Raw genomic sequence first — 44,647 nt, forward strand, 5'->3', positions numbered from 1 at the left:
TGAAACTGATGAACGACAAGACGATATTAATGAAGCTGTTTTTGAAGTCTCACTTAATAAACCAATCTCTTATCATCTGGATATTGTGAACGCTCAACAACAAGTAAATATGCGTCGCAAACGCTCGATGTTACTAAATACAGATGTGCAGGTTGCTAAGCACTCCGAAATAAAGATCTTATTTAATGAGTTGTTTACAATTTTAAAAAGTAGCAACGTTGATTATACAGTCAATAGTAATGGCACTATTGAGCTAACTAATGAGCAATTAGAAGCAATATATATAATGATGACTTTACTCACAGGGAGTACCGAATTCATTCGATACATTGATTTAATTAAGGATTACGATCGGTACTGCATTGAATTTAATTTTTCACCGACAAGAGCAGTGTTAGGAGATGAGTACAGCAGTGACCTCTCGATAACCAATAACGATAAACTAGAATTAACGTTACCATTTGCAGTAGGAGTTTTAGTAGAAAATATGCAAGATTCCCTAGTAGGTACGGCACAAGAAAATTTGTTTTTCTTCGATAACCTTGAAAAAGCAGCAAAAAACAGAATTAGTAAAATTAATAAGAAAAATAATACTCGACTAACTTTAAATAAGTTAAGAAGTTACTTAAAACATGTACTCTTTCATTCAGGTACTGATACAGCTGTGATTGATGTCATGACTCTTTCACCAATTCACCATTTATCTGCTTTGCCATATTTTGGCCTTACTAAAGCCGATACATACTATGCGCAATACCACTACTACGATCACCTTAGAGATCTAATTTTTTCAGAACCTACCAGCATATTAAAAAACGAATTAAGAGAAAACAATAAGCTATCGAAGTTTGATTTACTAGATTTTCCAGGCGATAGGTATGTTTATAAAGGCGAGCAGCAAATGGGAACAAAGCTAGCTCTGCAAAGCTCTCAAATTAAATTGAAATTAGTCACTCCAATTATTAATGAACTCAAAGCCTTAAAACTTCATAAAAATCTCAATATGAATAATTTCATTAAGTTTCATAACAAGTTGACGGATTATCTCTATCTTGTTCTTGGCTTATCATCTGGTTATCGTCCTGTTATTGAGACGTTTGGACGTCTAAAAGATATCGATCTTGATATAGGTACGTATTTTATTTCAGATAAAGAAAATAGAATGGATGCACAAGGACGATTAATTACCCTTCCCGAGATAGCAAGGCTTCAATTACAGCATTATAAAAACTACCTATATGAAAATATGAAGCTCTTTAATATTCAGCATAATCGACTTGGCAGATTACTACAAGAAATTCATGAAAGTAGTGTTGGCCTTATTAGTTATCTAGAAGTCAACGAATATGGCACACTTAATTTCGTTAAAAATCAAAATAACACCTTTATTTCTAACAGGTTCAAATTGTATGCTCATTTACCATTAAACTGGTATCGTCATCATATTCGATCGCTGAAAGACCCTAACCATAGCATGTTTAGCAGCAATTTATCTCAACTGAATGACGAAGTAGTTAGCAGTTGGATGGGACATACTGATCAACTTGGCTTCGATTACTACGACATATTTAGCGGATTAAAACGTTCACAACAAGCGGAGCTTGCTGAAATGATCAATAAAGAATTAGAAGACTATGGATTTGAACCTATTGAACTAAATGAGGCGAAAAATGTCAAAGAGTAGTCTTTCAGGTATTGATAAACGAACAGTAGAAAGAGAGAAAAAACTGGTAGCAGCAAAAGATAAAGCTCTTAAAATAGCTTTGAGTCATATTAGAGTTGATGAGCTCGCCAACAAACCTAATCCACAAGCAGAGTTCACCAGAAGATGGAACAAATTTGATCAATCGCTTAAATCAACAAAAATTTTCCATAATCATACGTTCTACGGGAAGAGCTATAACTACGCTCTTCAAGAGATTCAAAAAAAACTTGACGGTTACGATTTAGATATCAGTTTTCCTAAATATATTGTCTTTGAACAGCGTCCAAAACTTTTTAGAGATAGTGATTGGTTTCAAGAAGCAAAAAAGGTGAGAACCTTCTACCAGCTATGGATGAGTAGTTTTGAGAATAATAAAGAAATTAATATTTATGACGTTTTCCTATCTTTAGTTTTTCACAATGCCGTACTACAAGCTCCCTTGCTTGAATTTATTATTAAAAAGTTAGTTGCCGGAGATCTAACGATTCAAAGCATTTATAACCTACCTTTTGTTAGAGCCGATTTTAATAAAGGGGGCTATAGTACTAATGTCAGGAGCAACAAGATAAAAGATGAAAAGTACACGTCACAAAATATATTTTTGTCGCCTATTTCAGCCACTCTACTGCGATTGTATAGACTAGACGATATTTCAATAATAAATGATGTTTCAAAATCTGACGGTTCTATCGATATCAAGGTGTTTTATCAAAAATTACTCGATCATCAAAAATTGTATCAAACACTACCTAATAACTTAGAAGAATTTTTGAAAGCTAGTGTTTACGTCTGTGAAAATCACAAAAATTTTAATTTACCAGAATATTATTTATACTTATTATTGGGTATTAAAAAGACATATTCCTTACCAGTGGATAATTGGCAATGTATATTATATGAACGACCAAAACCATCTGATATAGACATCTTAGAAGATTTTGATAACCATCAACAACATCAAAAGAACTCGAAACATAATCAACATAAGCAATTGGCATTACAAATTTCTAGACTATTCAAGCCTGAGAATGGAAAAAAGAATGAGAAAATATCAGGAAGCTTATTTGATAAAAGGTTGAAAGCGAATTTAGTACTATTAAAGCAAGAAAAATCTCCCATCAATGAAGTCGCACTGCTTACCTGGTTTGTCTATAAGCGATTATCTAACCAACCAAACAGTATTCAAACCTATAGCAATAACATTACGAACAGGTGGCTAGCGTTAACTTACAGACAGAATATTGACGATTTTGATGAAGCTGACTTTGAATCTCTTTATGCAGAAATTATAGCATTAGGTCGTACTACATCAGCAAGAAATGACACTGCTAAGTTGCTAGACGATTTCCATGAACACTTAGTTAATATGTATGGTGCCGAGCCAGTTGAACCAATGTCAGCTGGATCCGTAGCTCATGTAAAAGCAGGATATATATCAGAAACTATGTTTCAAGCAATTCTATATGCATGTAAAAACTTAAATATTAACAAAGAGAAAAAAGACGCTATCTATGTTGCTTTAATTCTTGGTCAACGGTTTGGCATGAGAATAGGAGAGATAGCTAAGCTTAAGCTCACAGAGATATCAGAAACAGTTGAAGATCTTGAAGTTCGTAATAATATTTATGGTGATAATAAAACATCCTCTGCTTTGCGTAGTTTACCTATAGGCTTGTTGCTATCACCAGAAGAACTAAGAGTTTTAACTGCCTTATACCATAGACGTGTTGAGGAAAAAGGACAAACCTTGATTGCTGACGCCAGTGGGCAAACAATTCCTAAGAATCAACTATCACAGATGGTCTCAGGATTAATAAAAAAAGTAACTGGGTTGTCATATTTGACAGCTCACAACCTTAGGCACAGCTGCCTATCTAACATTCAGTTACTGCATTTTCTGTATGATTCAGAAACGTTAAATAATACAGTAGCAAATGAAAGCTTGGAGAGCTTACTACCTTATAAAAAAGCAGATGCATGGAACATTTATTACAAACTATTTGGATCAAGGAAATCTATTAGCAACTACATAATCGCAGGTGTTGCTGGTCATAGTGAACCTAGTGTTAGCTTTAATAACTACATTCATTTCACTGACATTCAAATTGGACTCCAGTTATGGAATATCGATTATCAGTTAAGCGAGAATCAGAAAAGCTATTTACTTCAACTGCCTAGACGTAAGCAAGGATTTGAAGTCAATGAAATTTATGAGTATTTACTTAAAAAGCTAAAAGTTGAGCCATTACCAAGATTTGAAGGTAAATCAAAAAAACACCCGTCTCATTACAAAGAAGTCGAGCGCGAATTTGGTTTTAATGAAGTTGCTAAAATTTTGCGTAGTTATTATATCCATGATGATTTTCAGCATTTACTAAAACTATATGATATATCTAACGATGAATTTAAAAAGTGGCATTGTAGGGCAAAATACTTAAAGGAGAGTTCTGAGTATCAAACTAAGTTCGGTGGCTCAAGGCTATTTTCATCAGAGCAAAAAAACCTGCTTGTTCCAAGCTATAATTTAATTGCAGAAGATCAGAAAGTAATGGAGGGTATGGAGCTTAATTTTAAAGAACTATCTTTATCAAAAAAACATAAAGAGGGTCTCGATTGGTTTATAAGCTATACACTACAAAATTGTGAGTACACTCAAAATCAAATCAGGTTTGAAAATCTTGAGGATTTTGATCGGTTTTTAAATTATATAATTAATCTTTTGCCTAAAGCATTAATTCATATAGATATTCGAAACTTACAAAGTTGTACTGATAAGAGGTTAGTAAATAAATGGAAAAATCGACTTAGTAAGTTGCCAGAATCCAACGTACACTATGATCTACCTAATGATAAAAAAGAAATAAAGTATACTAAGAAAGTAAAAGCCAGTATAGGTATTGCTAGTTCCAAAGAAAAATATAATAAAGGCAATAGTAGAATACATTACAACCGCATATTACAAGTTTTTTGTTTCTATCAATTTATAATTTTAGATGATACCAAAGATATTGTATTGAAACAGAGCTCTTGAAAAATTATTTAGATATCTTAATATGTATAACTGAGCTCTAAATCTTTAATAGGTATGCTGAACACAATAAAACTACTCGATTAAGGCGAAGCATACTTAAAGTACTATAGTCAGTTTAATAAGAACTTGATATAGCCTTTATCATGAAATAGTTTAGGTAGATTATTCTCCATCTATCCTTTGCGTAGAAACTTTGCTCGTGCCCAATTTTTCTCGATAGGATTTAGATCATGGGGTGACTAAAACACATACTGAACACTGCTCCGCAGTACTTCGATCGTCATCAATATTATGATTTAAGAGTAAGTAAGGATATTCGTAATTTTAGTAAGTTTGAGGTTAATATAATATATGACTTCTGCAAGAAGTCTACTAGAGGATGAAATGAGCAGAAAAATTTTTAACACACAGGATTTGGGTAGCTATGACTTTATTTCTCAATTAATCGAAATAGATGCTGAGAAATTTAGAAAGACAACTGAGCAAGTTATAGAAATAATAAATACTGAACAATTAGAAGGATTAGAAGGTAATGATTTAGAAGTTTACAAAACATATGTGCATGAAATGACACATTTCTTAGATTCTACTACTACCCTTTGGGGGCTACAGTATAGTATAAGACTGAATAATTGGTTTAAATACCAAAATAAACAAACTTTAGAAGTTTTGGCTCTTAATGATTCAGAAATTACATTACATAATTCTTATTGTAGTGAAAAAGGAGAAGGTGTTAAATTCTCAAGAATAAAATATTCTCTAGAATACAATGAAAAATTTGGTGCTTTTATTAGATTTTTTTATTTAGATGAGTTTGAAAATATATTACATTCAAACCCTCTCTCAATGTTAGCATTGTTAGAAGGCCATGCTTATGCAAAAGAGTTAAATATATCAATAGAGAAATACAAGAAAAATAATGATTTAGTAGAGTTGGGTATTTTAAAAAGAGATAATAGCAAGAAAATCCTAAAGCTTAGTTCATGTGAATATACAGCTTACTTAGCTTTAGCTATCCAAATGATGCCTGAAATTGATGTTGATATTCAATTAAATTTATTATGTAAGATTTTTAAATTCTGTTTGGATATCCCACTAATATACCTAGCTCAGACTCCTAATTATTTATTTGAAATGGCATTTTTAAATAACAATGAAATGCTTATCAGCCAGTTAAAAATGGAGTTTAGTCGTGGTAATAACAGGCATATACTAGCTTTACTAGTACTATTCGATATATTAAATAAAATTCATAATAATCTTCTTACTCTAGATTGCAATTTTATAGAAAATATTGATAATTCAATTCTAAAAATTTTTATTTCTAATAATGAACCTGTGGAGAACTTATTAGAATCAATGAAAGCTCACTGGCAAATAGAATTAGAGGTTGATATAAAGCTATTAAATGAGTTGGATGCTAAGTTTCCACTACTTATGGCACAACAAAGAATTGATCTAGGTTGGGGATATCATAGTCATATAAGATATCATCTACCTGATATCTGTACTGATGGCATAGACAAAGCAACTTTTAATCAGCGTTTAGATTTGGACACTGATAAGTATTTTGACGAGATAAATGAGAAAAGCAAATCCTTAAGGTCTGAAATAAGTTTGTATGGAACTAAAAGAGACCACCTAAAACCTGATTTTAGTCATGGCTACTTGGAATGGATGAGAGAAAATCCAATGGGTGGTGTTTACCATTTTGATAAGTAGATTTATAGATTGTAGTATGATACCTAATTACTATAATAGATCTCTTGCATAAGTCATCGCAAGAGCTTGTGATGACTTATGCAAGGATTTTAATAAATATTTATCCTGTGATGTATAAAGTACTTAATAATTTACAGCATGAGTAACACATGAATAAATCTATCATTAAAAGAATTGCGAAAAAATCAAATCTGTCTTGGCATCCAATGACAAAAAAGCTGCATAAATCTTTTATGGAGTCTTACAGTGATGATTTTTATAGCACGATTATTAAAATGTTCCAAAAAAAACTACAATTGAACCAACAAACTATCTATTTGATCTCAAATCGTGAACAAGTAAAGTTACTAAATCAGCCTAAAAACAGTAAAGAAAAAGCGAATATTGATTATCAAATAGTTGCAGGTTGTTTTAATCCTTGGTTCGATGATGAAGTGTTGAGAACGAATAAGCAGTTAGTAGCAATAGAACTCAGTCCAGCAGAAGGACAGAGTAGAAAAGCATTTAAAGATGAGTTGCAAATTTTAATTCTATTAGATTTTTTAAAGTCTTTATCTCAAGCAAATATGTCAGCACTTGGAAATAACTTCTTTGCTCTGAAGGATGTTGTTGTGAGCTCGGAAGAGTTAGAACGCGTATATTTAAAGCTTATGGGTCACAAAATAAGTGCTAAACAATTCACTGAATATTTTGGACGTCAGCGAGATTTTGTCTATAAGCATAAACGCTAAGAAAATTTAATCTATACGTTTAACAAGAAATAGTCGGTTTACCATCTTTTTAATTGATCACTGAAAACTCTTGAATATAATATCGTCTTTAAACCACCATATTTACGCTGACCTCTGCCGTCAAATCCGTACTTAAGCCTAGAAGATTTTCAACTATATTATTTTCTTTGTGTAGTTGGCACTTGCTGACTCTGCATAACCGTGCCCTTTCTAAAACAATACACTATGTTATGATCTACTCATATTGTTATAACGAGCTCTCAACAAAGCAAGTAGGTAAACTATGACTCCAGAAGATGATCCAGAATCTATAGAATCAAACGCTCTAATTAAGTCTACTAGCAAGGGGTTGATGACTAGCAAAGGTCGTAGAAGCCAAATCAGCCTAACGTCTGATATTATCAGAGCAGCAGCAATAACAAGAACCTCTAGACAATCATTGGTTGATGAAAGCTGGATGCAAGAGATTTGGGAATGGGCAGATGAGTTTGGAATACATGAACGGAGAGTACCGCGTGATCGAGAAAAACTATTAGAATTGACCAAGCTTGATGTTGGTTGTAGTGTTCACGGTAAGCTTCTTGAGAAGGAAATTAACAAGATAACTAAATCTCAATCGCGTAAAGCTATTGGTTATCAGCTTAGCGAGCTACCTGAAAGTATTGGTAATCTGACCAATTTAACTGAGCTTAATATTAGTGGTAATGAGTTGAGCGAGTTACCTGAAAGTATTGGTAATTTGACCAATTTAACTGAGCTTAATATTAGTGGTAATGAGTTGAGCGAGTTACCTGAAAGTATTGGTAATTTGACCAATTTAACCAAGCTTAAGATCGTGCTTAATCAGCTAAGCGTGCTACCTGAAAGTATTGGTAATCTGACCAATTTAACTGAGCTTGATATTAGGTATAATCAACTTAGTGAGCTACCTGAAAGCATTGGTAATCTGACCAATTTAACTGAGCTTAATATTAGGTTTAATCAGTTTAGTGAGCTACCTAAAAGTATTGGTAATCTGACCAATCTGTTCTATCTTTCTCTTCAAGATAATAATTTTAGCGAGTTACCTAATTGGCTCGATAAAGATATAATCTATTAAGTATTATAAGGTAATCCAACTTGCAAACTGAAGCCATTTTTGAATGTATTGCTAACCGTATCTCGCTTGAGCTTGAAAAAGCACAAAGCAGTGTTTATATTGCCGTTGCTTGGTTCACCAATCAAAACTTATTTAACGTCATGCTACAAAAAGCGCAGCAAGGCGTCACAGTCCAACTTATGCTATCTAATGACCATATTAATCAACAAAGTCTAATTGATTATAATCAATTAGATATAGGTAGCTCCGCTGTTTATCTTATTGGTGACGGTAAGCAAGACCTTATGCATAATAAGTTTTGTATTATTGATAACGACACTGTGATTAATGGCTCTTATAACTGGAGCTATAAAGCTGAAAAGAATCATGAGAATATACTTATTACCAAAGGTGATGAGGTTTTAGCAGAACAATTCATTAAACAGTTCAAAAAAATTCGTAATACCTACTTTGATCATCAAGAAGACACTCCAGAGCTACCGCTCGATAAAATCATTAAGCGCCTTGAGATTATCAAGAACTATGTCGTTTTGGAAGACATAGAAGACATCACTCGTGAAAATGACAAGCTGAAAGTATATGCTTTTCAGCAAGATATCGCTGCTATCACTCAAGCACTACAGCAGCATAGCTTTGAAACTGCAATAACGCTTATTGACCTGTTTATTAGAAACCATCATGCCTTAGTTATCTATAACGACATTGATATTAGCGCTTTAAAATTAGAAATCCGTCAGCTTGAACATCAGCTCAATGCCTATGACAATGAAAAAATAGAATTAGAGCAACTGTGCTCAGAGTTTTATCATCGCCATACACAAGAGCTTGGCAGTTACATCAAACGCTTATTAGAGCTGCGTAAAATATCTACTGAAGATGATCCAGAAGAGTACGCAGAAGCGGTGAAAGATGAGGAAGACTATAATGAGCAGTTTGAACTCGAATCTGAAAAAGAAATCTACGAGCTAGATAATGAGCAACGTTTAGAGATAAAAAAAGCCTATCGACAAGCCAGTCAAATCTGCCACCCTGATCGTGTTAATGAAAATATGAAAGACCTCGCGCAAGAGATTTTTATTAAGCTTAATGAGGCTTATAAGAAGAACGATGTGGACGAAGTGAAGCAGATTTTATCTGAATTAAGACAAGACATATTCAAACCACGTTCAGAAACTGTCAGCGAGTCAGATCAGCTAAAAGTCATTATTAAGACGCTCAAACATAAGATAAAAAACCTTGAAGACGAAATATTTATAATCAAAGACAGTGAGGACTATCAAACTATTAGTAATATTGATGATTGGAATAGCTATTTTGAAGACGTCAAAGCACAGCTGATTAAAGAAATTGATTATCTTGAAGTTGGTATGCCAGATGGTCCAGTCGATGACGATATCCCATTTTAACGAATACATAAATACAAACTGTTGATTAAATTAGATAGGGTCTATTTAAATAGACCCTTTTTCTATATCTAAAGAATAAAAGTAGTTTATAATAGAGTTGTGAATAACATACATGATTAAGTGTTGATTAAAAGGTTTGTCACATGGCTCAGATTAAGAACTTAATATTTAGTAATGGGGAAAGATATCCAATGCTAATGGATTCAGATGGTACTCCTGACTATTGGGTTACATTATATGTGACAGAGAAGCTAAGACCTTCTCAAACACAATCCGCAATTATCAATACTCTTGGGCATTTGATACACCTTAAACTATGGGAAGAGATAAACAATAGAAACCTTATAGAAGAGTTTGTAGAGTCTAAGTTCTTAAGTAATGAGGATGTCTACTCTATTCGTGATCACTGTATGCTAGATAGTAGAAGCTTGAGGAATTGGTTAAAAAGGTCAAAAAGCAACGTAGTAAAGTTTCCGTCAGCCTCAACTGCGAACTTTATGCCTATTCAAAGTGTTTCTAGTAACCATGCTTCAAATAGAATGTCACATATAGCTTCCTACTTAGACTTTATAGTCCGAGTCTTACTAAAAAACAAACTAGTAAATGAGAGTGTGTCAACTTCAATTACTAACATGAATAATTCCCTATTATCTAATAAGCCCAAGGGTAACAAAGGAAAAGGTCTTGCTGCTGACCCTAATTCAAAGTCTGCACCACCTGAAGCCTTTTCTAGAATATTAGAGATAGTGAAAGAAGATTCACCTGATAACCCTTTTAAAGGTATAGACGTCAAGTTACGCAATGCAATTATATTTGAAGTCATGAATAATACAGGTATGAGAGCAGGTGAAATCTTAGCGTTGCAAATTGATGACATAGATTTCTATGATAATGCTATTTCAGTTGTGAGACGTCATGATGCCGTTGAAGACCCTAGAAAAATGCAGCCAGTAGCTAAAACGAGAGAACGTAGAATCCCTGTTAGTGCAACTCTCGTTGAACGATTAAAAAGCTACATTATGGAAAATCGTGCTGCTACAGATAAAGCTAAAGGACACCCTTATATCTTTGTCACTCATAAACGTGGTAACTATTATGGTAAACCAATATCTAATAGTACGTTTGTTAATCGTATTCTTAAGCCTGCAATAGCAGTTAGCCCAGATTTACTTGAAGAAATAACAAGACACGGGTTTCGACATAATTTTAATTATAACCTTTCAAAGCGTATAGATGCGATAAATGCAGCAGCAAAAGGAAACTCAAGCATAGATTCAATAAACGAAAAAAAAGAGATGCAAATTAGAAAGGATCTTAATGGATGGAGTTCTGAGAGTACTGCTGAGGGATATAATTTAAGACATATAAGGGAAGAAGCAGATCGAGTTATGCGTGAAGATATAGAGCATTGGTCTGAATTTATACACAAGGATGCATAGCATGAATGGCTTATTAAAAAATAATGGTGATTCAGAAGCCCATGATGATTTTGAAACAACAGAATTAAAAGTTCCTATACGACATATTAGTAAAGGCGGATATACTTTTGATTTTGATAATGATGAGTGGCGTTTAGATGGCTCCACTGTTATATATTTCAAACGTCTCACACCTATGAATAGAGAGTTAAAACATAGCTTTAAGGAAGCTTTGTGTCGATATGCAGAAGAGCTTTCAGCAATGCATACCTTCAATATGTTTAATAACTTTAATCTCTTTATGAAAGCCAATACTGATGACAGGATAACAGTAGAGGCTTTGTCTAATTATAGAGCTTCACTTGATTCAGTTGATGAGCACAAGTTAGGCGCTTTAAAAGGGTTCCTACTATCTTGGTATGAGTGGCGCTTTGCAGGTATTAATAAAGTAGTAATGAATTACTTAGATGAATTAAAACTTAAAGGCTTTGCAAAAGGTAAGGCGGTTAAAGGAGCATGTCCACATTCTGGGCCGTTAACTCATAATGAGTTAGGATCCTTAATTGATTGGGCGTCAAATGCATTCAATACAAAATTACTGAACCTCACAGAGTATTCTTTCTTCATGGTACTAGCATTCACTGGTCGTCGAACTGTTCAAATTCGCTCTTTGAGGTCAAAAGACATTATTTACCGTGAGGATAGTCATGGGCACGATTATATTATTAACTGCCCTAGGGCTAAGCAACGTGGATTTGGTTTTAGAGAACAGTTTACACCTTTCACAATCAACGAAGATTTATACCTTATTTTGAATAACAAACGTAATGAATCAATAAAGCTAATTGAAAAAAATTTAGGGATTACTCTGCATCCAAAAATACAGTGTGAGATTCCCATTTTTTTAGAAGAATCTAGGCTAATTGAGATAGTAGATGAAAAAGATTTAGTTAAAAAGTTAAATGATTTGCCTGACTATCTACATATGACAAGAAGCAATGCCATCTCCTTGCTTAAAGGAGTATCTATTAAAAATACCGCTTATTCTGAGAGAACTGGGGATTTTATTAATTTTACGGCTTATAGGTTCAGATATACAAAAGGTACTAATCTTACACGTAGAGGAATAACAGGTGTTGCTTTAGCGGCGGCATTAGATCACTCGGATACTCAAAATATTGGTATTTATGTAGAAAACACCGAAGAAACTGCCCAACAGATTGATGAAGTGATGGCTCCAATATTAGCGCCGCTAGCGCAGGCATTTGCGGGAAAACTAATTTCTTCTGAAAGAGATGCTATTAGGGCAAACGACCCTAATAGCAGGGTTAAGAATAGAGCTTCTGAAAACGTGGGTAATTGTGGAACGCATTCCTTTTGTGCATCTGGGTATAGAGCATGCTATACCTGCATAAATTTTCAACCTTGGTTAGAAGCTCCTCATACTAATGTTCTCACGGAAGTCTTAGCAGAAAGAAAAAAACAAGAGGAGCTAGGTATTTCACAAAACGTTATTCAATCAACAGACAGGTTACTACTTGCTGTACAACAAGTCGTTCTTATGTGTGAAGCTATCAAGTCAGAGGAGAGAATAGTAAATGTCTAATGTTATTCATTTTCAACCTAAAGACGAGCTAACAGCTAAAAGGAACTTAGAGAGTTTTATTGTCGATTGTCGTGATAAATTGACGCTCTATGATGATCAGGGCGGTTGGCAGAGTAATAACTGGAAACACGAACAAAAAGGGCGTTCAATAGCAATGACCTTTTCAAAATATCGTGAAGTTTCGAATCCTGCTAACTTTGATCCTTTAGAAGAACCTTTCCTATCTTTCGCAAAATCTTATATTCGTTACAACCAAAGCATCAAAGCTGTTTCAAGTGTTACTAATAAGATGGTCGCTTTACGCCTAATTCATGATGCTTTGTTTGAGGTTCATGATGATGCCGATATATTAAAAGTTGACGGTTTAGTCCTTAGTAAGGTGAATGAACTAACTACGCTTCGGATAACTAATGATGACCGCAGAAATAAAGTAGGTTACCAAATTCAAATTCTGCTTGATTTCATTCGGGATAAGAGGTTTGTACCTACACTACAGGCATGGGTAAATCCTTGGCCTAAAGTAGGCGCAAAAGCCGAAAGAACTGACAAAGAATCTATAGAATGGCAGGATACACGTTGTCCAAGTATGCATCAAATGTTAGCTTTGGCAGATAGTTTTGCAAAAGCTGATAATCAAGAAGACAAGTATTGGTCTAGTATTGTAGCACTGCTAATGTTTGCACCTGGAAGAGGTGGCGAACTTTCGGAATTAACGGTTGATTGTATTCACCGAGGCGAAAATGGAGCGTTAGGTGTCAGATGGTATGCTAAAAAGGGCTTCGGTCATACAATCAAGTGGGTTCCTAAAGACCTTGAAGAAACTGTTTTAGAGGCTCATAGAAGGCTAATTGAGATTGGGCAGCCTGCACGAGATGCTGCTAGATTTGCCTACGAAAATCATAATACCTTCTTGCGTCACGAAGACTGCTGTACTTCAAATGATTTTTCTGAGAATAGAAAGTTAAATGCATATGAATTTTCATGTGCAATGAACTTCTCAAGAGCTACTACAGAAGGGTTGTTGTATAAGAATATAGATCTACACTCTGATGAAGCTTGGGACTATATCGGTCAAAGAAAGACTAAATGGATAGAAAGTTTAAGGTCTAGTGGAAGCCCTACATATACAGCGCTAGCTAAATACACATTAGAAGAATACAGAAACTCAAGTTGGCCAAATTTACAGTCAATTGAACGTCCAATATGGGAGTCTCTAGTCCTTATACGTGATCGCGAGTTCCATAATCAGTTTGCTGTCAGAGCTTTCTCATGGCGTCTGCCTACGGTTAACGAATTAAATGCTCAACTAGCTATCCGAGACAAACTTGGGAATCCGCCTAAAACACTTTTTCAAAGAATGGGTTATAAAGACGAAGATGGATCTGAGATTCGTCTAACTTCACATCAAATTCGTGTTTGGCTATCCACTAACGCTGAGCGTGGAGGTATGGATGCATGGCAGTTAGCGCGATGGGCAGGACGAGCAAGGATAAACGACAACCGTCATTATGATCTTCGAACTAGCGAAGAGCGAGAGCAACAAGTTAGAAGTGTCATAGAGTTTAATGAACGTCCGACGGCGCTTCAAGCTATAAAACTTAATTTACCAGTAAGCTATACAGACTTAGGTTTAAACCGTATTGGTATCGCTGATGTTACGGAGTATGGAATGTGTACTCACGATTATGCTATGTCACCCTGTACCAAAGGTGGCGAATGCATGACGTGTAAAGAGCATGTTTGTATCAAGGGGATGCCCAAAACTTTAGAAAGCATTATTAGACTAGAAGACCAAGTAGAGTCTCAGTTCAAAAAAGCAGAACGTGATGAAATTAGTGGGCATTTTGGTGCTAACAGATGGGTAACTCATCTTAGTTGGAAGTTGGCACATATTCGGACGCAGCGTTTATTGCTTGAGTCAGAGGACACAGCTGAAGGGGCTATTTTGTGGATTCCGCCAGATCATGATCCTAGTCCAATCAAACGTGCGCTAGCACAGAATGACTTACAGGTTACAGCCAATAGCGAAGATTACGTTGAAGAATCCACACTTAAATCACTATTAGGAATTGAAAATGCCTAAACAAATTATCACAGAGAAAACTCTCAAAGTTGCGTTGCACGAACTAGATAATTGGAGTGGTAAGTTAACATGGGATAGATATGCTCAGCAGCTTGCTAAAGTATTAGGTGAGGATACGATTAGTCGGCATACCCTAATGTCATACAAGGTGCTAGTTGAGGCTTTTAGAGAGCGAAAAGAAAGCTTGAAAGAAGCTAAAAATAGCGATGCACCAGATATTACTCTTGAGTTTGCCAAAAAACAGATTGCTATGCTAGAAGCTAAAGTAAAGCGACTTGAAAGTCAGCATGAGAAGTTACTAGAACAGTTTGTGAGATGGCAGCATAATGCTTATATGATGCCGAAAGTGGATATGAATTTGCTTAATCAGCAATTAGATAAACCTTTGCCCCAAGTAAATAGAAGATAGTTAATACGCTTCTATATCGCCCTGTATTAGAATTAAAGAGTAGAGGTGTGAGTTATGTGCTGATTATGCTTTAAAGAGCCTGTATGGGCAAATATGAGACTCTAAGCACTTGATTAAGGCATCAAATAGACTTAAAGAATTACCTTAGCTCAAAATTTTACTTATAAAAAATTAAACATTTAACCAAATTGGAATAATCATGCCGTTATTAGACTGGGTGAACCGCAATCAGGCGGAAGAAACTGCTGATCAAGTACCATACCATTTACTTAAGTTTGAAAAATCTTATGGTGATTACGATCAAACTCAAGAAAATTTGATTGTTCGAGGAGATAACTTACAAGCACTTAAGGCTTTGCTACCTCTATATGGTGGTCAAGTCAAATGTATATTTATTGACCCGCCTTATAATACAGAGCAAGCGATTGAACACTATGATGATAAATTAGAGCATGCCCAATGGCTCTCAATAATGTTTCCAAGAGTTCAGCTGTTAAGAGATTTTTTAAGAAATGATGGTTTATTCTTCATTATTTTAAGCGATCATCAAATTCACTATATGAAAGTAATATGTGATGAGATATTTGGTAGGTCTAATTTTATCAACCAAGTTAGCTTGAAAATGAAAGAAAGTGCTGGTGCATCAGGTGGAGGTGAAGACAAAAAACTTAAGAAAAATATTGAATACCTCTTAATCTACTGTAAAAACCTAAAGAACTTTTCTAAATTCAACGATGTAAAGGAAGAAGAAGATTTATTTGAATATATTGAAGATATGAAAGATAAAGGAAAGAGTTGGAAATATACTAGAGTAGTGGAAGACTTTGGGCAAAAGACTTACTTTAAGAGTATTAAAGACGGTGCGGGTGAGGAAATTAAAATTTATAAACATGAGAATACAATTCTAACCTCTATTTCAACAATAGCTAAGCGCGACGAATTAACCGAGAAAGAAGTGTATTTAAAGCATTACGAGAATATTTTTAGAGATACTAACGCTCAAAGTTCGATTCGTCAGAGGGTTCTAGAAGCAGTCGATGAAGGCGAGTTTTTTAGCATCGAATATACTCCTAAATCAGGCAAGAATAAAAATAAACTGACAACTGTTTATTATAAGGGTCAAAACTGTGATCAATTAGCATGGCTAAGAGATATTGCATTTAAGAAGGGTCGTAGGATAGTTAGACAATCTAAACTCGGAACGTATTGGGAAGGTTTTCCATTAAATAACCTAACTAAAGAAGGTGGAGTAAGGTTTCCTAAAGGCAAAAAACCAGAGGCTCTAATTAAAAGAGTATTAGACCTCTGTACTGACGAAAATGATTTAGTCATGGACTCTTTCCTAGGCTCAGGTACTACAGCTGCTGTAGCTCATAAAATGAGAAGGAGGTATATCGGTGTCGAAATGGGAGAACAGGCAGTAACACATGTATTACCTAGATTACAGTTAGTCATTAATGGTGATAATACAGGTATTTCGGATGATGTAGATTGGAATGGTGGTGGTGGTTTTAACTATTTCACTCTTGGATCACCTGTGTTCAATGAACTAGGCTTTCTGAATTCGGATGTTAAGTTTAATGACCTTGCAAGTTATGTATGGTGGTTAGAGACAAAGACTCCTTTACAGTCTAATAAGCATGATACACCATTCTTAGGGGTACATAACGAAGTCGCTTATTATCTATTATATAACGGTGTACTAGGCGATACACGTCCGCGTGGAGGTAACTTACTGACTCATAAAGTTCTTAAATATCTTGATGAGAACTACGCATACGATGGGAAACGTATCATTATTGGGGAAGCCACACGTATTGGTGATTCAAGCTTAGAAGCATTAAATATCGAGTTTAAGCAAATTCCGTATGCTCTTTATGGTACTCAAGCGAATAAGGATTAGAAAATGAGTTTAAAATTAAAAAATTATCAAAAGAAATCGCTAGAGGCTTTGAACAGGTTTTTTGTAATAGCTTCTTCATTCGGAGCTAAATCTGCTTTTGAGGAATGTATTGCTGAAAATAGCTTAGAGGCTGTTAGTTATAACGACCGACTTGAAGGTGTACCAAGTGTATGCTTACGTGTTCCTACAGGTGGTGGTAAGACGCTGATGGCGGCTCATAGCATTCCTATTGCTGCTGAACAATATGCTAATACTGATACACCTATTGTGTTATGGCTTGTACCTACTGATATGATCAGGACTCAAACCCTATCAGCATTATCTAATCCTTATCATCCCTATCGAAAAGCCTTGCAAGGTCAATATGGTGACCGATTAAAAGTATGTGATATCGAAGCACTACAGACCCTGAACAAGCATGATATTGAAGGTTCGTGTGTAATCGTAGTGACTACTATACAGGCTTTCAATATTGATAAGGATAAAACTTATCAGCGTAATGCTTATGCCTTCGACGAAAATTTAAGTGAGTTTTTTAGAGATTTATCAGCTGATCAGGTATCTAAACTAGATAAAGTTACGGAAGATACCTTGCAGCATCAACCGTTTTTGACTACAAAAGATATAGGTAGAGTTAAGCATTCCTTAGTTAATTTTTTCAATATATATAGACCCATCATTATTGTTGATGAGGCGCATAAGAATCGAGGTGGTAAAAGCTTTTTTCCTACGCTAAAGCGTCTTAACCCTAGTTGCTTAGTAGAGTTTACCGCTACACCTAAAGATAATAATGTGCTGTACTCTGTGTCTGCTGCTGAACTTAAAGCAGAAAATATGATCAAATTACCTATTGTTTTAACTGAGCATTCTAATGAAGATTGGCAGTCCTGTATTCGCGACTCACTCATTCATCGTGCGAACTTAGAAATACTGGCTCAAAAAGAGCATGAATACATTCGACCAATTTTATTGATTCAAGCTCAAGATAAAAATGGGGTGGCAAACGTTGATTCTGTTAAAGACTACTTATTGTCTGAATGTAATATCACAGAGGACTGGATAGCTATCTCAACGGGTCAGACCAAAGAGCTTGAAGATATAAATCTATTTAGTGAGTCCTGTCCTATAAGAGTTGTTATCACTGTAGAGGCATTGAAGGAAGGGTGGGATTGTTCGTTCGCTTATATTTTAGCGAGTTTACAGAATGTCAAATCGGCTACTGATGTAGAGCAGCTATTAGGGCGGGTATTAAGAATGCCTTACGCTAAAGAACGTGCGCAATCAGAGCTAAATAGAGCTTATGCACATGTTATATCAAATGATACAACCGAAGCCACTACCCATCTAAAAGATCGCATGGTAGAAAATATGGGCTTTAATAAGTGGGAAGCAGATGCAGCTCTTGTTCCAAAAGCTCAAACTGAATTAATTTTAGGGGAAGCAGGAGGGAGTGCAACTAAGCCTAAAGAGCCTGAGGTTTCAATACCTTTACCGTTTGATTTAAAGACGGAAGACTTAGGGTTAGAGCTGCAATCATCGGTTAAGAAGTATGAGACTAGCCAAGGCTCGTCATTAGTGATAATGAAGGGTACGAGTGATGAGGTTTTTGATCAGATACAAGATATAGCGCTAAACCAAGCGTCTCCTAAACAGCAAGAGAGCATACAATCTTCTTTTGAAGAAGCTAGAGCACAAAGACAGTCAGCATTAGCCCCTGAGAATTGGAACGCTACATTTGCACCCATTTTGCAATTAGGTTTGTTGCTAGAAGGAGATTGGCAACTTGCCGATAAGGAAACCATTGAAGATAGTGTAGAGTGGGATTTACTTGATTTTCCCGTGAGCTTAGAGCAGTTTATTATTAAAGAAACCGCTACTAGCTTCGAAATCGATATAAATACGGAACAGAAGTCTCTTAGTTACAAGCGTTTGCATACAAAGCAGCTTCATTTCGAGGATATGCCAACTCCAATTACTGAGGATGATTTGATTAATTGGTTAGATAGAAGGACTAGAAGATCAGGATTAACTCAAATACAACTTAGAGCCTATCTTGTTAAGCTATTGTCATACCTTATTAATGAGAAAAAATATAGTCTGACCAGTTTACATCGTGCGCAGTTTCAGTTAGCGCAAGCTGTAAATGATGAGATTAATAGGCTTTTCAGTTTAGCGAGAAAAAAGGCTTTTCAATCAGACTTGTTTGAGCATCTTAAGGTAAGCGAAACTATTACTCCATACAACTCTTTTGAGTTTAAAGCAGGGATTTACCCTGTAAGAAGGCCATACAGAGGTAGTTTTAAGTTCGAGAAACACTTTTATGGGCAAATAGATGATTTAAAAGAGAAGACTAATTCAGGAAAGGTTGCAGAAGAGTTTAAATGCGCTCAGCTTTTAGACTTTCATCCAAAAGTTAAACACTGGGTAAGAAATATTCCTAAACAGCAACATTCATCATTTTGGTTGCCAACTCAAAAAGACTACTTTTATCCTGACTTTGTTGCTGAGCTTATCGATGGTTCTATTTTCGTACTTGAATATAAAGGCGGTCATATAGATACTGCTGACGATGCTCGTATCAAAAATGATATTGGTAAACAATGGGCTAAAGATAGTAACGGTAAGCGAATATTTCTAATGGCAAAAGCACAGGATAGTATGGGCCGTAGTTTGGAAGAGCAAATTAATCAGGCGATTGGATAAATGTATTTTCAACTATAAATGTTGATTAAGAGCTTTAAAAGATGGTGTTTTATGTCTTAATAAACTATTATATTTATTAATGTTGATTAAAAAATTAATTTCTTATATAGTTCTTTGATTTTAAAGGATTTATCTATATTTAATTAACGTTTTTAATATTTATGTATTCATTACCATTCTAACTTATATAATAAAAAGATATTGTGACAATGACACCATCATAGAATCTATGTAATTATCGTTTTTAACAAACAGACAGTATTCAGATTATGTCCCTGACAGTTCATTCCTATTGGCATAACATACGAAAATCATGGCAATAAAAAATGCTTGAGGTCTAATCTAGTGATAATAGGAACGATGAGTTGAGATGTGAAGTAGCCCTTTAGTAACACTTTGGTTTCTTATAACAGTATTCTTGCCCTATCTTACTAAGCTACTTAGTGGGATTTATCGCTTTATATGATAGACCAATAACTATGATCAACAATAGATTTTATTAAAAATTGACAGGATAGCTGCAAGCTCTAAAATTATTTAATGTATTATTTATAATGCATTAAATAATTAATAATGTATTATAAATAATACATTTCGTGTGACCAAAATTAGTAATTTATACTTAGTAAATGACTTAAAAATGCGCTAAAGGTCATTGCATTATTTTATGATAGAGCCTTTATTCATAAGGACTTGCATGTTAATATACATTAAGGTTATTTAATATAGTTTGTTGGCTCTAGCCTGTCACGCCGGGGGTCGCGGGTTCGAGTCCCGTCCGCTGCGCCATATTTAAAACTTAGTTTTAATACAAAAGTTTCAACCTCAAGTATTAGTTTGCTTGAGGTTTTTTTGTGTCTGATGATTTTTTATGTACTTTTCATTAAAAGCCCACTAATTATTTTGTTTATCCTATTCATTGTTGATGATTAATCGGATAAGAAATATCGCCTGTTTTCCATGTTAAGTTTTATACTGGCTTTAAGGTAGCAGACAGCACAGCTCACTCTGCTTTTATGGCTGTGCCAATATGCAAATTTTAGATAAATAATATAATAGGGATAAAATAAAATATGGACTATAACCACCTACCTAGAGAGCCGTTAGGTTTCTTCCCAACCCCGCTAATTGAGCTGAAACGATTAAGTAACGCCTTGGGTGGTCCCAAAATTTATATGAAAAGAGATGACAATACGGGACTGGCATTGGGTGGCAACAAAACCCGCAAGCTTGAATTTATCCTTGGTGATGCGCTTGCCAAAGGTGCTGATACGATTATCACCGCAGGCGCGATACAGTCAAACCATTGTCGTCAGACAGCAGCGGCGGCGGCAAGCTTAGGGCTGGAATGCCATTTAGTCTTGGGCGGCGAAGAGCCGGCGCTGGCAAGTGGCAATCTGTTGCTAGATAAGCTATTCGGTTGTCATATCCACTGGGCAGGCGCCAATCGCAAAGGCGAAGATATTCCTCGCATCGTTGAGCAATTAACCAACCAAGACAAAAACGTCTACGTGGTGCCGTACGGTGGCTCAAGTGAGCAAGGGGCGTTAGCTTTTGTAGAAGCGTTTAAAGAGTTAGAATCGCAGCGTCAAAGCATGGGTATCTCCTTGACGCATATCCTGTTTGCGTCGAGCTCTGGCGGCACGCAGGCGGGCTTGATGCTTGGCAACAAAATCTTTAACTCACCTTATCAAATCGTAGGCATCAATATTGATAAAGGCGAAACCGATAAAGTCTCTTTCGATCAATATACACTGGCGCTTGCCAATAGCACGGCAAAATTAATCGGTGCGGATTGTGAATTTACCGCGTCAGATTTGATTCTTAACTCAGATTATGTTGGTGAAGGTTATGGCGTGGGGGGCGCATTAGAAAATGAAGCGATTGCCATGACTGCCCAAACGGAGGGAATATTGGTAGATCCTGTTTATACCGGTCGCGCGATGGGCGGGCTCATAGATATGATTCGTACGGGGAAAATCAAAGAAACCGATAGTGTTTTATTTTGGCATACTGGCGGTGCGCCAGCTTTATTTGCTTATGCAACCGAGTTGGATTTGGCGAAAAAACCAGTAATGCAGAAGTTTAATTTTTGACATGAGAAGTTTGATTTGTTATTAATTGATGAGTTGAGTTAATTGATTAATTAAATGGTTATGGGCGTTGATTGAGCCGGCTGACACTAGCAATCAGCGCCACCATAATAATACCCATAATGATAAGAATCCCCGACATCATGTGTGCCGCCTCATAATTTAGCGCTTCTACTTGCTCGTAGATAGCGATAGAGACAACCTTGGTCTCACCTGAGATACTGCCGCCTATCATAAGCACCACGCCAAACTCGCCAATCGTATGAGCAAAGCTGATTAAACTGCCCAAAATAATTCCAATACGCGCCTGTGGTAGGGCGACCCTTATAAAGCGTCTAAGACGGCTGGGTTCTAATAAATACGCGACTTCCATGACGCTTGCTGGAATGCGTAAAAACTGGGCGTAAACGGGCTGAATATAGAAGGGTAAGGAGTATATAATAGAGCCAATAACCAGTCCTTCAAAGGTAAAAACCAAGGGGCTGATATTATGCTCGATAAGCCATTTACCAATACCAACGCTGGGGCTTAGCAGTAATAATAAATAAAAACCAATTACGGTAGGCGGTAAGACCAGCGGCATGGCAATGATGCCCATCAGTAGAACTTTAAGACGAGATACCGTTTGCCCACGGCTGGGTTTGGCAAGCCAATAGGCCACAGGAGTAGCGAACAGCAGTAAGCATAAGGTGGTGATAGCAGCAAGCTTGATACTTACCCAAACGGGGCTTAGCATGTCTACTATCAGAGATTGAGCAATCATAGCGTCACTTATCAACTGGCTTAGTCCATGCTAACCGTTTCATTTATCCTAACCGTCTACTTAATCACTTTATTTACAAGTGTATCAATAAACGCATGTATTTAATTTATTAATCAATTCGTCAATCCACAAAGCCTTATCGGTCAACCACAAGATAGCCGGCTTTAGAAAAATACTGCTGTCCAGCAGGCGCGCGCAGATAGTTGGAAAAATCTGTCGCGGCAGTAGCATCACTAAGCACTATTCCATCTTGCAAAATAGCTGGATAAGACTCTGGCGCTAACGTATAAAACTGCTCAGGCGTGGCTTTAATCGCCGTCAGTTGTGATTGGGCGACAAAGCCATAATCGACATTGCCAGTATGCGCATATTGAAACGCTTGCCCGATATTTTCAGCTTGTATAATACGATTTTGCTCAGTGAGCGTTTCAAAGATATTTTGCGCTTGTAGATACGCTTGTGCTGACTTCCCATAAGGGGCGAGTTCTGGATTGGCAATGGTGATTTTGCTGTCAGACTCATTCATTAATAATTCGTTTAAGGTAGTAGGGTTGAGTCCTTGTAGAGATTTAGTCGTGCTATACAGTGCCAGTTGACCTTGGGTATAGGTAAACGGCGGATAAGTTGTTATGTCAGCAGACTTTAAATTATCTAGTTTTTCTTTGGCAAGTTTGGCAGGAAATTCTTGATTGGCAGATAAAAATATATCGTACGGTGCGCCAGAAATAATTTGCGCATATAACTTACCTGAAGAGGCGTAAGTCACCTCAATCTCTTGCGCAGGCAAGTTTTTATCCGTTTTATAGCCGGCGATAATCTCAGGCAATACATCAGATAAGTTGGCAGAAGCAGCGATACGCAGCGTTTGATTCTGCTCAGTGGTGTTGTCGGCATCTGATTGGATAGGCTGAGTGGTTTGCTCTTTGCTACAAGCAGTTAGCATTAATGCTAAGCAAGCTGAGGTTATGGTTATTATTTTAGTCATTATTATGGAACCTTCCTGTTATTGCTCGCCATTATTGCTCATTGTTATTGCTCATTGTTATTGCTAAAGGTTAGCTATCGCCTTGAGCAGTTATTTGAAGCGCATTTTTAACCGTTATTGCTAAGCCATTTTGAAGAGTCATCTTGGTAGTATTCTTGCTTCCAAACTGGAATATCGGCTTTGATGGTATCCAATATCCAGCGGCAAGCATCAAAAGCAGGGTAGCGATGCGCTGAGACGACGCCAACCCAAACGGCGACATCACCAATCTCTAACGCGCCGATACGATGGATGGCAATCGCATGGGTAATCTCAAAGCGCTTTTTGGCTTCTTTAATAATGGCGCGACCTTGATTGATGGCGAGGTCTTCATAACCATAATAGGTCAAACGATTGACGCTACTGGCATTATTATGATTGCGAACGCGGCCCTCAAAGCATACAAACGCGCCGCAGCTGTCATCATCAAGGGTGCTTTTAAGCCGACTTTCATCAATATCGGTATCTAACAGCGCAAAACCATCACGTTCAGCGATGAGATACGCTTCATCGATGCTACGCTTGATGCTCATCGACTGCCCATGTACATTGTCTGTCATTTTTTCTGCCTATTATTTAACAATATTGTATAACGAGATTTTTAACTTTGAAGCATCGCGTAAAGTCACGGCGCTCATAAAAAGTAGATTGATAAAGAAGGATAAGTGAGTAGGTTAATAAAAAGCTATTTTAAATTAACCACCAGCCACTGGGGTGATAAAAACCACGCTATCGCCGTCATAAATCTCATCGGTCCACTTAGCAAAGTAATCATTTACCGCCACGCGTAGCTCCGACTGCGGGCGACTAAAGCGATGCTTTTGGCGCAGCTGCTCATACAATTCGGTCAATGATGTTGACTGTGGCACCTTGATTTTTTCTTCATGGCAATTGGCTTCATCGGCTAAGCTGGCAAAATATAAGACGTTAATATTCATCAAGGCATCTATCTCTGAATTTGTATTGCTTTCTACTAAAGTGCTCATAGAAATCTCCATTATTTATTCATTACTAAGCTTTTTGTAGATGGTATTCATAAAGCCAATTTAAGCATGTTGATAGTCGGACTTACCGCCGGTTTTTTTCATGAGATGGATATTATCAATCACAATGTCATGCGAGATGGCTTTGGTCATATCATAAATGGTTAAGCAGGCGACGCTAACAGCGGTTAATGCTTCCATTTCCACCCCAGTTTTATGAGTAACTTTAACCGTGGCAGTCACGGCAATGCTATGCTTTGCATCATCGTATGCAAAGCTTAAGCTGATTTTATCTAAAGGCAAAGGATGGCAAAGTGGAATCAGGTCATGGGTGCGTTTGGCAGCCATAATGCCAGCGATATGAGCAGTTTGGGTGATGCTGCCTTTTTTGGTCATACCGTCCGCGGCTTTGATTTGCGTATAAATGTCTGCAGGAAAAACCACTTGTCCGCTTGCATGTGCTTCTCTGGTGCTCGCCGTTTTGCCACTTACATCGACCATGGTGATATCACCGTCGCTGTCTAGATGAGATAAGCCAGATTGCTTGCTTGCTTGCTTGCTTGGCTGCTTGGTTGCTTGATTACTGTTTTTTTGACTGTCGCTATTCATTCTTTATTTCTCTTAAATGGCCAGTTTTTCTTAAAGTTGCTTTCTTTAACTAAACCTTTAAATAAACCTTTTTATAAGTTGTTTAAGGCTAAACAAGCACTTGCAAAATCTTTAGGCGTATTGAAATTGGTTAAATTCTGCCACTTTTTCACGAAAGCTACAGGCTGCACAATCGGCTTAATAAACTTCATTACTTGCCGCTGCCCATCGTCAATATAACGCTTTACATCAGGTTCAATACTTAAACGGTATAGACCTAACAATGGGTATAAATGACTGTCATCGGTCAGGCAAATAACAGATTTTTCTGCAGCTTGCGTGGTATAAGGTTGCAGTTTTTGCCATAAATCGGTGATAGGAATCAAACTATCACAACTAATGACCAGCAGCCAAGATTGCTGCCAGCTTGCGTCTTTTGTTAATTGGTTTGACCTTGCCAAACTCTTTAATGATTGCAGTGCTGCTTCAATCGCTACCAACGCGCCGCCGGTTTCAATCGATTTGTCATCTTTATTAGAAAGATTTTTGCCAGATATATTTTTGCTAGAAAGAGCGTTAGCAGATAGATAATCCCTAATATGAAAAATTGATGACTTCGAACTCTTAATCAAATTTGGATTGATGCTAAAGCCCCGTCCATTATCGGCAAGCATGATAGGCATATTACTCATCATCGCGGCACTTAATTCAAGCGCCTGTCTGACATGATAATCAAGCAAACGCTCACCTGTTGGTAAGATAAGCTCAGCTTTTGGCGACCCCATACGCTTGGAGGCACCGCCTGCCAAGATAACGATACCTGCTAAATGATTGTATTCATCTGCTTTGATTAAGCTATCCGCCACTTCAAGCATGAATTAATCGTGACCTGGATTGGTGCGCATAAAGTGCGGGACAAAATTACAAGGACGCGTACGGCTATCGAGCTGCTCTTGTAAGATACCTTCCCAAGCGGTGCGGCAAGCACCTGATGAACCGGGTAGGCAAAAAATACCCGTACCATTTGCCATGCCAGCCACAGCGCGAGATTGGATAGTCGACATACCGATATCGTCTTTTGAGATTAAGCGGAACATTTCACCAAAACCATCGACTGATTTATCAAATAAGACGCCAACCGCCTCTGGCATACTGTCGCGGATATAAAAACCGGTACCACCAGTGGTGATAATAGCGTGCACATTTGGGTCGGCAATCCAGTTACTGATGACGGCTCTAATTTTATAAATATCATCAATAATCAGCTGGCGATCGGCAAGTTGGTGCCCTGCTGCGGTCAGTTGGTCAACCAAATATTGCCCTGAGGTATCTTCTGCAATAGTACGACTGTCAGAAACCGTTAAAATAGCGATATTAAGCGGGGTAAAGGGGGCTTGCAGCTTACTCATGGATATTCCTTAATAAATACGCTTGCTGTGAAAATAAAAGTTTTTATTATTAATAAGTTAACCACCAATCATCGACAAGTTATTCATCATGCCGCTGTTTGATTCGTGAAGATGATGATGCTCAGGTTTAATCGGCATAAAGCTGTGTAAAGTATTCACAAGCCCCGCCACGTCATCTTGTTCGAGATACTGACGAATATCGTAGTTACCTTGGTCGAATAGACACAGATGCACCTTGCCTTGACTACTTACCCGCAAACGATTGCAGCTATCACAAAAATGGGCAGCATAAGGAGCAATTAGTCCGATACGCCCTTGATAATCTGGATGGCTATATTCTATCGCTGGACCATCGTTGCTACCACGTATATGGGTTTGCCAGCCGTGTTTGCTTAAATAATTGGTGATGATATCGGACTGTGCATGCTGGGCAAAAAACAAATCGCTGTTGTCACTGGTCTGCATAAATTCAATAAAGCGATAAGTAACGGCTCTGTCTTTGACATAGTCGATGGCATTCATCAGATTTTCAAAGGCGGTTTCAGCCATTAAGATACTGTTAATCTTTAGCTTAATATCTGTGGTCGCAAGTAAGGTATCCATATCAGCCAAGAGCTGCGGCAACATATCAAAGCCAGTCATCTTATGGAAGGTCGCGGCATCAAAGCTGTCCATACTGATATTCAGCTGATTCAGTCCAGCCGCTTGCCAGTTAGCCAAATGTTTGCCAAGCTTATATCCATTACTGGTCATGGCAACCGTTTCAATGCCTTCGGTGTTTTTGATGGTTTTAATAATGTCGACCACGTCACGGCGTATAGAGGGTTCACCACCAGTAATCCTGACTTTTTTAGTACCGACTTGGGCAAAGCCGCGGACTAAGGTAGCAATTTCGCTGACACTGAGCTCATTTTGTGGTGGTTTGCCTTGATAGCCATCTGGCAGACAATATTCACAGCGGAAATTACAGAAATCAGTAATCGATAGACGCAAATAGGTGAGACGTCGTGCGAAACCATCGGTTAATGGTTGAGAGAGCATGGCCGGAGAATACGTCGACGTGCTAGCAGCTTTCGATGAGTCAGCATCAAAAATAGCGGGTGCAGCGGCAGGCGAATACAATTGCGCATTACCTACGTTACCTGCGTTGGGGGCAAGATGGTTCATAGATGATTACCATTAATATTAAGTATAGTGTGTACTTTTAGGCGTTGCCTCAGGTTGTGAGTGGGAAAATCCGTTTAAATACGATTATGACAGCTTGCTAGCAAATAACCATTCACCATAAGTGAGCTGAAAACTACCACCAAAGTAGTAGATGCTCATTGGTTATGATTTTTAAAATCAAGATACGCCCTAAGCAGTTTCTCATGATTCATGGCTAATCAACAGTATAAAGAGTTATTAACTGTGTAACTCGTTATACAATTGATTAGCCATGCAACTTTTTGACTATACCGTTATTAATGATTCAATTATTTAGCTGTTGTTTAGCTGTTGTTTAGCTGTTGTTTAGCTGTTGTTTAGCTGTTGTTTAGCTATGCAACCAAGGAAAGGGCTGCACTTTTACGGTTTCACCGGCAGCTATATTGCCAGAATCTTGTGCCAAGACAATAAAGCAATTGGCTTGGCTAAGCTGTTTGATACGGTGCGATTGTTGCTTGCTAAAGCTCTCAACGTGAAATTCGCCAGCGTCATTCTGCGACACAATTCCTCTTTGGAAATCCATCCGTCCTGCTGATTTTTTAATATCGTTTTTAAGCGTTGCGGTTAGGCTTAACTGCATGGGTCGCTCTTGTGGCGCAGCGCCTGCCATCTGCCATAAGGCTGGAATGACAAACTGTAAGCTACCAACGACGGTTGATAGCGGATTGCCGGGTAAGCCAAAATATAATACCGGCTTAGCAAGATTTTGTGTCAGCTCGCCAAAGACAAACGGTTTACCGGGTTTCATGGCGACTTTATAATGATTAATTTGCCCAAGCTGCTCAATGACCGTGGTTAAAAAATCATAATCGCCAACCGATACGCCAGCCGTAGAGATAAGGACGTCGCACTCTTGCATCGCTTGGGTTACAGCAGTGGTGGTTTTATCTAAATCATCAGCAATGATGCCATAATCACGAATAGTGATAGGCAAATGGGCGAGTAAGCTCTTTAGAGTAGGGGTGTTGGAATTATAGATTTGCGCCAAACTGGTCAGCTCATTGCCTATCGCCACCAGTTCATCACCCGTTGCCAGTACCCCAACGATTAAAGGCTGATAAACATCGACTTTATCAAAACCTAAATTAGCTAACAGGCTGATATCAGCAGGATTTAAGCGCTTACCTGTGAATAAAACCGCTTCACCAGTTTCAATCTCTTCGCCTTGCTTGCGGATATTGTCATCAGGTTTAGCGTCTTGACTGAGGGTAATGGCATAAGGCTGTGATTTATCAATGCTGTCTTTTATGGCGGCAAAGTTGGTGTTCTCTTGCATAATGACCGTATCACAGCTATCAGGAACGACCGCACCAGTAAAAATGCGCACCCCTTGTCCTGCTGAGATTTCACCGCTATAAGGGCTGCCAGCTTGTGACTCACCGACGATATTAATCGTGCTGTTTGCTGAGAGTATGCTGTCTTTAGCAATCGCATAACCATCCATCGCCGATAGGTTTTGCCTTGGTATCGCAAAGGGCGAGACAATATCTTCTGCCAATATATGATTACGGCTGTCTAATAAATCGTAACTTGCGACGTCTCTTTTATGTAGCGGATAGTCGTTGGTATTATAAGTTTCTATGCGCTGCTGTATTTCAGAGATTAGCTCTGCAACCGTAATCATAAATATCTACTCATTTTATTAATATTGAACTGTGTTATTGATATTGAACGACACATAGCATAAATAGCATAAGAGGTGGCTTATATCTTAAGAACCTTTATACCATAACAGCTATTTTATAACATAAGAATTAAGTGACCGACAGCGCATTGCTTAGCCGCGGAAGATATTCTCTTGCTCAAGCGTCATCTCGATACCTTCGATATCCGCCTCATTCGCTAAGGTAAACAAATAATCGCATAATGCTTGGTGAAAAGCCTGCTGGCTCAGCTTGTTATGAATAGCAGGGCTGACTTGCTCATAAGTCATCTGAATGCCAGATTCTTTATTTAGCACCTCAACGATATGAAAACCGTAACGGCTCTCGATAGGGCTTGGGGCAAGTCCTTTATCTAGCTTAAATAACGTGCTTTCAAATTCTGGTACGGTTTGTCCTTTGCTAATAATACCCAGCTCGCCACCTTGCTCTTTTGAAGGGCAAGCCGAATGCTGGCGTGCCAATTGGATAAACTCGGCATCAGGATTGGCGTTATTTTTGATTTGTTCGATAAACTCGTACGCGGTCTTTTTAAGCTTTAAGCGCTCATCGCCATCTTCAGGCGGGCAGGCTAATAAAATATGGCGTACGGTCATGATAGGATCGGTCTTAAAATCAGTAATATTCTGGCTATAATAGCGCTCACAGGTTGCCATATCTGGCATCGTTGCTTGAACGTTTTTGTCTATTAAAGTAGAAATCGCTTGCTCTTCATCGTTTTCCCATGCCGTCTCGCCAAGACTTGGCTCATCTAAGACAGCCAGTCTGAGTAATTCACGCACCACCAGTGCTTGCGTCGCTAAAAATACCGCATCTTCTTTGTTCTCCGCTGGATGATATTGCAGCTCTTGGGCGATATTGGTTCTATCTATCATCACACCATTGACCGTCACTGAAGGCAGCTCATCACGGCTAGAGGCAATCAGGTTCTTATGATTGCTGCGTTCTTCCGCCATCGCTTTTTCGATAAATTCTTGGTCAGAATGTGGTTTTTGCAAGTCGGATAGGGTTGGCATGACCCGCAGAATATCATCCCCATTACCAGTTGCTATATGATTGGCAGCAGTAGAGGCATGAGCGTTTTGGTTGCTGGTATGATCGGCTGGATTGTAGGTACTAACAGTCATGGCTTTTGCTCCATTAAGGGTTCTGATAAAAGGGTTTTAATAATAGCTACTGATGATAAATATCGTTAAATACGATTAAAGTTTTACGTCAAAAATTAAATAAAAAAATAGAGCCGCCTTTAAATTATTTACGCACTGATGAAGCGTTTAAAGGTGGCTCTATGGCTGTTGCTAATTGACTTTTTATTATCTTTAACCAAGTATTGAGCTCATTTTCTATCTTACTCAATGCTTAAATACTTAGTTAGACTGATAATATTAAGCCAACTCTAGGCTCATCTTCGGACCAAAGGGTTCGTAATGAACGCTATCAACGCCATGGTCGAGGGTCATTAAACCGTCGATGATGCTTTCCATAAACATCATAGAACCACAAACATAAATATCGGCAGGCTTCGGTAAAGTAGCAAGCCATGCTTCGTCTAGAATTTGTCCAGACTCAAAGTAGAAGATATGCTTTTCTACGTTTTCAGCGGCGGCAAGCAACTCATTAACCTTGCTGTCAAAGGCATGATGTTCTTTATTCTGACAGGCATAAACCCAAATAATAGGGCGTAGTGGATTGGCCGCTACTTGCGCCTCTAACATCGATAAAATTGGCGTCACGCCAACACCGGCGCTGACCAATACCAATGGGATTTCGTTTTGTTGCACTAGCTCTTTGTTAAGCTCAAAATCACCGGCAGGGGCAGATAGTAAAATCGTATCGCCAACGTCTAAGTGGTCATGTAAATAGTTTGACACTAAGCCATTATGCTCGTTACGGTTGTCGCGTCTAACGGCAAACTGAATGCCTTTATCGCTATTCGCTGAAAATAAAGAATAATGACGGAGGGCAATATGCTTACTGTCTTTTGGGTCAGTTTTAACCGTGATGTATTGACCAGCAGACAATTTGAGTTTGCTTAAATCAATATCAGCATTTACAGGAACGACAGTAAAGGCAGCAATGTCAGTCGCGGCTTCTGCTTTTTCGGTAATTTTAAACGGCGCAAAACCTGACCACATTTCTTGCTCGTACATGCCATGTTCGATTTGGATAAATACTGAAGCGATTTCATCATAGGCTTCTGTCCAAGCATTGATGATGTCATCGTTCGCAGCGTCACCCAGTACTTCTTTAATCGCGCCCAATAAATGATGACCAACAATCGGGTAGTGCTCTGGCAAAATTTGCAAAGCGCGATGCTTATAGCTGATTTGGGTAACTTGCGGCAATAATGTCGCCAATTTTTCCAAATGCTTGGCTGCGGCCAAAACAGTCATGGCAAGTGCGGTTTGCTGACGGCCTAATTTTTGGTTGGTCTCGTTAAAAATATCCAGTAGTTCAGGATGTTCGTTAAACATATTTTTATAAAATACGGTAGTAATCGCGGTTCCATGTTCTTCGAGTACAGGAACGGTTGCTTTCACGATTTCTAGGGTTTTTGGTGACGCCATGGTGGATCCTTTAGTGATATTTCACATTGATAAGTTTTGGGATTGAAGCTCAAACTATGAATCTGACAACTGTCATTAAGAAAACCATCATTAAACTGTTAAAAAAGCGCTGGGATTAAGCATTTAACCGTCTAATAATTGAGTGGTTTCTATAAGATTCATTAAAAATGAATCTTATAGTATCGTAACTTCATCCAAACATCAATGCTGTATCACTATTGTGGCTATTTCTATTGGCAACGTTTCTATTGTGAACGCTTCTCTCTGACAATCTGATAACGGCGACCGAAATACCAGATTGGCGCGCTGATAATATGGATAAGCCGTGTAAATGGGAATATCGCAATCAGGGTGATGCCGAGCGCCATATGCAGCTGATAAATAAGGTCAGTTTGCTCAATACGTGCTGCTGCCTGCCAAGGTCTTAAGACGGTGATATCCTGTGCCCAGCCGGCCAGATTCATCATGGTGTAGCCATCTAAATGCTTTACTGAGGTAAAGATAGACAGTAGCCCTAAATTCAGCTGAATAAATAACAGCACCAGTACCAATTTGTCCGAGAACGATGAGGTGTTTGAGATGCGGTCATCGGTAAAGCGTCGCCACATCAACATGACTAAGCCAAACCAACAAAACACCCCCGCGATACCACCGACGACCACCGCTAAAATCTGCTTATGACCCGCGCTGATAAAACGGTCATAAAGAAAATGCGGCGTCAACATCCCAAATAAATGCCCGAGCAATACCACGATAATACCGACGTGGAAGAGGTTGCTGGCAAGGCGCATGTTTTTGGTTCTGAGCATCTGGGTCGAACCTGCCTTCCATGAATACTGAGATAAATCAAAACGTACCCAAGTACCAATGATAGCGATGGTTAATGCCACGTACGGATAAACGCCAAAAAGGAAAATTTGCAGCCAATTGAGGTTGGCTAAAGACTGTACACTAGGATCTGCGATATTCATGTCTTTTCTCCTTATTAGGGTTTAACCGGTTGGTTGGTTTTAAAGTCTACCCAGTGCACAGGGGCATCGACCGCATGAGCAGCAGCGGCATTTTTTATCCCCGCTTTTGCCGCAAGGTTTTGGGTACTCGTCTGTGACGGGCAGCGCTCTTCTTGTTGCGCATCCAAAAACGTCACCACTTCTTCTTCCCATTCTTTATCTAAGGCTTCAAAGCTGTCATCGCGCTTTTCTTTGCTGATTTTTTCTTGATACTCTTCAACAATCTCAAGCGGTTTACCCGCGATTTGCAATAGCGCATTAAAGCAGCCTTTATACAGGCTACCGCGATCCTCTAATCGGGCAGCAAGCAGCGCAATGATATGGCTGACATCAGCGATATCCATACGAATTTGAATATCGTCTTCGATAATGGTTGCTTGATAGGCTAAAAACTCGAGATATAAAGGCAGATAGTCAGGCAGCTCTTTGACGCTAATCTCAAAGCCCGCTTCTTGATACTGACCCATCAAATCGACCATCGCTTGACCACGGTCGCGCGATTCGCCATGTACATGCTCAAACAACCACAATGATAAAGAACGACCGCGCTCAAACAGACCGTCATAACGCGCTTGCGCCTCAAGAGAGCCGGTATCGATTAAATCTTCAATCAAGTCGATAATTTGTGTGCGTACTTCTGGGCTAATCAGCGTTGATTTGGCGACAATCTCGGTGCAATCGGCAAGCGTATCGCCTAAAAACAGCTCATTACTTGGATAGTCGATAAGTAAGCTTAATACCTTGAGTAGCTTCAAATCAGAGTTACCGATAGTTGGTGACTCCATCGATGAAGTAATAGGTTCATGCACCGAAGTATTGTTATTAAATTGAGTAGTTTGCATCTTATGACTCCCACTTTTGGACAGTATCGATGAAATCGCGGCGATTGGCTTTACGTTGGCCAAACATACTGTTGTCAGAATGTCCTGAACAGCCCTCGCCAAAGGTAAAGCCGCAACCATTACGCTCAGCAAAGGCATCACTTAAGGCTTCTTCACGATGGGCGGTTGGAATCACAAAGCGGTCTTCGTAATTGGCAATAGCTAAGTAGCGATACATCTCTTCAACTTGCAGCTTGGTCAAACCAACATCATCCAAAATACTTTGTACTTCTTGTTTTTCAACCAGTTGCATACGCTTGTAGCTACGCATAGCAAGTAGACGCTTCAGTGCTAGACGAACAGGCTCTTCATCACCTGCAGTAAGCATATTGGCAAGATAGCGCAGTGGAATACGTAAGCTATCGACGTCTGGAATGAGGCCATCCATACCGACTTTGCCCGCTTCAGCAGCGTTTTGAATCGGTGATAACGGTGGTACATACCAAACCATAGGCAGCGTGCGGTATTCAGGGTGTAGCGGTAGGGCAAGTTTCCAATCCATCGCCAGCTTATAAACTGGTGAGCGCTGCGCTGAATCAATCACCGATTGCGGGACGCCGTCTTTTAACGCTTGGGCGATAACGGCAGGGTCATTAGGGTCTAAGAATACGTCCAACTGCGCTTGATAAAGGTCTTGCTCGTTAGGCGTGCTTGCCGCTTCAGCGATTTTGTCTGCGTCATAAAGCAGTACGCCCAAGTAGCGGATACGACCAACACAAGTCTCTGAGCAAACCGTTGGCAAGCCTGCTTCAATACGCGGATAACAGAAGATACATTTTTCAGATTTCCCCGATTTCCAGTTATAGTAAATCTTTTTATAAGGGCAGCCTGAGATACACATGCGCCAGCCGCGACATTTTTCTTGGTCAATCAAGACGATGCCGTCTTCTTCACGCTTATAAATCGCGCCACTTGGGCATGATGCGACGCACGTAGGGTTCAAGCAATGCTCGCATAGACGCGGCAAATACATCATAAAGGTGTTTTCGTACTCGCCATAAATCTCCGCTTGAATGTTGTCGAAGTTCTTATCTTTGCGACGTTTTTCAAACTCTGAGCCTAAGATTTCTTCCCAGTTAGGACCCCATTCAATCTTTTGCATACGTTTGCCGGTGATGGCTGAGCGCGGGCGGGCGATAGGCTGATGGTTGCTGATAGGGGCGGTATGTAGATGCTGATAATCAAAATCAAACGGCTCGTAATAATCATCAATCTCTGGCAAATCAGGGTTGGCAAAGATATTGGCCAATACTCTGAATTTACCACCGATGCGCGGATTGATGGTGCCGTTGGCATTACGTATCCAGCCGCCTTTCCATTTGGTTTGGTTTTCCCACTCTTTGGGGTAGCCGATACCGGGTTTTGACTCAACGTTGTTAAACCACGCATATTCCATACCTTCACGGCTGGTCCAGACGTTTTTACAGGTGACTGAGCAGGTGTGACAACCGATACATTTATCAAGGTTAAGCACCATGCCGACTTGCGAACGAATTTTCATGGATCTGTGCTCCAAATATTAGTAGAAAAAGCAGCCTTTATTCTTCAATCATGTCGTTTCAAAAGATGTCGTCTTAAAAAAATTTCTTTTAAAACGACGGATTTTCAATAGAAGAAAACGCTTTAATCCTCAATGGTGGTTGGTAATGGGCGCGGTAATTCGTTATCGGGTTTGTCCTCTAACCAGTCGATTTTTGACATTTTACGAATCACGACAAACTCATCACGGTTACAACCAACGGTGCCATAATAGTTAAAGCCATAAGACTGCTGGGCATAGCTACCAATCATGTGGGTCGGTTTCAAAATCGTCCGAGTGACTGAGTTATGGATACCGCCGCGCGTGCCTGTTTGCTCAGAACCGGGAATATTGACCAGTTTTTCTTGGGCGTGATACATCATGGTCATGCCTTCTTTGACCCGCTGGCTAACGATGGCACGAGCGGTGATAGCACCATTGGCATTGAACAGCTCAATCCAATCGTTATCGACGATGTCAGCTTTTTGAGCATCGACTTCTGACATCCAAACACAAGGGCCACCGCGGCTTAGGGTTAGCATGAGCAAGTTTTCAGAGTAGGTACTGTGGATGCCCCATTTTTGGTGCGGTGTTAAAAAGTTCAGTACAATCTCTTTATTACCATTTGGCTTAGCGTCTTTGAGCAGCTCAGTGGTCTTAGTATCAATCGGTGGACGATACTGCTGCATTTGCTCGCCAAACGCCTGCATCCAAGGATGGTCTTGATAAAACTGCTGGCGACCAGTAATCGTGCGCCAAGGAATCAGCTCATGGACGTTGGTATAACCGGCGTTATAACTGACTTCATCTGACTCAATACCTGACCACGTTGGGCTTGAGATGATTTTGCGTGGTTGGGCGACGATATCTTTGAAACGGATTTTTTCATGTTCGCTAGACTTGGCAAGGTGGGTATGGTCGCGACCGGTGAACTCAGAGAGTGCAGCCCAGCCTTTTACCGCCACATGACCATTGGTTTCAGGTGCGAGCATCAAAATCATCTCAGAAGCGTTAATCGCCGTATTAAGACGCGGTCTGCCTTCAGAGATACCCGTTTCAGTCACACGGTGATTTAAGTCGCCGAGCTGTTTGACCTCGGTTTTCATATCCCAATTCAGACCTTTTGAGCCATTGCCTAATTTTTCTAGGGCAGGGCCAAGCGAGGTGAATTTGGCATAAGTATTCGGATAGTCACGCTCAATCACTTTAATCATCGGGCAGTTTTTACCCGGTACAGGTTTTTCGCCAGCGGTTTTCCAGTCAGTGCCACCAAATGGCTGTGCAAGCTCGCCCGGCGTGTCATGTTGCATCGGCAAAGTAACGACGTCAGTCTCAACGCCTAAGTGACCTTTTGATACTTCAGAGAAGCTCTTGGCAATGCCTTTATAAATTTCCCAATCGGTCTTAGATTCCCACGCAGGGTCAGTAGCTGCGGTTAATGGGTGAATAAAGGGGTGCATGTCCGAGGTATTCATGTCATCTTTTTCGTACCACGTTGCTGTTGGTAGTACGATGTCAGAATACAAGCAAGTAGAAGACATACGGAAGTCTAGGGTGACAACCAAATCTAATTTGCCAGTAGGGCCTTTTTCTACCCAATCGACTTCTTTTGGTTGCAGGTGACCTTTGGCATTTTCCTTATTGAGCAAGCCGTTTTTGGTGCCCAAGAAATAATGCAGCATATATTCATGGCCTTTACCTGATGAGCCCAATAAGTTTGAGCGCCAGATAAACATATTGCGCGGGAAGTTGTCAGGATTATCAGGGGATTCACAAGCAAAGCGTAAGCTGCCATCTTGTAGAGAATCGACCACATACTCTTCCACATCTTTACCGCAATCGGCGGCTTTGGCAGCGATGGTCAGTGGGTTACGATTGAGTTGCGGTGCTGAAGGCAACCAGCCTGCGCGTTCTGCTTGAATGTTGTAGTCAAGCATATGCTCAGGGAAAAACTTTTTATCAACGAGAGGCGAGAGGATTTCATGGGCAGAGATGGTCTCATGACGCCACTGTGAGCTGTGATTGTAAAAGAAGCTCGTGCCATTCATATGACGCGGCGGACGATGCCAATCAAGGGCAAATGCCAATGGCAACCAGCCGGTTTGAGGGCGTAGTTTTTCTTGCCCAACATAATGCGCCCAGCCGCCGCCAGATTTACCGATACAACCGCACAGCATGAGCATGTTAATCACGCCGCGATAGTTCATATCGAGGTGATACCAGTGGTTCATACCCGCGCCGATGATAATCATCGATTTACCATGGGTTTTATGGGCGTTTTCAGCGAATTCACGCGCGACTTGAATGACGCGCTCACGGCTCAGACCGGTGATGACTTCTTGCCAAGCAGGCGTGCCCGGTACGGTGGCATCGTTATAGTCGTCGGTGACATGCTCGCCGCCGACACCATTATCCACCCCAAGGTTGGCAACGGTTAGATCAAAGACGGTCGCCACGATAGCGGTGCTGCCATCGGCCAAAGTAATGGTTTTACAAGGGACGGTTTTTTGCTGTATCGCTTCGCCTGGTACTGAGGTGAAATGCGGATGATCCACATGACCAAAGTAATCAAAGCCGACTTTACAGGTTTCATTGCTGTCTTTTAAAGTCAGCGTTAGGTCAATATCTGCGCCTGTGGTGCCATTTTTTTGCTCAAGATTCCATTTGCCTTTTTCGCCCCAACGGTAGCCGATAGAGCCAAGCGGAGAAACCAGCTCGCCATTACTATTTAGACCGATGGTTTTCCATTCTGGGTTGTTTTCTTGACCTAAATTATCGATTAAGTCAGAAGCACGCAGATAGCGACCAGCATGGCGTGCGCCTTCTTCACCTTCTAGCATGACGAGCACAGGTAAGTCGGTATAGCGCTTGGCGTAATCTAAGAAATAGTCACTAGGCTGCTTAAGATAAAACTCTTTGATAATCACATGACAGAATGCTTGCGCGACTGCCGCATCGGTCCCTTGTTTTGGGTTTAGCCATAAGTCAGTTAATTTCGAGACTTCCGCATAGTCGGGCGTGATAGAGACGGTCTTGGTGCCTTTATAACGCACTTCGGTAAAAAAATGCGCATCAGGTGTACGCGTTTGCGGAACGTTTGAACCCCACGCAATAATATAGTCAGAGTTATACCAATCGGCTGATTCTGGCACGTCAGTTTGCTCGCCCCAAACCATTGGCGATGCTGGTGGTAAGTCACAATACCAGTCGTAGAATGACAAGCAAACGCCGCCAATTAATGATAAATAACGACTACCAGCGGCGTAACTGACCATCGACATCGCAGGAATCGGAGAGAAACCGACGATACGGTCAGGACCAAAGGTTTTGGCGGTATACACATTACTGGCAGCGATGATTTCATTGACCTCGCTCCACGTCGAGCGGATAAATCCGCCCAAACCGCGCTTAGATTTGTACTGTTCTGCTTTGATAGGGTCTTGGACAATACTGCCCCACGCATCGACTGGATCAGGATACTGCGCTTTGGCTTCACGCCATAATTTTAATAGTGGCTTACGCACTTTAGGGTATTTCACACGGTTCGCTGAATACATATACCAGCTGTAGCTTGCGCCACGAGGACAGCCGCGCGGTTCGTGGTTTGGTAAGTCTGGACGAGTTTCAGGATAGTCGGTTTGCTGCGTCTCCCACGTCACCAAGCCGTTTTTGACGTAGATTTTCCACGAGCAAGAACCGGTACAGTTGACGCCATGCGTTGAGCGCACAACTTTGTCATACTGCCAACGGCTACGATACACATTTTCCCAGTCACGAGACTCATCGCGTGTCTCGCCATGCCCATCGGAGAATTCGCCCTGTTTACGTTTAAAAAAACGGAATTGGTCGAGTAAATGGCTCATTTCGCTATCCTCTATTTTATTGCCTAAGGTGTATCTAGAGCTGAGTGCAGAATGCTTCTATCTTGATATTGCTTGATATCGGTATGCAGCTAAGCCGTAAATATTATTTCGATAGCGTCATTTTAAGTAAGCCGTCACCCTCTTACTATCAGCTAACATGAGCAGGGCACTACCACCTTAGTAGTAGCGGCAAGTCATCAAATTTGCTTAAAAAAACTGTTAAGTGTCTAATTATTGAGCGTCTAATCGTTAAACATCCATAAGCCATGCTTATTTAGCAGCTGAAAATTGCTTAGCAAAAATTTAAAACAAAAAAAAGTGCTACTCACATCAGCAAGTAGCACTTCATAGGGTTGGTCATTGCTCAATAAAAAGACGGTTGTTAAAGGGTTGTTATAAAATATCTGCTTTAACAAGGAATCTCAGCATTAGCACGGCTGTAATACCACCAAGTCAATACGATACAGAGAATGTAAAAGACAATTAAGGCGATAAAGGTGCCATCAATACCCAGTCCTGAACCGAACATTTTTGGCACAAAGAACGCGCCATAAGCGGCGATTGCTGAGGTAAATCCAACCACAGCCGCTGACTCTTTACGTATTTCAATAAATAGCGGCTCTGTCCCTGCTTTCTCAGGCTCAAGGCGTTCGTGAAAGGTTCTAAAAATAACTGGAATCATGGTAAAGGTAGAGCCGTTACCGATACCCGTGGTGATAAATAGCACCATAAAGGAGATAAAGTAGCCGACAAAGCTGCCCTCATTGGTTTCGCTAGGTAGGAAGTACATCACCGCCAATACCGCCAATACCATCACAATATAGTTCCAAAAAGTGACTTTTGCGCCGCTGGTTTTATCAGATATCCAGCCACCTAGTGGACGAAATAGTGCGCCGACTAGAGGACCTAAAAAGGCAAATTTAAGCGCATCAATAGCAGGAAATGAGTTTTTAATCAGCATCGGAAATGCGGCGGAAAAACCAATAAAGGAGCCAAAGGTTGCCATATAAAGAATACACATAATCCAGTTATGTTTGCGTTTAAAGATAACGGATTGGTCTTTAAACGAGGCTTTGGCGGTGGCAATATCGTTCATGCCAAACCATGCCAATGCTGAGAACAGCAGGATAAAGGGTACCCAAATAAAGCCCGCGTTTTGTAGATAAAACAGTTTGCCGCTGGCAGAGACTTGTGGGTCGCCGCCTAAGCTACCAAAGGCCGCTACCAATATAATCATCGGGACGATGAACTGCATGACCGACACGCCCAAATTACCCAAACCAGCGTTTAGCCCAAGCGCTGTGCCTTGTTCCGCTTTTGGATAAAAGAACGAGATATTGGACATAGACGAGGCAAAGTTACCACCGCCAAAGCCGCAAAGCAGCGCAATAATGGCAAATATCATAAACGGTGTATCAGGATTTTGAACCGCAAAGCCCATCCATAATGCCGGAATTAATAAAGACAAAGTCGATATCGCTGTCCAACGCCGACCACCAAAAATTGGCACCATAAAAGAATAAAAAATTCGTAGCGTCGCCCCTGATAGTCCGGGTAGCGCGGCGAGCCAAAACAGCTGCCCGCCATCAAAATCAAAACCAATCTCAGGTAAGCGCACGATGACCGCGCTCCATACCATCCATACTGCAAACGCCAGTAGTAAGGATGGAATGGATATCCATAAATTGCGAGTGGCGACTTTTTTGCCGCCCCCTTTCCAGAACTCATCTATCTCAGGTCGCCAGTCAGTGATGAGCTTACCACCTTTGAAGTTGTAATCATTGCCCATACTATTCCTCACTTAATATCATTTATGCTTAGTTATAATGGATAGTTTTATAACCTTCAGCCGTTATAAAAATTACCGTATGCAGTCGCTTTGATTGTTGTTAATGACTGCTTGTATATGGATTGGATTGATGCGGTAGATTGATGTCTGTGACCAATGCGCCCTTGATAACAGCAAATCATCACAATCAATGGTTTTATAAAAAACGATAACTCACGGTACTGCATTATCCTGATGATGAGTATTCATACATAGTGGTATACTGATGGCTAAAAGAGGTATGTTGCGGGCAGAATGATTACTAAAATTTTGCTCTGAATGGAATGATATGGTTTTTATTTTTTGAAAAGTGTGGAGTTTTTAACCAGAACTGGTTTGAGATTGGTTAGGCACACTTGGCTGTTTTTAAGGCTTTTTTTAAGATGCTTTTAATACTCTTAGTAAGTTGTTAACGCTGATACTGAACGCCTCTTTTTTACTAATTTTGATGGGTAAACGCTATACATGAAGTCTATTCAACGTCGCCAGTCTTTAACCCTTCATGCTTGGGGCGCTATTATTATCATCGCCATCTTATCCTTGATGTCAGCGTTGGGGAGTGGGGCGCTGGCTTGGGTAGCACGGTCTGATGCGGAGGCGATTAATACCGCAGGCTCGATACGCATGGCCACTTATCGCATTAGCTTTCAGATTGCGACTGGTTTTTCCGATGACCATCCTTTTAGCTCGAGTTTAAATATTAACCAAAACGGCGTCAGCGACCAAGAAAATGAGACGTCTGTTAAACAAGATAAATTAGACTTTTCTAATAAGAATACCGCCGAAAAGACAGCTATCTTGATTAAGGATATGGAAAATCGGCTGGCAGAATTGCAGGTCTATCAGCTAACGAGTGCCAATAGACATACGCTTATCAATGAGCAGCTTAATAAGATAAAAGACCAATGGTATCAAGACTTAAAGCCGACTTTATTGGCGCAGGATAAAGCGGCGTTTTATGGCGTTTCTGCCAGTTATATCGAAGATGTGAACCGTTTTGTTGGTGAGCTGCAGTACCGAAACGAGCAGCGCCAGACATGGCAACAAAACCTGCAAATCCTCTCGTTGATACTGACCATCATTATTGTGCTGATTGGCATGCGCAGATTGCATCAATTGGTGCTCACGCCTATTTATCAATTGATTAAAGCCAATAACCAATTTAAAGACGGTCAGTTTAATACCAGAGTATCCATCGCAGGCTATCGAGAGTTTGAAGTGCTTGGCAATTCTTTTAATGATATGGCAAGTACGATTGAGACCTACCAGCGCTCGCTTGAGAGTGAGGTGCAGGTAAAAACCCAGCATTTGGTCAAAGCCAATCAAGTACTGTCACTGTTTTATGACTTTTCAAAATCGCTGACCACCAGCCAAGTGAGCTTATATCAGCTCGATGCTTTGATTGCAGATTTTAGTAAGACCTTGCCGCATTTAGAATTTACCTTGTGCATACAGAATAAATATATCACCAGTAAAAATGCCATCGTGCTGCATGGCGAAAAAATGAAAGAGCTGTGCAAAAAGCTCAACTGTGATAACTGCGCAACGAAAAACGGCGAACATACCAAGTCTTATCCTATTGTTCATCAACAAGAAGAATTTGGCGAATTGCGCGTGCGACCTAAGTCGGCGCTAATGATGAATTACTCTTTTATCGCTGATGATGACATTAATAATGATGGCCTTAATGATGATGACAGTAATAAAACTGGTCATGGTGTTGCGCCAGAGCAGCGTATAAACATGACAGAGGTAGGGAGTGTTTTCCCATTTAGCAGTCCTGAATTGGATGCGCAAAATAACGAGCTCATCGTGGCGCTGACCAACTTAATCAGTACCGCCTTATCGCTACGTAAGCAAAAACAGCAAGAGCATCAGCTGATTTTGTTTGAAGAGCGCTCGACCATTGCGAGAGAGCTGCATGACTCCTTGGCGCAGTCGTTGTCTTATCTAAAAATCCAAGTCAGCGTCCTTGAGAGACACCTTAAAAACGCTGGCAGCGAGCCCGTCAAAGCGCCGGTAGCGCAAAATATCGAGCAGATAAAAATGGGGCTAGGCTCCGCTTATCAGCAGTTAAGAGATTTATTGGTGACCTTTCGCTTGACCATTGATAATGATAATTTCGACGAAGCCTTGCACGATGCTGCCAGTGAGTTTGCCTTAAAAGGCGATTTTAATATAACGGTACACAACCATATTATGACGCTTAATTTGAGCGCCACTGAGCAGATAGATTTGATTCAGATTGCCAGAGAAGCGCTGTCAAATATCAGCCGCCATGCAAAAGCACAAAACGTCGCAATTCACCTAGAATACGAGGACAGTGATAAATATATCGTCATGCGTATCATCGATGATGGCGTTGGTATGTCTGGCGGTGTCGATCAAACCCAACATCACGGCTTGATGATTATGAAAGAGCGCGCCCATAATATCGGCGGCGAACTTATCGTGACCGATAACAAGCCACGCGGCACCATCGTTACGGTCAGATTTGAGCCCAATTTCTTTGATGAAGAGAGTAATAAAGATGCTTATTTATAAGCTCATAATATTGTGATTTTAAGCGATTGAATGGTCTTTTTTAAAGTTGTTGATTGGGGTTTTTTTAGTGGATTTTTCTAACCAGTTTCATTTTCAAATATGATTTCTGCTAAGCAGTTTTTAAGCATTGTAATACTGAATTATTAAATTTAAATCATTAAATTCTTGTACCATTTTTTAATTTGTGAGTATGTTATGAGCACCAAAGTTTATACCAGTACCTCGCCTGCGCGCCTATTATTGGTCGATGACCATCCGATGCTACGCCGCGGCATCTCCGAGTTATTAAGTCTTGAAGACGATGTTAAAGTCGTTGGCGAAACCAGTAATGGTCAAGAGGCATTAGCATTTTTAGAAAATAATGACGTCGATTTGGTGATACTTGACCATAAAATGCCGGTGCTCACAGGTATCGAAACCTTGAGAGAAATCAAAGCCAGAAATATCAATACCAAAACCGTCCTGTTCACCGTTTCTGATAGCGGTGAAGACGTACAAGAGGCGTTAAAATTGGGCGTCGATGGCTATCTGCTAAAGGATATGGAGCCTGAGCTGATTATTATTGATATCAGAAAAATACTCCGCGGTGAGCTGGTTATCAGTCCCAATCTAGCCTCGATACTTGCCCAAACGTTGCGCACACCCAGCATTCAAGATATCGCCAGTAATCTAACCAGCAGAGAGCTACAAGTCATTCAGATGATTGCTGAGGGGCTGAGTAATAAGATGATTGCCAATAATTTGGATATTGCCGAATCAACGGTAAAGGTACACGTCAAGCATATCCTCAATAAAACTGGTCTGCGGACACGGGTAGAAGCGGCGGTATGGACGGTTAACCATTTATCTAAGTAGCCATTTATCTAAGTAACCCCAGTTCGGGATAAGGGCT

Annotated in this window: 31 protein-coding genes (1 of these 31 running past the window's edge); 15 read left to right on the forward strand and 16 right to left on the reverse strand. The window is 39.7% G+C overall.

The window, feature by feature from the left end; all coding sequences use genetic code 11:
- The 13 genes from B3Q63_RS02730 to B3Q63_RS02790 all read left to right on the forward strand — a co-directional run.
- On the forward strand, positions 1 to 1,684 hold the 3' portion of the coding sequence (locus B3Q63_RS02730; RefSeq protein WP_296173479.1) for a hypothetical protein. The gene continues 893 nt to the left of window position 1, outside the view; the window shows 1,684 of its 2,577 coding nt (coding positions 894–2,577); its start codon lies off the left edge, out of view; the stop codon is at positions 1,682 to 1,684.
- Positions 1,671 to 4,736: a tyrosine-type recombinase/integrase gene (locus tag B3Q63_RS02735; RefSeq protein WP_296173482.1), complete on the forward strand. Its 3,066-nt coding sequence runs from the start codon at positions 1,671 to 1,673 to the stop codon at positions 4,734 to 4,736. The genes B3Q63_RS02730 and B3Q63_RS02735 overlap by 14 nt, the downstream gene beginning before the upstream one ends.
- A gap of 351 nt (positions 4,737 to 5,087) precedes the next feature.
- Positions 5,088 to 6,458 (forward strand): hypothetical protein, encoded by a 1,371-nt coding sequence (locus tag B3Q63_RS02740; protein WP_296173485.1) that lies wholly within the window; start codon positions 5,088 to 5,090, stop codon positions 6,456 to 6,458.
- 149 nt (positions 6,459 to 6,607) lie between these two features.
- On the forward strand, positions 6,608 to 7,189 hold the full coding sequence (locus tag B3Q63_RS02745) for a hypothetical protein (RefSeq protein ID WP_296173487.1): 582 nt from the start codon (positions 6,608 to 6,610) through the stop codon (positions 7,187 to 7,189).
- Positions 7,190 to 7,472: 283 nt separating this feature from the next.
- Positions 7,473 to 8,288: a leucine-rich repeat domain-containing protein gene (locus tag B3Q63_RS02750; protein WP_296173489.1), complete on the forward strand. Its 816-nt coding sequence runs from the start codon at positions 7,473 to 7,475 to the stop codon at positions 8,286 to 8,288.
- 20 nt (positions 8,289 to 8,308) lie between these two features.
- Entirely contained in the window at positions 8,309 to 9,694 is a 1,386-nt protein-coding gene (locus tag B3Q63_RS02755; protein ID WP_296173491.1) for a phospholipase D-like domain-containing protein, read from the forward strand.
- A 143-nt stretch (positions 9,695 to 9,837) separates the two neighbouring features.
- Entirely contained in the window at positions 9,838 to 11,133 is a 1,296-nt protein-coding gene (locus tag B3Q63_RS02760; RefSeq protein ID WP_296173493.1) for a tyrosine-type recombinase/integrase, read from the forward strand.
- Position 11,134: 1 nt separating this feature from the next.
- Positions 11,135 to 12,718 carry a site-specific integrase gene (locus tag B3Q63_RS02765; protein WP_296173495.1) on the forward strand — a complete coding sequence of 528 codons (1,584 nt, stop codon included), beginning with the start codon at positions 11,135 to 11,137 and terminating at the stop codon, positions 12,716 to 12,718.
- Entirely contained in the window at positions 12,711 to 14,801 is a 2,091-nt protein-coding gene (locus B3Q63_RS02770; RefSeq protein ID WP_296173498.1) for a hypothetical protein, read from the forward strand. Before B3Q63_RS02765 ends, B3Q63_RS02770 begins: the two co-directional genes overlap by 8 nt.
- Positions 14,794 to 15,210, forward strand: a complete 417-nt coding sequence (locus tag B3Q63_RS02775; RefSeq protein ID WP_296173500.1) for a hypothetical protein — start codon at positions 14,794 to 14,796, stop codon at positions 15,208 to 15,210. The genes B3Q63_RS02770 and B3Q63_RS02775 overlap by 8 nt, the downstream gene beginning before the upstream one ends.
- Before the next feature lie 199 nt (positions 15,211 to 15,409).
- Entirely contained in the window at positions 15,410 to 17,113 is a 1,704-nt protein-coding gene (locus tag B3Q63_RS02780) for a site-specific DNA-methyltransferase (RefSeq protein WP_296173501.1), read from the forward strand.
- A gap of 3 nt (positions 17,114 to 17,116) precedes the next feature.
- Positions 17,117 to 19,816, forward strand: a complete 2,700-nt coding sequence (locus tag B3Q63_RS02785; protein ID WP_296173503.1) for a DEAD/DEAH box helicase — start codon at positions 17,117 to 17,119, stop codon at positions 19,814 to 19,816.
- 1,073 nt (positions 19,817 to 20,889) lie between these two features.
- Positions 20,890 to 21,912 (forward strand): D-cysteine desulfhydrase family protein, encoded by a 1,023-nt coding sequence (locus B3Q63_RS02790; protein ID WP_296173505.1) that lies wholly within the window; start codon positions 20,890 to 20,892, stop codon positions 21,910 to 21,912.
- A gap of 58 nt (positions 21,913 to 21,970) precedes the next feature.
- Here the strand turns inward: B3Q63_RS02790 and modB are convergent, their stop codons facing one another.
- From modB to B3Q63_RS02870, 16 genes are all read right to left on the reverse strand, one after another.
- Complete coding sequence (gene modB / locus B3Q63_RS02795) at positions 21,971 to 22,672, reverse strand: molybdate ABC transporter permease subunit (protein WP_296173508.1); 702 nt, start codon at positions 22,670 to 22,672, stop codon at positions 21,971 to 21,973.
- Between the two features lie 136 nt (positions 22,673 to 22,808).
- Positions 22,809 to 23,657 carry a molybdate ABC transporter substrate-binding protein gene (gene modA / locus B3Q63_RS02800; RefSeq protein ID WP_296173511.1) on the reverse strand — a complete coding sequence of 283 codons (849 nt, stop codon included), beginning with the start codon at positions 23,655 to 23,657 and terminating at the stop codon, positions 22,809 to 22,811.
- 107 nt (positions 23,658 to 23,764) lie between these two features.
- Positions 23,765 to 24,256 carry a molybdenum cofactor biosynthesis protein MoaE gene (locus B3Q63_RS02805; RefSeq protein ID WP_201628832.1) on the reverse strand — a complete coding sequence of 164 codons (492 nt, stop codon included), beginning with the start codon at positions 24,254 to 24,256 and terminating at the stop codon, positions 23,765 to 23,767.
- Positions 24,257 to 24,391: 135 nt separating this feature from the next.
- Entirely contained in the window at positions 24,392 to 24,682 is a 291-nt protein-coding gene (locus tag B3Q63_RS02810) for a MoaD/ThiS family protein (RefSeq protein WP_055125092.1), read from the reverse strand.
- A gap of 60 nt (positions 24,683 to 24,742) precedes the next feature.
- On the reverse strand, positions 24,743 to 25,288 hold the full coding sequence (gene moaC / locus B3Q63_RS02815; protein WP_296173513.1) for a cyclic pyranopterin monophosphate synthase MoaC: 546 nt from the start codon (positions 25,286 to 25,288) through the stop codon (positions 24,743 to 24,745).
- A gap of 71 nt (positions 25,289 to 25,359) precedes the next feature.
- The gene (mobA, locus tag B3Q63_RS02820) at positions 25,360 to 26,142 is read right to left on the reverse strand and encodes a molybdenum cofactor guanylyltransferase (RefSeq protein WP_296173516.1); all 783 of its coding nucleotides are present in this window, start codon (positions 26,140 to 26,142) and stop codon (positions 25,360 to 25,362) included.
- A 3-nt stretch (positions 26,143 to 26,145) separates the two neighbouring features.
- Positions 26,146 to 26,676, reverse strand: a complete 531-nt coding sequence (gene moaB / locus B3Q63_RS02825) for a molybdenum cofactor biosynthesis protein B (RefSeq protein WP_087814488.1) — start codon at positions 26,674 to 26,676, stop codon at positions 26,146 to 26,148.
- A gap of 57 nt (positions 26,677 to 26,733) precedes the next feature.
- The gene (moaA, locus tag B3Q63_RS02830; protein ID WP_296173523.1) at positions 26,734 to 27,843 is read right to left on the reverse strand and encodes a GTP 3',8-cyclase MoaA; all 1,110 of its coding nucleotides are present in this window, start codon (positions 27,841 to 27,843) and stop codon (positions 26,734 to 26,736) included.
- Positions 27,844 to 28,210: 367 nt separating this feature from the next.
- Positions 28,211 to 29,506 (reverse strand): gephyrin-like molybdotransferase Glp, encoded by a 1,296-nt coding sequence (glp, locus tag B3Q63_RS02835; RefSeq protein ID WP_296173526.1) that lies wholly within the window; start codon positions 29,504 to 29,506, stop codon positions 28,211 to 28,213.
- Between the two features lie 153 nt (positions 29,507 to 29,659).
- A complete protein-coding gene (locus B3Q63_RS02840; RefSeq protein WP_296173530.1) occupies positions 29,660 to 30,670 on the reverse strand; it encodes a peptidylprolyl isomerase in 1,011 nt (336 codons plus the stop codon).
- Between the two features lie 258 nt (positions 30,671 to 30,928).
- Positions 30,929 to 32,110 (reverse strand): globin domain-containing protein, encoded by a 1,182-nt coding sequence (locus B3Q63_RS02845; RefSeq protein WP_296173532.1) that lies wholly within the window; start codon positions 32,108 to 32,110, stop codon positions 30,929 to 30,931.
- Between the two features lie 245 nt (positions 32,111 to 32,355).
- Positions 32,356 to 33,081 carry a respiratory nitrate reductase subunit gamma gene (narI, locus tag B3Q63_RS02850; protein WP_201562832.1) on the reverse strand — a complete coding sequence of 242 codons (726 nt, stop codon included), beginning with the start codon at positions 33,079 to 33,081 and terminating at the stop codon, positions 32,356 to 32,358.
- 14 nt (positions 33,082 to 33,095) lie between these two features.
- The gene (gene narJ / locus B3Q63_RS02855; RefSeq protein WP_227673485.1) at positions 33,096 to 33,905 is read right to left on the reverse strand and encodes a nitrate reductase molybdenum cofactor assembly chaperone; all 810 of its coding nucleotides are present in this window, start codon (positions 33,903 to 33,905) and stop codon (positions 33,096 to 33,098) included.
- A gap of 58 nt (positions 33,906 to 33,963) precedes the next feature.
- Complete coding sequence (gene narH / locus B3Q63_RS02860; protein WP_144297179.1) at positions 33,964 to 35,502, reverse strand: nitrate reductase subunit beta; 1,539 nt, start codon at positions 35,500 to 35,502, stop codon at positions 33,964 to 33,966.
- A gap of 122 nt (positions 35,503 to 35,624) precedes the next feature.
- Entirely contained in the window at positions 35,625 to 39,383 is a 3,759-nt protein-coding gene (locus tag B3Q63_RS02865) for a nitrate reductase subunit alpha (RefSeq protein ID WP_296173540.1), read from the reverse strand.
- 409 nt (positions 39,384 to 39,792) lie between these two features.
- Entirely contained in the window at positions 39,793 to 41,172 is a 1,380-nt protein-coding gene (locus B3Q63_RS02870) for a NarK family nitrate/nitrite MFS transporter (protein ID WP_296173542.1), read from the reverse strand.
- Between the two features lie 504 nt (positions 41,173 to 41,676).
- On the opposite strand from B3Q63_RS02870, the gene B3Q63_RS02875 reads away from it, so the two are divergent.
- The gene (locus B3Q63_RS02875) at positions 41,677 to 43,755 is read left to right on the forward strand and encodes a histidine kinase (protein ID WP_296173547.1); all 2,079 of its coding nucleotides are present in this window, start codon (positions 41,677 to 41,679) and stop codon (positions 43,753 to 43,755) included.
- A gap of 195 nt (positions 43,756 to 43,950) precedes the next feature.
- Entirely contained in the window at positions 43,951 to 44,610 is a 660-nt protein-coding gene (narL, locus tag B3Q63_RS02880) for a two-component system response regulator NarL (RefSeq protein WP_201624899.1), read from the forward strand.
- Positions 44,611 to 44,647 lie beyond the last annotated feature (37 nt).

The sequence above is a fragment of the Psychrobacter sp. UBA2769 genome (assembly GCF_002352555.1).
Lineage (GTDB): Bacteria > Pseudomonadota > Gammaproteobacteria > Pseudomonadales > Moraxellaceae > Psychrobacter > Psychrobacter maritimus.

Excerpts from the sequence above, each read along its gene's own strand:
- B3Q63_RS02840 (WP_296173530.1), bottom strand. The coding sequence starts at position 30,670 with ATGACTGTTAGTACCTACAATCCAGCCGATCATACCAGCAACCAAAAC.
- narJ (WP_227673485.1), bottom strand. The coding sequence starts at position 33,905 with ATGGAGTCACCAACTATCGGTAACTCTGATTTGAAGCTACTCAAGGTA.
- B3Q63_RS02810 (WP_055125092.1), bottom strand. The coding sequence starts at position 24,682 with ATGAGCACTTTAGTAGAAAGCAATACAAATTCAGAGATAGATGCCTTG.
- B3Q63_RS02845 (WP_296173532.1), bottom strand. The coding sequence starts at position 32,110 with ATGGCGTCACCAAAAACCCTAGAAATCGTGAAAGCAACCGTTCCTGTA.
- B3Q63_RS02775 (WP_296173500.1), top strand. The coding sequence starts at position 14,794 with ATGCCTAAACAAATTATCACAGAGAAAACTCTCAAAGTTGCGTTGCAC.
- B3Q63_RS02745 (WP_296173487.1), top strand. The coding sequence starts at position 6,608 with ATGAATAAATCTATCATTAAAAGAATTGCGAAAAAATCAAATCTGTCT.
- B3Q63_RS02870 (WP_296173542.1), bottom strand. The coding sequence starts at position 41,172 with ATGGGCAATGATTACAACTTCAAAGGTGGTAAGCTCATCACTGACTGG.
- B3Q63_RS02760 (WP_296173493.1), top strand. The coding sequence starts at position 9,838 with ATGGCTCAGATTAAGAACTTAATATTTAGTAATGGGGAAAGATATCCA.
- moaA (WP_296173523.1), bottom strand. The coding sequence starts at position 27,843 with ATGAACCATCTTGCCCCCAACGCAGGTAACGTAGGTAATGCGCAATTG.
- narH (WP_144297179.1), bottom strand. The coding sequence starts at position 35,502 with ATGAAAATTCGTTCGCAAGTCGGCATGGTGCTTAACCTTGATAAATGT.
- B3Q63_RS02805 (WP_201628832.1), bottom strand. The coding sequence starts at position 24,256 with ATGACAGACAATGTACATGGGCAGTCGATGAGCATCAAGCGTAGCATC.
- mobA (WP_296173516.1), bottom strand. The coding sequence starts at position 26,142 with ATGCTTGAAGTGGCGGATAGCTTAATCAAAGCAGATGAATACAATCAT.
- modA (WP_296173511.1), bottom strand. The coding sequence starts at position 23,657 with ATGACTAAAATAATAACCATAACCTCAGCTTGCTTAGCATTAATGCTA.
- B3Q63_RS02735 (WP_296173482.1), top strand. The coding sequence starts at position 1,671 with ATGTCAAAGAGTAGTCTTTCAGGTATTGATAAACGAACAGTAGAAAGA.
- moaC (WP_296173513.1), bottom strand. The coding sequence starts at position 25,288 with ATGAATAGCGACAGTCAAAAAAACAGTAATCAAGCAACCAAGCAGCCA.
- B3Q63_RS02790 (WP_296173505.1), top strand. The coding sequence starts at position 20,890 with ATGGACTATAACCACCTACCTAGAGAGCCGTTAGGTTTCTTCCCAACC.
- narI (WP_201562832.1), bottom strand. The coding sequence starts at position 33,081 with ATGAATATCGCAGATCCTAGTGTACAGTCTTTAGCCAACCTCAATTGG.
- B3Q63_RS02765 (WP_296173495.1), top strand. The coding sequence starts at position 11,135 with ATGAATGGCTTATTAAAAAATAATGGTGATTCAGAAGCCCATGATGAT.
- B3Q63_RS02780 (WP_296173501.1), top strand. The coding sequence starts at position 15,410 with ATGCCGTTATTAGACTGGGTGAACCGCAATCAGGCGGAAGAAACTGCT.
- modB (WP_296173508.1), bottom strand. The coding sequence starts at position 22,672 with ATGATTGCTCAATCTCTGATAGTAGACATGCTAAGCCCCGTTTGGGTA.
- B3Q63_RS02785 (WP_296173503.1), top strand. The coding sequence starts at position 17,117 with ATGAGTTTAAAATTAAAAAATTATCAAAAGAAATCGCTAGAGGCTTTG.
- moaB (WP_087814488.1), bottom strand. The coding sequence starts at position 26,676 with ATGAGTAAGCTGCAAGCCCCCTTTACCCCGCTTAATATCGCTATTTTA.
- B3Q63_RS02770 (WP_296173498.1), top strand. The coding sequence starts at position 12,711 with ATGTCTAATGTTATTCATTTTCAACCTAAAGACGAGCTAACAGCTAAA.
- glp (WP_296173526.1), bottom strand. The coding sequence starts at position 29,506 with ATGATTACGGTTGCAGAGCTAATCTCTGAAATACAGCAGCGCATAGAA.
- B3Q63_RS02740 (WP_296173485.1), top strand. The coding sequence starts at position 5,088 with ATGACTTCTGCAAGAAGTCTACTAGAGGATGAAATGAGCAGAAAAATT.
- B3Q63_RS02750 (WP_296173489.1), top strand. The coding sequence starts at position 7,473 with ATGACTCCAGAAGATGATCCAGAATCTATAGAATCAAACGCTCTAATT.
- narL (WP_201624899.1), top strand. The coding sequence starts at position 43,951 with ATGAGCACCAAAGTTTATACCAGTACCTCGCCTGCGCGCCTATTATTG.
- B3Q63_RS02875 (WP_296173547.1), top strand. The coding sequence starts at position 41,677 with ATGAAGTCTATTCAACGTCGCCAGTCTTTAACCCTTCATGCTTGGGGC.
- B3Q63_RS02865 (WP_296173540.1), bottom strand. The coding sequence starts at position 39,383 with ATGAGCCATTTACTCGACCAATTCCGTTTTTTTAAACGTAAACAGGGC.